We start from the raw sequence: 57671 nt of genomic DNA on the forward strand, positions 1-57671 counted from the left end.
CGCGAACCTGCTGTCGTCCAGCGCGTGGACGCCGAAGTCGCCGCGCAGTCCCGAGATGTCGCCGGTGCCGTCGTCGAGCGTGAACAGGGTGCGTCCGGGCAGTTCGGCCAGAGCCGGGTCGGCGCACAGGCCGCGGTCCAGGTCGGTGACGAGGCCGCGCACGTCGGCGAAACCGCCGATCCGTCCCGACAGCGGGGAGGCCAGGATGTTGCGCACCCGCTCGTGCGTCGTGGACGGCAGCAGGCCGACGTCGGCGATGCGGCGGGCGAACTCCTCGGGGTCGGACACCGCCCGCAACTGGACGTTGCCACGCGAGGTCAGCTCGATCTCGCCGTTACCGATCTCGTGCGCGGCCGTCGCCAAGGCCTGGAGCTGCGGCGATGTGATCACGCCGCCGGGCAGGCGAACCCGGGCGAGCGGGCCGTCGGCGGCCTGGTGGACCTGGAGGGCACCCGGGCACTTGTCCGGGCCGGAACGTGGAGATGGCACGTCTCCAGGCTAGAGAAGTGCAGGGGCGGGTGCGCGCACGCCTGACCGGTAGGATCACCGGCGACCGCGGCAGAAGAGGAAGCCGGTGAGATTCCGGGCGGTCGCGCCACTGTGAAAGTCAGACCCTCTTCCGCCGCCCGAACCCGTTCCCGAGACGTGTCTCGCCGGAACCCTGCCGTGGGGCGCGAAACCCCGGAAAGGCTGCAACAGTGATCCTGCTGCTGTCGACGTCCGACACCGACCTGCTCAGCGCCCGTGCCAGTGGCGCCGAGTACCGCTGGGCCAACCCGGCCCGTCTGCTGGTCGACGAGGATCTGCCCGGACTGTTCGATGGCGTCGACCTGGTCGTCGTCCGCATCCTGGGCGGCCGCCGGGCGTGGGAGGACGGCATCGACGCGGTGCTCGCGTCCGGGTTGCCGGCGGTGGTGCTGGGCGGTGAGCAGGCCCCCGATGCCGAACTGATGGAGTGCTCGACCGTTCCCGCCGGCATCGCCGCCGAGGCGCACACCTACCTGGCCGAGGGCGGCGCCGCCAACCTGCGTCAGCTGCACAACTTCCTGTCCGACACGGTGCTGCTCACCGGCCACGGCTTCGAACCCGCAGTGCACCTGCCGAACTGGGGGGTTCTCGAACGCGAGACCCGCGCGGTGGACGGCCCGACAGTCGCGGTGCTGTACTACCGCGCCCAGCACCTGGCCGGGAACACCGCGTACATCGACGCGCTGTGCCGGGCGATCGAGGATGCCGGGGCGAACCCGCTGCCGATCTTCTGCGCCTCGCTGCGCACCGCGCCCGGCGATCTGCTCGAGACGTTGGGCCGCGCCGACGCGATGGTCGTGACGGTCCTCGCGGCCGGCGGCACCAAACCCGCCAACGCGCAGGCCGGCGGCGACGACGAGGCGTGGGACGTCGCGGAACTCGCGGCGCTCGACGTGCCGATCCTGCAGGGTCTGTGCCTGACCAGCAGCCGCGAGGCGTGGGAGGCCAACGACGACGGCATGTCGCCCCTCGACGTCGCCACCCAGGTCGCGGTCCCGGAGTTCGACGGCCGCCTGATCACCGTGCCGTTCTCGTTCAAGGAGATCGACTCCGACGGCCTCACCGCCTACGTGCCCGACGCCGAGCGGGCCGCCCGGGTCGCGGGGATCGCCGTGAGGCACGCACGTCTGCGACGGATCCCGAACCCGGACAAGAAGATCGCGCTGATGCTGTCGGCCTACCCGACCAAGCATGCCCGCATCGGCAACGCCGTCGGCCTGGACACCCCGGCCAGCGCGATCGACCTGCTCACCGCGATGCGTGACCACGGCTACGACCTCGGCCCGGTCGACGGCGACGACGCGCTGCCCGGGCTCGCCGCCAAGGACGGCGATGCGCTGATTCACGCGCTCATCGCCGCGGGCGGGCAGGACCCGGACTGGCTCACCGCCGAGCAGCTCGAGGGCAACCCGATCCGCATCTCCGCCGCCCGCTACCGCGAGTGGTTCCAGGCGCTGCCGCAGGACTTCCGCGAGGGCGTCGAGGAACACTGGGGTGCCGCGCCCGGCGAGCTGTACGTGGACCGCTCGTCGGATCCCGAGGGCGAGATCGTCATCGCCGCGATCCGCGCCGGCAACGTCGTGCTGATGGTGCAGCCGCCCCGTGGGTTCGGTGAGAACCCGGTCGCGATCTATCACGATCCGGACCTGCCGCCGAGCCACCACTATCTGGCGGCGTACCGGTGGATTGCAGCGACCGCCGAGGAGGGTGGGTTTGCGGCGGACGCGATCGTGCACCTGGGCAAGCACGGCAACCTCGAGTGGCTGCCCGGCAAGACGCTCGGCATGTCGGCCTCGTGCGGCACCGACGCCGCGCTCGGCGACCTGCCGATGATCTACCCGTTCCTGGTCAACGACCCGGGCGAGGGCACGCAGGCCAAGCGCCGCGCGCACGCGACGCTGGTCGACCACCTGATCCCGCCGATGGCCCGCGCCGAGTCCTACGGCGACATCTCGCGGCTCGAGCAGCTGCTCGACGAGCACTCCAACATCTCGGCGCTGGACCCGGCGAAGCTGCCCGCGATCCGCCAGCAGATCTGGACGCTGATGCGGGCCGCGAAGATGGACCACGACCTGGGCCTGACCGAACGTCCCGAGGAGGACGTGTTCGACGACATGCTCATGCACGTCGACGGCTGGCTCTGCGAGATCAAGGACGTCCAGATTCGCGACGGCCTGCACGTTCTCGGCACGGCGCCGCAGGGCGACGCCGAGGTGGAGTTGGTGCTCGCGATGCTCCGGGCCCGGCAGATGTGGGGCGGCGAGCAGACCGTGCCGGGTCTGCGTGAGGCGTTGGGGCTCAGCGAAGCCGGCGACGAGGACCGTGGCCGCGTCGACCAGATCGAGGCGCAGGCGCACGCGCTGCTGTCCGCGCTGGCCGAGACGGACTGGGATCCGGAGGCCGCCGACCGACTGTCGGACGACGACACCGTCCGGCAGATCCTGCGCTTCGCCGCGACCGAGGTGGTGCCGCGGCTGCGGCAGACGTCCGGCGAGATCGACCAGGTGCTGCACGCGCTGAACGGTGGCTTCATCGCGGCCGGCCCGTCCGGGTCGCCGCTGCGCGGGCTGATCAACGTGCTGCCCACCGGCCGCAACTTCTACTCCGTGGACCCCAAGGCCGTGCCGTCGCGGCTCGCGTGGGAGACCGGTCAGGCGATGGCCGAGTCCCTCGCCGCGCGCTACCGCGCCGACCACGGCGAGTGGCCCAAGTCGGTAGGCCTGTCGGTGTGGGGCACGTCCGCGATGCGGACGTCGGGTGACGACATCGCCGAGGTGTTCGCGCTGCTCGGTGTCCGCCCGGTGTGGGACGAGGCGTCGCGCCGTGTCACGAGCCTCGCGGTGATCGACCTCGCCGAACTCGGCCGCCCGCGCATCGACGTCACCGTCCGGATCAGCGGCTTCTTCCGGGACGCGTTCCCGCACGTGCTGGCGCTGCTCGACGACGCCGTCCGCCTGGTCGCCGGCCTCGACGAGTCCCCGGAGGACAACTACGTCCGCGCCCACACACAGGCCGACGTGGCCGAACACGGCGACGACCGCCGTGCCACCACCCGCATCTTCGGCTCCAAGCCCGGCACGTACGGCGCCGGCCTGCTGCAATTGATCGACTCGAAGAACTGGCGCGACGACGCCGACCTCGCGCAGGTGTACACCACGTGGGGCGGCTACGCGTACGGCCGCGGCCTCGACGGCGTTCCCGCGTCGGACGACATGCGCAGCGCGTACAAGCGGATCACGGTGGCGGCCAAGAACACCGACACCCGCGAGCACGACATCGCCGACTCCGACGACTACTTCCAGTACCACGGCGGCATGGTCGCCACGGTCCGCGCGCTCACCGGCAAGGACCCGGAGGCGTACATCGGCGACAGCACCCGCCCCGACGCCGTCCGCACCCGGACGCTGTCGGAGGAGACCGCGCGCGTCTTCCGGGCCCGCGTCGTGAACCCGCGGTGGCTCGACGCGATGCGCCGGCACGGCTACAAGGGCGCCTTCGAGATGGCCGCGACCGTCGACTACCTGTTCGGCTACGACGCGACCACCAACGTCGTCGCGGACTGGATGTACGAGAAGCTCGCCGAGACGTACGTCCTGGACGAGCAGAACCGCAAGTTCATGTCCGAGTCGAACCCGTGGGCCCTGCACGGCATCTCCGAGCGACTGCTCGAGGCGGTCGAACGGAAGATGTGGGAGGAGCCGTCGCCCGAGGTGCTCGACGGCCTGCGCCAGGTGTACCTCGAGACCGAGGGCGAGCTCGAAGGCTGACGCCTGTGCGCCTTTTCGGTAGCGCCCGCTACCAGAAAGGCGCACAGGCGGCGGAGCCGCCTATCGCCAGAACAGGTGGTGGGTGACTCCACTCGGACTGGGCACTGTTTCCAGATGGAATCGGTCGCGCAGTTCGTCCGGGGTGTCCCACAGCCGCAGGCCCGTTCCGAAGGTGATCGGGGAGACGGCCACATGCATCGTGTCGATCAAATCGGCGTCGAGAAACTCTCGGATCGTGGTGACGCCGCCGCCGAGCCGGACGTCCTTGCCCTGTGCCGCCTCCTTGGCCTCCTCGAGGATCGTGGCCGGCTCGCCGTCGACGAAATGGAAGGTGGTCTCGCCGCGGGTGATCGACGGCCGGGCGTGGTGGGTGAGAACGAACACCGGCGTGTGGAACGGCGGCTCCTCGCCCCACCAGCCCTCCCAGTCGAGGTTCTCCCACGGGCCGCGCTGCGGGCCGAACTTGTTGCGGCCCATGATCTCGGCGCCGATGTTGTGGGAGAAGTCGCGGGTGAAGTAGTCGTCGAGGCCGCGGCTGCCGCCGCCGTCGGTGCGCATGGGCCAGCTCGCGGTGGCGCCCGCCCACGCGAGCATCTCGCCGGGGTCGAGGCCGAACGGGTTCTCGAGGGTCTGGTTCTCGCCGCACGCGACCCCGTCGCTCGAGACATTGAAGTTCTGGACCTTCAACAGTTGACTCACGTGATGCTCCGCTCTCCGGTGGGGGTTACGAGAAGACAGACTCGCCGTGGGGACGAAACTCATCATGCCGTCCCCGCCGCGCGGATACGAGACTGACCGTTCTGTCGTCGGTCCGTCGATGCGTGCGACCATGGAAAAGCCGACGCTCTACGCCTGATGCTGACCGGAGGCCGTGGCGATGGACGACTGGACGCGAAGCGCGCATCCGCGAGTCGTGGTCGAGACCGCGAACGGCCGCACCAGCCACGGCGCGGGCACAGCGGTACGCATCGGCCGGGATCCGCAGCTCGAGATCACGATCGTCGACCCGATGGTGTCCCGCGAGCATGCACAACTGCGGTGGGACGACGGATGGCGGCTCGTCGACTCCCACAGCAAGAACGGGATCTACGTCGACGGCACACGCTGCGACCAGGTACCCGTCACCGACACCGTCCTGGTCCGCCTGGGTGACGCGGTCGACGGACCCGCCGTGCGGATCTCGATCGAAGATCCCGACGCGACGCGGCGGGACCTGGGCGGCCGATGGGACGAGTCGACGATCGAGGTGGGGGCCCCGGCAAGCCCGCCCCTGACACCGCACGAGGCCGCCCCGGCGGGGGCTCTCACGATCGGACGGGCCCCCGACAACGACATCGTGGTCCGGGATGTGCTGGCCTCACGCCGGCACGCGATGGTCCACGACGGGCCGGGAGGCCTCGAACTCGACGATCTGGGGAGCGTCAACGGAACGTTCGTCGACGGCGCCCGGGTGTCCCGCGCACGGCTGACCGACGGCGACGTCGTCACCGTCGGCAACACCGACTTCGTCGTACAGGAAGGCCGTCTCGTTCCACGCCAGGTCGAGTCCTCGACCACGGGAGGTCTACGTGTGGACGGCGTCGGGCTCACCATCGAAGGTGGTCGGCGTCTGCTCGAGGACGTCACCTTCACCGCGGGACCCGGCAGTCTCACCGCGGTGATCGGGCCCTCCGGAGCGGGAAAGACCACCGTCGCCAAGATCATCTCCGGTGCGGAAAGCCCCACCGAGGGTGTCGTCGAATTCGACGGACGCAGCGTGCACACCGAGTACTCGGTACTGCGCTCGCGTATCGGCATGGTCCCGCAGGACGACGTCGTCCATCGGCAGCTGACCCTCCAGCGGGCCCTCGGTTATGCCGCAGAGCTCCGGCTGCCACCGGACACCACCCGCGCCGACCGTGAAGCGGTGATCGCCGGGGTTCTCGACGAGCTGCAACTGACCGAGCATGCCGACACCCGCGTCGATCGCCTCTCCGGCGGGCAACGCAAACGCGCATCGGTGGCGCTGGAGTTGCTCACAGGCCCTTCCCTGCTCATCCTCGACGAACCGACCTCGGGTCTCGACCCCGCGCTCGACCGACAGATCATGGCGACCTTGCGCGGCCTCGCCGACTCGGGCCGCGTCGTCGTCATCGTCACGCATTCGCTGTCGTACCTCGAGATGTGCGATCAGGTCCTGTTGCTCGCACCCGGTGGCAAGACCGCGTACGTGGGGCCGCCCGACCGGGTCGGCAGCGCGCTCGGCAGCTCGGACTGGGCCGACATCTTCGCGCGGGTCGCCTCCGATCCCGACGGCGTGTTCGCCGAGTACCGCGCCACCCGCACGGTCGCGGAGGTGCCGCCGGCCCTGCCCGGACCGCTCGGCTCTCCCGCGCACACCTCGCGGCGAAAGCAGTTGAGCACCGTCGCGCGCCGTCAGGTCCGGCTGATCCGCGCGGACCGGGGCTACCTGATCTTCCTGTCGCTCCTGCCGTTCGTGCTCGGCGGCCTGGCCCTGCTCGTGCCGGGCGACACCGGGTTCGGGCCGTCGGGCGCCGACGTGTCCGGCGAACTCACCCAGATCCTGGTGGTGCTGATACTCGGCGCAGCCTTCATGGGCTGTTCATTGACGATCCGCGATCTGGTCGGAGAGCGCATGGTCTATCAGCGTGAACGAGCCGCAGGCCTGTTGCCGTCCGCCTACCTGGCGGCGAAGATCGTCGTATTCTGCGCCGCCGGCATCGTGCAGTCGGTGATCATGGTGCTGATCGTGTACCTGGGCAAGGGTTTCCCGGGCCGCGGCAGCGTTCTCCCGTCGGGCTCCGTGGAACTGATCGTGGACATCGCCGCCACCACCTGCTGCTGCGTCGTGCTCGGATTGGCGTTGTCGTCGGTGGCGCGCTCGAGCGAGCAGGTACTGCCGATGCTGGTGGTGACGATCATGGCGCAGCTGGTGATGTGCGGAGGTCTGATCACGATCACCGGCCGCGCCGTGCTCGAACAGGTCGCGTGGCTGTTCCCGTCACGTTGGGGGTTCGCGGCCGCCGCCTCGACAGTGGACCTGGTCACCAATTCCACCGGCACCGAGCCGGACACGCTGTGGGAGCACACCGCATCGTGGTGGTGGCTCAGCATCGCCATGTTGGTGCTCATCAGTGTTGTGCTCACCGCGGTCACCTACAGCAGGCTTCGGCTGCGGCGTCGGTAGGGGCTTACAGCCGGCGGTCGAACGCGAGTGTCGGCTCGGCGGTGGGAAGGTCCACGGTGTAGACCCGCAGCCGCACCGACTCCGGGGAGAGATCCATCACCATGAATCCGACGTCGTCGAAGTTCTGGTAGAGATTCGCCCGATCCGGACGGGTCGACTTGCCGTGGTTGTTCTTCGCGGCAGCGCCCGAGACGATCTGCCGAGTGCCCTTGGACTCGACCGTCGGCTCGAGAACCTGCAGCGAATGATCGTGGCCGGAGAGAATGAACTGGCATCGCCCGACCACGTGGTCCTCGAAGAATCGCTTGGCGTGGACCCCGTTCATGGGTTCGATCGGGATGCCGTCGTACGCACCGGCATCGCCGTGCGATCCATTGTTCAGGTACGGGTGGTGGGTGCAGGCGATCTTCCACTTGGCCGGTGATGCCGCGATCGCGGCATCGAGCCAGGCCCGCTGCTCGTTCATGAACTGGCCGTCCACCGCCCAGTACTGCACGAACAGCGGAGGCAGATAGGCGGCGACGGGATTGAGATCGAGCACGAAGAACTCCACGACCGGGTTCTCCTCGGGCACTCGCACCGAGTAGTAGCGGTACGGCATCCACCATTTGCGCGACGTCGCGTGGTATTCGACCTCGTCGTTGCCGCGCAGCAGCCAGCCGCCGTCGCCGGGGAACACCGCGCTGTTGTCGTGGTTGCCCAGCGCCATCACCCAGGGGAAATTCAGCCCGTGATTGGGGTCTTCGAACTTGGTGGCGAACTGGACGTCCCGGTCGCCGTTCGGGCCGGCCTCGTAGATGTTGTCACCGAGCCCCAACGCCATGTCGAACGGCTCGGCCGCGTGCAGCGTGCGGGCGGCGTCGGCCACCGCCCACTGCGGCGGCGTGCCGGTACCGGCGTCGCCGGTCACGAGCACCCGCACGCTCGACCCGGTGGGAAAGGGCAGCTTGCCGGCGGCAGGTGCAGCGGCGGCGGAGGCGGTCGGGGCCAGCGCAGCCAGCGAGACGGCCGCACCGGTGACGCCGACTCCGGCGAGGAAGCGGCGGCGGTCGATCGGGTTGAACTCTGTCACGGGTGTTCCTCGTCGATGTCCAGGTTGTCGGGATGCCGGTCCCAGCAAACCCCACCGGCGACACCCGAACGCCCGAAACAGCGATATCCGAGCGGGTATTCACGAGACGTTCATCGGCGGGTCGCACGTACGCTGGCCGTCATGACTGCCACGCTGAGCGAGATCGGTGCCGCGAAATACGTTCTATTGACGACCTTCAAGAAGGACGGTTCCGGAGTGCCCACCCCACTGTGGGCGGCAATGGACGGCGATCGGATGCTGATGTGGACCGAGTCGAAGTCGTGGAAGGTCAAGCGGATCAAGAATCGTTCGCGCGTCACGGTGGGGGTGTGCGACGCGCGCGGAAATCCGAAGGGCCCGCAGATCGACGCCACCGCGGTGGTGCTCGACGACGCCGGCACCGAGGAGACGCGCGACGCGATCGCCCGCAAGTACGGCCTGATCGGGTGGATCGCCGTCAAGGGCAGCATTCTGCGGCGGGGCCGCAAGGGCACGGTGGGATTGGCGATCACCGCCCCCTCGTCCTGACGCGTCGGCGGCGAATCGGTCATTCGGGCGTTCGCCGCCGGCGCAGGGTCGCCCGGTGCTTCAATTCGCCCATGCGAAAGGCGCTGTCGGCGGTTGCATTGGTCGCTGTCTGGTCGGTTGCCGGGTCCCTGCCCGCGGGCGCCGGACAGCCGTCGTGGTCCGGCGACTACTCCGTCAAGCGCTTCGCCGCGACCAAGACCGGGACGAGTCTCGCTGCGAGCCAGTGGGAACCGGATTTCGCCGACGTCTACACGTTCGAGACGACGTGCACGGACGGTACGTGCGTGGCCACCGTCGTCGGCGGACCCGCGCCCGCCAATCCGACGCTGCCGCAACCGGCGCGGTACACGTGGGACGGCGCCAGTTGGGTGCACCCCTACGACTGGGAGTGGGACTGCTGGATGGGGGAGGGCAATCCGAAGGTGTGGGCGCCGGCCCACTCGGAGGCCTACTACACCCCACAACCGGACGGCACCCTGGTCGGCTCGTGGCGCACCGACATCGCGGGCGGCCCGTGCGCAGGCTCGGTCATCATGGACGTCGCTGCCTATCCGGTCGACCCGCCTCCGGCGTTCGGTAGCGGGAGCTGACCCCAGCAATTGTCCTAGGCTGCGGACGTGTCGCTACCGTGTTTGCAGCGCGGCCCGCGTCCCAAGGTGAGAGTGTCCGATGGACGGTCGATCAGATCTCGAAGCCGGCGACCGCGTTCCCCGTGAGCGGATTGTGTTCGCGGGCATAGATTTCCAGCGTGGCCGGGTTCTTGTGTCCGGTCTGCCGCATCACCTCGTGGGCCTGCGCGCCGTTGCGGAACGCCTGGGTGACGAACCCGGCACGCAGGGAGTGCCCGCCGAGTTTCGCGATCTTGGCGGGGGAGAGCCCGGCGTCGGCGGCCGCGCGGCGGATCACACCGTGGATGCCCTGCCCGGTGAGGGCGCTGTCACCGATGTTGCCGTTTACGCGCAGCGGCCGGAACACCGGCGCCGTCAGAGCTTCGGGGCGCAGGTCGGGGTAGGGGACGTGGCAGACGTGCGTGCGGAATGTGTCGGGGGCGCCGAGGAATTCGGCGACGGCGTCGCGGCCACCCCGGTGGTGGGCGAGTACGACGTCGAGCCACCGGCGGTACACGCACGGCGGGCAGGCGCGGTGCCCGATCGCGAACGGGGTGGCCTTGACCATGCCGTCGCCGACCTGGTCGGTCTTCGATCGCCGGACCAGGATGTGCAGCCCGTCCTGGGGGTGCAGGGTGATGTCGCGCAGTTGCAGGCCGGACAACTCCGCGCGTCGGAAGGCTCCCAGGAACCCGATCAGGATGATCGCCGAGTCGCGCCGTTCGCGCAGCCGGTCCTGCCATGTGTCCGCGTTCTGCCGCATCGTGGCGAGGATGTAGCCGATCTCGTCGCCCAGCAGCGGTGCGACGCGTTTGGTCGGACGTTCCCCGGCTGCGGCATAGGTGCGACGCAGGCCGGCCAAGGTGTCCTTGACGATCTGGGCCTGTCCGGGGGCGGGGCGGGCGCACGCCCGGTGCCAGTAGTTGATCGACGCCACCCATCGGGTGAGGGTGTTCGTCGCGTACCGCCGTTCGCCCGTGGCGGCGCGCAACTCGGCGTGTTCGGTGAGATAGTCGGCGACGGTGTGCGGGTGCGCCGGCATGGGTACGTGTCCTCGCTCGGCGCACCAGCTGCGAAACTTGTCCCAGTCCGTGCGATAGTTCCGCGCGGTGGACGGGGAGTGCCGCTGTTCGAGGGCGGCGACGATCCGGGCCTCGGCGGACGCGGACAGCACCGGGACGGCGGGTTCGAGTCCCGGCCCGGTCGATTCCGTCGGCCGTTCGGCAACCGCGGGCAGAGCGGGCACGACACGGACCGTGCCGACCTCTTCACTCACACCCGTGCTCCTCTCGCGTCATCGAGCGACCCTACCGAGTGCGACCGACAGTTCCGTATGTCCGCGCCAACGGCCGCCGAGTGTCACTGTGACGAAAAGTGGGCATGTAGGGAGTCCCCGCCGGACCGCGGTGGTGTGGCAACCGTGCCGCTCCGCCTTCCCGGTTCGGTCACGGCGCTAACTGTCATTAGCGTGAGTTGGGTGCGCGAGGCCGGGAACCCGTTCCTCACCGCGCATCACGCCGCGACACCGGCGGCATGAACTCGCCCTCGAGGGTCCGGTGCCACCACGCGCCGGTCTCCCGGCGTTCGGCGGGCGTTGTGAAGCGGTAGCGGTACATCCGCGCCCGGATCACCGCCGGGGGAGCGTCGGGAAACGGATTGTGGTGCAGGAGTTTCAGCACCGCGTCGTCGCCCGCGAGCAGGCGGGTGACGAATCCGCCGAACCACGAGGCCGCGTACCCGGAGGAGATCGCGGCGAACCACATCAGCCAGTCCAGCCGCAGGTGGTAGGGCGCGAACTGGCGGGGACGGCGACGCAATCCGCCGGGTTTGCCCTTGAACTCGTATTCACGCCACTCGGTGTCGGGGGTGATGTGTTCGTCGGTGGTGCCCTCGACCACGATTTCGCGTCGGGCACGGGTGATGTGGCCGAACGCTCCGTACGTGTTCACCAGATGCCACGGATCGAACGACGCGTTCATCATCTGATGGCTCGAGAACAGGTTGCGGGCGGGCCGATAGCTCAGCGCCGCGATCGCCAGCGTGAAGGCCACCACGACACTGACGAACCACGGCGGTGACGAGGTCATCTCCGACGGCGACGACACCGGGAGCACGAACTCCCAGAACCCGTCGGGCAGCACCGACATTCCGAGCACGATCGCGAGCCAGTTGAGCCACGCGAAGTTCCCGCTCGCCACCAACCACAATTGGGTGACCACCATGATCGCGGCCGCGCCGCCCGCGACGGGCTGCGGAGCGAAGAGGAAGAACGGCACGATCAGCTGCGTGAAGTGGTTGCCGGCCACCTCGATCTTGTGCAGCGGCCGCGGCAGGTGGTGGAAGTACCAGCTCAGCGGCCCAGGCATCGGCTGGGTCTCGTGGTGGTAGTTCAGGCACGTCAGATCCCGCCAGCACGGGTCGCCGCGGATCTTGATCAGACCGGCACCGAACTCGAGCCGGAACAGCAGCCACCGCAGCAGCAACAGCGTCAGCAACGGCGGGGCGGTGTCCCAGTTCCCGACGAACACCGCGAGCAATCCAACCTCGAGCAGCAGCGACTCCCACCCGAACCCGTACCAGAGTTGGCCGACGTTGACGATCGACAGGTACAGCCCCCACAGCAGCAGCCAGCCCAGCATCGACAGCGGAAGCGGCAACCGGTCCACCAGCCCGAGCAGCGCGAGCGAAGACAGCACCACCCCGGACCACGCCACGATCGCGTAGAACCGGTCGGAGTAGTGCAGGTGGAAGATGCTCGGCGAGCGCTGCCAACGGCTGCCGGCGAGGAACCGCCGGATCGGCAGCATCCCGTCGTCGCCGATGAGAGGTCTGAACTGATTGACCGCGACGAGGAAGGCAGCAAGATAGATGGCGGCGAGCCCCTCCTTGAAGAGCAGCCGCGACAGCCAGTAACCGTCCGCGTCGAACCACACCACAGCAGGCCCCTCTGCTGTGGACGCTACTCGCTCCCGTCAAGCGCTCACATCAGATGCGGCAGCACTTCCTTCTCGAGGAGTTCGAGACCGGACGGGTCGTACGCCGCCTCGGGGACGTAGAAGATCGCGTACTCGAGGCCCTGCTTCTTGAGCGCCGTCAGGTTCTCGACGATCTGCTCCGGCGTGCCGACGGCCGGTAGCCCGCGGAACGCGTTCAGCGACGCCTCGGCCTTCTCGGCTCCGACGACCGGTTCGAGCCGCGCCCGCAGCGCCTCGAGGCGGTCCTGTACCTCGGCCTCGGTGCGGCCGATCGCGACGTTGTAGTTCGCCGACCGGGTGATGGCGTCGAAGTCGGTGCCGACCTCCGCGCAGTGGCGCCGCAGGATCTCCGACTTGTGCGCGAACACCTCGGGGGTGCCGTCGAAGTTCGTGTACTGCGCGTACTTCGCCGCGATCTTCAACGTCACCTTCTCGCCACCACCGGCGATCCACAGCGGGATGCCGCCGTCCTGCAGTGGCAGGGGGCGGACGATCGCGCCGTCCACCTGGTAGTGCTTGCCGTCCAGAGTCGCGGCGCCGGTGGACCATGCCTGCCGCATGATCTGGACACCCTCGTCGAGCCGGCCGAGTCGCTCGCCCGCCGACGGGAAGCCGTAGCCGTAGGCGCGCCACTCGTGCTCGTACCAGCCGCCGCCGATGCCCATCTCGACCCGTCCGCCGGAGATCAGATCGGTCGTCGCCGCCACTTTCGCCAGGTAGGCGGGGTTGCGGTAGCTCATCGCGGTGCACATCTGTCCCAGCCGTACCCGCTCGGTGACCGCCGCGAACGCCGCCATCAGCGACCACGCCTCGTGCGTCGCCTCGTCGGTGGGCTCCGGGACGGTGTGGAAGTGGTCGTACACCCAGATCGACTCCCACGGACCGTTGTCGGCGCGCAGCGCGACATCGCGCATCACGCCCCACTGGTCGGCGGGATCGACGCCGACGAGGTCCAGTCGCCAACCCTGGGGCACGAAGAGTCCGAAACGCATGACAGGATCCTGTTCTCTAGAGGTTTACTGCACGGCGTCCACGTACAGCCATCGTCCGTCCTCGCGGACGAACGTGCTGTGTTCGCGCATCGATCCGCGTGTCCCGTGGTCCACATAGTGCGCGACGAACTCGACGGTGCCGGTGCTGTCGAGGAGACCGCCGCCCGACGTGGTCAGCACGTCCAGTCGGCGCCACACCTGCTCCGGGTCGAGGTCCAGCCGTTTCGGCCTGGTGTCCGGGTGCCACGTGCGCAGCAGATAGGCCTCGTCGCCGACGGCGAACGCGCTGTAACGCGACCGCATCAGCTGTTCGGCGGTGGGCGCCTCGGCCGTCCCGGAATGGAAGCGGCCACAACACCGGCCGTACTGCCCACCGGACAGGCAGGGACAGCGGTCGTCGTCGGAGATCGTCGGCATCGGGACCCTCACTGTGCCTGGCTGACGGAGGACATGTGGAAGTCGGGAATCCGCATCGGCGGCATCGCGGTTCGCGTGAACCAGTCCTTCCACTCCCGGGGCAGTGTCGGCTCGGTCGCGCCCACCTCGGTGACCCGTCGCAGCAGATCCAGTGGGCTCTCGTTGAACCGGAAGTTGTTGACCGCGGCGGTCACCGCGCCGTCCTCGATCAGGTACACACCGTCGCGGGTGAGACCGGTGAGCAGTGCGGTGGCGGGGTCGACCTCCCGGATGTACCACAGCGTCGTCAGCAGCAGGCCGCGTTCGGTCCGCGCCACCATGTCGTCGAGCGTGGCCGCCGATCCGCCGGTCAGCAGCAGGTTGTCACCCGGCACGGCGGCGGGCGCATCGAACTCGGCGGCCGCCGCACGCGGGTAGGCGAGCGCGTTGATCACGCCGTCCCGGATCCAGTCGACCCGTCCGGCGTCCATCCCGTTGTCGAACACCGACAGCGTGTCGGACGAGGAGGTGGTCGCGACGAACGGGGTGTAGCCCAACCGGTCGGCGTGTGGATCCGAATAGAGCGTCAGCGGAATGTCGGTGAGTCGCTCACCGACCCGGGTGCCACCCCGGCGGGAGAACGCGGTGTGCCCCTCCTGTGCGCCGCGGCCCTCCATCGCCCACATCAGCGGGATCATCAGGTCGGACACCGCCGACGGTGGCAGCACCGTCTCGTACCTGCCGGCCGGCAGCGCCACCGTTCGGTCCGACCAGCCCAGCCGGGTGTCGAGGTCGGCCAGCAGCTTCGGCACGGACACGTCGGTGAAGTCGAGGCTCGCCGAACCCACCCAGGCGCTGGCGTCGCCGCGCTTGCCGTTGATCTCGATCGACCCGGTGGGCTGGGTGTACCGGCGGCGCACCCCCGCCGATGTCCCGAGCCACGTGGAGTGGACCTGGTGGTGCGCGAAGCCGTAGAGCCGGTCGGCCCCCGCGAAACCGTCTGCGAGACCGGGCACCAGACCTTCGAACACCTCGACGCCCGTGCTCGCCGGACCGTCGGCCCAGTCCACGCCGCCGACGCCGTCCCCGGCCGGGAGGTCCATGGCGTCCTCGGCGGGCTGCGCCGAGCGGGCCGCGTCCTCGCTCGCGCGCACGACGTCGGCGATCGCACCGGCGTCGACCGTCGACGACGTCACCGCACCGACGCGTGCGGACCCGTCGGCGGAGCGGATCACGGACAGCACGGTCCACGACCTGGATGTCGAGACCCCGTTGGTGGTCATCGAATTGCCGGCCCAGCGCAGCGACGCCTCTGCGGCGTCGGTGACCAGCACCATCGCCTCGTCGACGGTCGAGAGCGCGAGGGCCCGCTCGACCAGTTCCTGCGCGGGGATCATCGGCCGCCCTCCGGCTGAGTCATGGTCACTGCCCGCCCTCCACCCGCGTGTTGAGTACGTTGACGCCGCGGAAGAGCGCCGACGGGCAGCCGTGGCTCACCGCCGCGACCTGCCCGGGTTGCGCCTTGCCGCAGTTGAACGCGCCGCCGAGCCGCCACGTCGACGGGCCGCCGACCGCCTCCATCGACCCCCAGAAGTCGGTGGTGGTGGCCTGATAGGCGACGTCGCGCAGTTGGCCGTCGAGTCGGCCGTTCCGGATCCGGAAGAACCGCTGGCCGGTGAACTGGAAATTGTAGCGCTGCATGTCGATCGACCAGCTCTTGTCGCCGACGACGTAGATCCCGTTCTCGACACGGGAGATCAGGTCGGCGGTGCTCGGGTCGGATCCCGGGTCCGGCTGCAGCGACACGTTCGCCATCCGCTGGATCGGCACGTGGTGCGCGGAGTCGGCGTACGAGCAACCGTTGGATCGGTCCAGCCCCAACCGCGGCGCGAATACCCGGTCGAGCTGGTAGCCGACGAGCACGCCGTCGCGCACCAGGTCCCAGCGCTGCGCGGCGACCGCGTCGTCGTCGTATCCGACGCTCGCGAGCCCGTGCCGTTCGGTCCGGTCGGCGGTCACGTGCATCAGCGGGGTGCCGTACTGCAGGGTGCCCAACAGGTCCGGCGTCGCGAAGGAGGTTCCCGCGTACGCCGCCTCGTACCCGATGGCGCGGTCGTACTCGGTTGCGTGCCCGACGGATTCGTGGATGGTCAGCCACAGATTGGTGGGGTCGATGACGAGGTCGGTCGGGCCGGCCTCGACGCTCGGGGCCGCGACCTTCTCCACCAGCAGGCCGGGGATCTCGGCCAGTTCGGCGTCCCACTCCCACCCCGCACCGGCGAGGTACTCCCAGCCCCGGCCGACCGGTGGGGCGAGTGTGCGCATCGTCTCGAAGGTTCCGGCATCGGAGTCGACGGATGTGGCCTCGAGTTCCGGATGCAACCGCACGCGTTGCTGGGTGATCGTCGACCCGGCGAGGTCGGCGTAGAACGTCTGCTCCTTGACCTGCAGGCAACTCGCGGTGACGTGGTCGACGCCGTCCGCACCCAGCAGGCGGCGCGACCAGTCACCGAGTAGCGCCACCTTGTCGGCCGTCGCCACGGTGAACGGGTCCGTCACGTAGTCCGAGACCCACACCGCGCCCGGGTAGACCGGTTCCGGCGCGAGCTCCACCCGTTCGCGGTTGAGAGCGCGGAGCGCACGAGCGACCCGGACCGCTTCCGCCGCCACGGCGGCCGCAGTGTCCGACGTCAACTGCGCGTGGGAAGCGAATCCCCACGTGCCGTCCACGATCACGCGGACCGCGAAGCCGGTCTCGGTGCCGTCCTCGACCGCCTGTACCCGCCCGTCCCGCAGGCGCAGCGACTGCGTGACGGTGCGGTGCACCCGAAGATCCGCGTGCTCCGCTCCGGCTGCTCGAGCCACTGCGAGCGCTGCGTCGGCGAGGGCGCGCAGGGGGAGCGCGGTGAATTCGTCGTCGACCGCGTGCGGGGCGCGGTCCGAGTGGCGGGCACCGCCATGCGTCACGATCACCGGGTCAGTCTAGAGCGCGGCAGCGCGACGAAGGTCCGCCCCGGCACCCTCGCCGCGCCTGGGCCGACTAGCCCCCGGACCGGACGATGCGCGGCATCGCATACCCGCCGTCGATCAGCCCCGCGGTGGGCCCGTAGAACCGGGCCGCCAACTGGAATCCGTCCGACGGTGCGGTCGGCAGCCAGTTGCGGGCCTGCTCGGGATCGGTGGGCCTCTCCGGCTGCAGATAGAACGTGAGCTTGCCGTCGACCACGGCGTAGTCGCCGGCCTTCAGCAGTTCACTCGTCGCGCTGTACCGGTTCACCGGGTTGTCGATGAAGTAGCCGGCCGAGTCGTACACCGGCAACTCCCAGAACTCGGTGGTCGGCGGCAGTTCGTTCACGTCGAAGGTGAGCGTGTAGTCGTACTTGCCCTCGAGCGGACGGCCCTCGCTGTCGTCGAAGACGTAGGCGATCGTGTGCGACTCGTACGGGACGGGGGTGCCCCAGGCGACGTCGTCGGCGCCGGCCTTGGCGACGTAGTCGAGGTCGTCGAAGAACAGGCTCGACTGCAGGCGCCAACCGTTCATGTCGACCTGCGAGGACTCGAAGGCGTCCTTGGCCTCGCGGCGGGCACGGGTGAAACCATCCTCGATGGCGGCCTTCTGCTCGGCCGAAACCTCCTCGGGCTCGAAGATGGTGCCTTCGCGCAGCCCCAACTTCGCGAGCCGGTCGAGCGTGTCGGTCTCCTTGACCGAGTCGGTGCGCCTGGTCAGCGACGGATCGTTGATCGACAGGCTCAGCAGTTGCAGGTAGTCGATGGGAGTCATCGACTTGCCGATGTCGGAGATCTGATCCATCCGCGGGAAGGTTCGGTAGGCGCCCTTGACGACCGGCTGCTGGTCGAGCGGGGGAACCTTGCCGCCGTTCGCCTCCCACTGCGCGAGCGGCGCGGCGAGCACCCCGGTCACCGTCTGCCGGGCCGCGGCCATGTCCTGTTCGTCGCGGGTCGTCACCGCCACCCGGACCGCCAGCGTGAACGAGTTCGACGATGCGCGGATGATCTCGGTGCCGCGGAAACCGCTGGGCAGCTTCCCTTTCCAGTCGGGCCCGACGATCAGGTACCGCTGCGGCGCATTTCCGGTGAACTGTGAGCCGGCCTTGAAGAAACATTCGACGTTCTGGTCGGTGGCCTGCACGCTCCAGTACCGGCCGTCCGTGACCGCCGGGGTCTCGACCACGATCGGGTCGTCGGAGATGTCGAAGGCGCCGCCGGAGTACAGCGTCGATGCGTTCACCGTGGTGGCGTAGCGGGTCTTCGCGTCGAACAGGTTCAACTGTGGCTGGACCCGGTTGATACCGCGGTATGCCGGTTGCCCCTCGAGTTCGGTGAAGACGTGCCGCAGTTCGTAGTAGCCGGCGATGTTGAGGCCCCAGTAGAAGGCTTCCTCGGACAGGTCGGCGATCTGCTCGGTGGACAGCGCCGGGTCGATCAGGGCGTGCTCGGTCGACTGCGCGGCGGACGGTCCACCGCACGCAGTGATCAGCAGCAGTGCCGAGGCGCCGGCAGCGGCGAGAGCCGTCGAACGGGAGTGGGGGCGAAGCTTCATCGAAAATCCTCTCACGGTGTAAGACAGAGTGACTTAACTTGCGGGCAGCGGGAGACCGCACGCGGGGGCGCGGTCGGAAGACGGGGGGGAGAAGGGGAGAAAGGGTAGGCCGACCGGGTCAGGGCGCCCGCAGGTAGGCGGCGGCTCCCGCGACGAGGGTGTCCACCGCGACCGTGGCCTGGGCGCCGGTGATCTGACGATGTTCGAGACGTCGTTCCACGTCGGCGAGAACAGCGGTCACCAACCGCTTGAACTGCTGGATTCGTTCCATCCGGTACGACTCGTCGAGGTCGCCGAGTCGCACGAGCAGCTCGGTGGTGATGGCCTTGACGCCACTGTTGTGCCGGTCGTCGAACGGTTCGAAGTCGCCGGCGCCCTCGCCGAGGTAGCGGTGCACGAAGCGGGCGTACGAGCTGCCTCCGCTGGTCTCGACGACCGCGTCACCCAGCGGCCGGATGTACGCCTCGACCAGTTCTTCGAAGGTGTGCTCGTCGCGGGCGGCGAGCATCTCGAGGCGGCGTCGGTTCAGCGGGACGAGACGGAAGTCGTACAGCGCCTGGATGAGTGCCGCCTTCGTCGTGAAGTGGTACTGGACCGCCGAATGGTTGCGCTGCTGCGCGCCCGCGCCGATCTCGCGCAGCGACACGTTCGCGACACCTCGCTCCGCGAAGAGGCGTTCGGCCGCGACGAGCAGCCTGCGCTGGACGTCGGACAGGACCGACTCGACGTCCGTGCCGGATGCCGTCGACGTCATGCCCACTCCTCTCGGGTCCGACGCCCCTGCGGCGCGGTTAAGTCACCTTGTCTCACCGATGCGGCGCTTCCCAGGGAGGCTCCCACTGAGAGGGATGCCGGGCATGCCCGAATCGTTCGGTTACGTTGGGATACATGGTGGGGAGGCGGAAACACGCTCGACGGATGCTCGCCGCGACCGTGGCGGTCCTGGTGCCGGCGGCCCTGGTTTCCACGGGGTGCTCGAGCAGCGACGACGGCGAACGCACTTCGTCCGAGGCGGGATTCACTCGGCAGGAGGGCGGTAGGGCGCTCGACCTGCCGGATCCGGACACGGCCACGGCCAGTCGGCTGGAACTCGGGATCTCGTGGACGGGCGGCGCGGTTCTGCCCGCCGAGGGTGCCGCGACGTGCCGTCACGTCACGTACTCGCGGGGCAGCGAAGAGTACTGGGAGTACGAGGTGGAGTCGAGCGACTTCGCCGACTACGACGGCGGGGGAGAGTTACCGGGACGGGACTTCGCGGTGCGCGCGGCCCTGGGGATCCGATCCGCGGAGGCCGATCGAACGGACGCGGTCGACATCGTGTTCTCGGGTCCCGGTGGCAGTCACCACCGCCTCGGCGGTACCCGGGAGGACGGACTCTCGCTTGCGGTGACCGCCGACCACATGACGCTCACCTTCATGATCAACAGCCTGGCGACGAGCATCGACCGCGAGCCGCGGTGGACGGCGGCCGCGGGAACGATCCGCTGCGACGAGGTGGAGGAAGTGACGTCGGGCACCTGAGTCGGTGCGGCCGAAACGAGAAGTCCCCCGCCGAATCACCGATTCGACGGGGGACTTCGACTCCGAGACGCTACGCGGTGAACTGCCCCACCGTGCCGAGCGCGGTGCAGGTGACGCCGGACTCGTACCCCACCTGCCCGAACATCGCGGCCAGCACGTTGCCCTCACCGGTCTCGACGGTCTTCGACAACGTCGGCACGTTCACGATCGAGTCGTCGAGCGGTACCACGCCGCCCTTGAGGGTCGTCGTGTTGAACCACGCGACCTGCAGATCCGACTTCTTCGGGATCCCGAGATGCGCCGGCAGTGCCTGGAAACGCAGCTGGCCGCGTTCGACCCACGGGGGCAGGGGGAAGTTCGGCCCGGACTGCGCGCTCGCGACCGTCACCGTCATCGGATTGTCGGCGACACCGCAACCGAACGTCGGGGCGGGGAACAGGAAGTCCTTCGCGGTGGTGGTGCCCACCTCCTGGCCCGTCACTCCCTCGATGACCTCGGTGACGCCGGGCGTGGCGAGCAGCCCTCCCAACAGATCCTGGGGTAGCGGGACGTTCTTGGTCAGGTCGCCGAGGAGCGTCTGCAGCGACGGCGGCGCGGCCGGTGCAGGCGCGGCATTCGCCACGCCCGAGAACACGACGGCTCCCGCGGCGGCGGCCGCAACGGTGGCGGTGACACGGACGACCAGACGGCGTGCGGCGGTGCGCCCGAAGCGTCGTGACATGTGAACTCCTCCCTGAGTGACCAGCCCTCCCAGCCGATCTGTCCTGGTACTGCACCACGCCGGAAGTCTCTACGTCAACTTTAGGGTTAGACCGTTACCGCATCGACTCCGATGCCGGCGAGCGGACGTGGGAGCATTTTCGGGTCGCCGATCGTTGAGCAGACAGAGCATTCCGCCGCCCCCGGCGGTCCGCGCCACCGAAAGGATCAACCGATGATCGCCGCACTGTTCGTTCTCTACGTCGTCGTGGAGGTCGGTGTGCTGATCTGGGTGGGCAGCACGATCGGCGTCCTGTGGACCGTGCTGCTGCTCATCGCCGGATCCGCTGTCGGCATGGTGCTGGTGAAGTCGCAGTGGCGCGCCGTCATGGCCGGCTTCCGCCGAGCCACCCGAGGGGAGACGTCGCCGACCGGAGCGGTCGCCGACGGCGCGATGGTTGCGGCCGGCTCCGTGTTGATGTTCGTGCCGGGGCTGGTGACCTCAGTCTTGGGGCTGCTCATGCTGCTGCCGCCCACCCGATGGGCGCTGCGCCCGGTCGCGGTCCTGCTCGCCGGCAAGCGCGCCAACGTGACCTTGGCAGGCGTCGAGTTCGCATCCCGCACGGCAGGTGCACGGCGTGGAACCGTCATCGACGGCGAAGTCGTGGACGTGGACCCGGACTTCGGCTCCGACACCCCGACCCAGGGACCCCGCGCCCTGCCGTAGCAGGCAGACTGGATGCTCGTGAGTACCCAACTGTTGGTCGGCGGCCGCATCTACAGTCCCAGTGCCCCCGACGCCACCGCGATGGCCGTCACCGACGGCACGGTCGTCTGGACCGGCGAGGACCGTCCGGGCCGTGCCCTGCACCCGGACGCCGAGGTGATCGACCTCGACGGCGCGTTCGTCACTCCCGGCTTCGTCGACACCCATGTCCACGTCACCGCGCTCGGCCTGCAGTTGACGGGCCTCGACCTCGGGGGAGCCCGCAACCGGTCCGAATGCCTGGAGCTGCTGCGGCGCTTCGCGAGCGAGCACGACGACGCGGTCGTCTGGGGCCAGGGCTGGGACGACAGCACGTGGCCCGACACCGCCCCGACCACTGCAGATCTGGACGCCGCCGCACCCGGCCGGGCGGTGTACCTCAGCCGCGTCGACGCGCATTCCGCGCTGTGCTCGACGCCTTTGCGTGCCGCGACGCCGGACCTGACCGCGGCCACCGGGTTCACGCCGGACGGTGCGCTCTCCGCCGACGCCCACCACCTGGTCCGCGACCGGGCCCGGGCACTGTTGACCGAGACGCAGCGCGCGAGCGCCCGCCGTGCGGCCCTCGACCACTGTGCGGCCCGGGGCGTCGTCGCCGTCCACGAGTGCGGCGGTCCCGCGATCGGCGGCCTCACCGACTTCCGCGAACTGCTCGCGCTCACGCACGGGGTCGAGGTCCGCGGCTACTGGGGTGAGGCGGTCACCACTGCGGAGGAGGCCACCGAGCTACTGGCCCACACCGGCGCGCACGCCCTCGGCGGCGACCTGTTCGTCGACGGCGCGCTCGGGTCCCACACGGCCGCACTGGTCGAGCCGTACCACGATTGCGCCGGCCGTCACGGGAACCGCTACCTCGACGTCGACGCGGTGGCGGCGCACGTGCGCGCCTGCACCCTTGCCGGGATCCAGGCGGGCTTCCACGTGATCGGCGACGCCGCGATCCGCACCGCCGTCGCGGCGTTCGAGACCGTCGCGAACGAACTGGGCGGACCTGCCGTCGCCGCGCGCGGCCACCGGCTCGAGCATCTCGAGATGGTGACCCCCGAGCAGGCCGCCCTGCTCGGCAGCTGGGGCGTGATCGCCAGCATGCAACCCGTGTTCGACGCCCTGTGGGGCGGCACCGAGGGCATGTACGCGCAGCGCCTCGGCGCCGAGCGGGCCGCGCGCATGAACGCGTTCGCCCCCATCGCGTCGACGGGCATGTCGCTGGCCTTCGGCTCCGACGCGCCGGTGACTCCCATCGAACCGTGGGCGATGCTCCGGGCCGCCGTCAACCACCGCACTCCGGGCAGCGGGGTGTCGCCGCGCGCGGCGTTTTCCGCGGCGACGCGCGGCGCGTGGCGGGCGGGCGGTGTCCGCGACGGTATGGCGGGCACCCTGAACCCGGGGGCTCCCGCGTCCTACGTGGTGTGGGACGCCGACGAACTGGTCGTGTCCGCTCCCCAGGACTCCGTCCAGCGCTGGTCGACGGATCCCCGCTCCCGGGTGCCGGCGCTGCCTCGCCTCGAGGACGACGCCCCGGTGCCGGTGTGCCTGCGTTCGGTGCATCGCGGAGTCACCGTCCATGAAGCGTGACCGGTCTGCCCTGACGGCGACCGCACGCGACGCCGCACTCGCCGTCGCTTCGGGCCTGCTGCTGTTCGCGAGCTTCCCGCCGCGACCACTGTGGTTCCTCGCCCCGGTCGGCATCGCCCTGCTCACCGCTGTCCTCACCGGTTACGGCTGCGGCGGGCGCACGCTGCGTGCCGGGTTCGGCTACGGCTATCTAGCCGGTCTCGGTTTCCTCGTCCCGCTGTTGCCGTGGATCGGCGTCTACGTCGGCCCGCTGCCGTGGCTCGCGCTCGCGGCGGCCGAGTCGGTCTTCATCGGTTTGTTCGGCCTCGCCGCGGTCCTCGTCACGCGCCTACGGGCACCGATCTGGGTCCTGGCCGTCGCGGTCGCGGCGGTGTGGAGCCTCACCGAATGGCTCCGATCGTCGCTGCCGTTCGGTGGATTCCCTTGGGGCCGGCTGGCATTCGGCCAGCCGGAGGGCTGGTTGCTTCCCTTGGCCGCGCTCGGCGGTGCGCCGCTGCTCAGCTTCGGGGTGGCCGTCACGGGGACGGGCCTGGCGGCCGTCGCCTTCACGGCGTGGCGCCGCCGGCCGTTGCGGGCCCTCGCAGGTCCGGTCCTCGTCGCGTGCGGCGCCTCGATCGTGGCCGTGGCCACCGTGCCCTACGTGCACGCCGATGCGGACGGCGACCGAACCGTCACCGTCGCCGCGATCCAGGGCAGCGTGCCCCGGCTCGGCCTCGACTTCAACGCGCAGCGTCGCGCGGTGCTCGACAACCACGTGCGGCGCACCTTCGAGTTGGCCGACGACGTCGCCGCCGGCCGGCAGCCGCAGCCGGACCTGGTGGTGTGGCCCGAGAACGCGTCGGACATCGACCCGTTCCGGAACGCCGACGCGGCCGAGGAGATCACTGCTGCGTCCGAGGCGGTGGGAGCGCCGATCCTGGTCGGCGCCGTGCTCGTCAACTCCGACCGCACCACCACCAACTCCGTCATCGTGTGGGACGGGTCCGCCGGTGCGGGCGAGCGGCACGACAAGCGGATCATCCAGCCCTTCGGCGAGTACCTGCCGTACCGCGACTTCTTCCGGTTCTTCTCGGAGTATGCCGACAAGGCCGGCAACTTCGTGCCCGGCGACGGCAACGGTGTCGTCCACGCCGACGGCATTCCGGTGGGTGTCGCCACGTGCTACGAGGTCGCGTTCGACCGCGCCCTCACCGAATCGGTGCGGGACGGCGCGGAACTGATCGCCGTGCCCACCAACAACGCCACCTTCGGTGACACCGAGATGACCTATCAGCAGTTGGCGATGTCGCAGGTACGGGCCGTCGAACACCGGCGCGACGTTGTCGTGGCGGCCACCAGCGGAGTCAGCGCGATCATCGGTTCCGACGGTTCGGTGCTGCAGCAGTCGGAGCTCTTCGTGCCGGCGGCCCTGGTGTCGGAGGTGTCGCTGCGCACCGAGACCACGCTCGCCACCCGACTCGGACCGATCCCCGAGTACCTCCTGAGCCTGGGTGCGCTCGTCGCGCTCGCCCTGGCGGTCGTCGGCGGTCGTCGCTCGAGGAGCACGTCGGGCGGCCACGCGGATCCAGAGACCGACCGGACGGTGACGGAAACCGCCCGGCGGGGTCCGGGCGAAGCCTGATCCACCCGGCGGATTCACCGAAAACGCCCCTGCACCGTCTCGATGTCGGTGCAGGGGCGTTTTCGTGCGCCTAACATGGTGTAACAGCCAGCGTCCGGCGGTCGAACTAAAGAATGGTGTGCATCACATTTCGTCGACAACGATCGAGAGGTGAGACGGTGACCAATCCGTTCGACGACGCCGATGCCGAATACCTGGTGCTGGTCAATGAGGAGAACCAGCATTCACTCTGGCCCGCCTTCGCGGACGTTCCGTCCGGCTGGGCGGTAGTGCACGGCCGGGACACGCGCCGCGCCTGCGTCGCCTACATCGATGCGCACTGGACCGATCTGCGGCCGCCGGCAACGGTCGTCGCATCGGAGCATGATTCGTCGCTCGGCTAGGCGCGGGACGAGCGCCGCGACCCCCTTCGGACCGACCCCGGACCACCGCCCGGGACCAACCGGACCGAAGGGTCAAATACCACTATCTACCAGGCCATATGAGCAACCTTCACGGGTCCGGAAACCGTCCGTGCGTGTTGTGGATCTTGATATGGTGTGGTCCCGATGCAACCAGGGCATTCTGCTCGCAGGGGGCGTGTAAATGACGATGTCAGGATCTCGGGAACCGGTCGGTCACGGTTCCGGCACACCAGCTCTTCCCGCGGAAGCGTTTCCGCTCTCCGCGGTGCAGCGAAGTATGTGGTTCGCCCAGCAACTCACGCCGGCGGTCCCCATCTTCATCGCGCAGTACGTCACGCTCCAGGGCGACCTGGACGTCGACCTGCTGAGCCACTGCGCGGTCACCGCTGCGGAGGAGTTCCAGTCGCCGTTCCTGCACCTGATCGACGTCGACGGTGAGCCCTACCAGTTCATCGACCCCGACACCGACACATCCATCGAACAGGTCGATCTACGCGATCACCCGGATCCGACGGCCGCCGCGCACGCCTGGATGGAACACGACTACTCGGTCCCGATCGATCTCACCCGCGATCGCCTCATCGACATGACCATCCTGCAGGTCGGTGATCGAGAGTATCTGTGGTACACGAGGATTCATCACGTCGCTCTCGACGGGTACAGCGGCATGACGGTAGCGAACCGGATCGCCGCGCTCTACACCGCCGCGCTCGAGCACCGGGATCCGGAACCGAACCGGGCGCTCGATCTGCGCGAGCTCCTCGCGATCGACCAGAAGTATCGCGCGTCCGGTCGCTTCCAGGCCGATCGTGAGTACTGGGCCGACCACATCGCCGGAATCGAGGCCGGGTCCACGCTGGCCGAGACGGACGCACCGGTCTCCGCGGTGAGCCGGCTCGAGAGCGCACCGCTGCCCGAGGCCGTCATCACCGCACTCGACTCCACCGATCGGACACTCGAGGCCACGCCGGCCGCCGTGCTGATCGCGGCCTTCGCGTGCTACCTCGCCCGCATGACCGGACGCACCGACGTGCTGGTCAACATGCCCGTCTCGGCCCGCACCACGGCGCCGCTGCAGCGGTCCGGCGGCATGCTCGTCAACGTGGCACCGCTGCGTGCGACGGTCTTGCCCAACGACACCGTCGCCGACCTCGTGGGCCGGATCCAGCTGGAACTGATGGGCGCCCTGCGGCATCAGCGGTGCAGCATCGAGGACATCCGCCGGGATGCCGGTCTCACCGGGACCGCCCGCGGGTTGGCCGGACCGATGGTCAACGTCATGCTCTTCCACCAGAAGATGACCCTCGGCGACATCGAGGGCGAGTATCACATCGTCACCTCCGGCCCGGTCGAGGACCTGCTCGTCAACTTCTTCCAGAGCGGCAGTCCGACAAGAACATTCGTGGAGTTCCGGGCGAATCCCGGACGCTACTCGCAGGAAGCGTTGCACACCCACCACCGCCGGTTCCTCGAACTGGTGGAGGAGTTCGTGCAGGCCTCCGCCGACACGCGGGTCGCCGACATCCACGCCGAGAGTTCGGTGGTGGGTGCCCAATTGTTGCGCACCGCGGCGCAACTCGAGTTCTGGTCGCGGGAGCTGGCCGGCCTGCCCGACATCCTGTCGCTGCCGTCGGACCGGCCCCGCCCGGCACGGCGCGCCCTCGCCAGCGACCGGGTGGACTTCGAGATCCCCGCGGCGGTGCACCGGGCCGTCGTCGCGCAGTCCGAGGCCCGGGGCTGCACGGTGTTCGCCGCCGTCCATGCGGCGCTGGTGGTGCTGCTGGCACGCCTGGCCGACGTCGACGACGTCGCGATCGGCACGCCGGTGACGGGCCGCAGCCCGGCAGGAGAGTTCGTCAACACCCTCACGTTGCGGACCCGGTTGTCGCCGGGCCTGACGTTCGACGACCTGCTCACCGACGTGTGCCGCGCCGACACCGCTGCATTCCGGCACGCCGAGACACCGTTCGCGCAGCTGGTCGAGTCGCTGGACCGGACGCGGGAGAACGCGCACTCGCCGCTGTTCCAGGTGATGCTCGAGTTCCTCGACGGCCGCACCCCGCATCTCGACGAGGACGGCCTGGTGGTGCGCGGCGTCGACACCGGACCGGACATCTCCGCCCTCGATCTGCGGCTGACGGTGGAGGAACGCTTCGCCGGCAACGCTGCCGGGGACGCGGTCCCGGACGGTGTGCACGCGTCGTTCGCGTTCGCGACCGACATGTTCGATCCGGAGACCATCGAGACGTTGTCGGCGCGGTTCCTGCGCGTGCTCGACGCGGTGCTCGAGGATCCGTCGACGGTCGTCGCCGACATCGATCTGCTCTCCGAGGAGGAGCGCCGACAGCTGTCCGGGGTGTGGGGCGGCGACGGCGTGGAGCCGCGCACGCTCGCCGAGATCCTCGCCGCGGCCGCGCACACCGACCCCACGCGGACGGCGCTGACGTACGAGGGCCGACAGCTGAGTTACCGCGCCCTCGACGAGGACTCGAATCGGCTGGCTCGGCTGCTCGTCTCCCGGGGTGTCGGCCCGGAATCGGTGGTGGCGCTGTCGATGCCCCGCTCCATCGAGTCGGTGGCGTCGGTGTGGGCGGTCGCCAAGACCGGTGCCGCGTTCGTACCGGTGGATCCGAACTATCCGGCCGATCGCATCGAGCACATGCTCACCGATTCCGGTGCGACGCTGGCACTGACCGTCGCCGCGCATGCGGCCGCGGTCGCGGACATCGTGCCGGCCCTGGTCGTCGACGATCCGGGATTCGGCGCACAGGTGCACCAGTGGTCGCCCGACACGATCACCGACGCCGACCGTTCGGCCCCGGTTCGCATCGACAACCCGGCCTACCTGATCTACACCTCAGGGTCGACCGGAACCCCCAAGGGCGTCACCGTCACTCATCGCGGGTTGGCGAACTTCGCCGAGGACGAACGTCGGCGCTACGGGGTGCGGCCCGATTCGCGCACGCTGCACTTCTCGTCGCCGAGCTTCGACGCATCGGTGCTCGAACTGATGCTCGCGTTCGGCGCGGGCGCGACCATGGTGATCGCACCACCGACCGTCTACGGCGGCGCCGAGTTGACCGCGCTGCTGCGCGACGAACGGGTCACCCATGCGTTCGTCACCCCGGCCGCGCTGGGATCGGTCGACGCGGACGCGTTGCCCGAGCTCGAGTGCGTGGTGACCGGCGGCGAGGCCTGCCCTCCCTATCTCGTGGAACAGTGGGCGCCGCGGCACCGGATGTTCAACGCGTACGGCCCCACGGAGGCGACCGTCGTGTCGAGTGTGTCCGACCCGTTGGTGGTGGGGCGGGACGTCACGATCGGCTGCCCGCCCATCGGCACCGGGGTACTGGTGCTCGACGCTCGGCTGCGGCCGGTGCCGCCGGGTGTCGCCGGCGAGTTGTACGTGTACGGGGAGGGGCTGGCCCGCGGTTACCACGCGCGGGCGGGGACCACTGCCGAACGCTTCGTGGCGAACCCGTTCGACGGCACCCGGATGTACCGCACCGGTGACCTGGTGCGCTGGCGCCGGTTCGGTCGGCGGCACTCGCTCGAGTACGTGGGTCGCACCGACTTCCAGATCAAGATCCGCGGCTACCGGATCGAACTCGGTGAGGTCGAGGCCGCCCTCCGGTCGCACCCCGACGTCGGGTTCGCGCTCGCCACCGGGTTCGTCGGACCGTCGGGGGACACACTGCTGGTGGCGTACGTGCAGGCGGAGAGCAACCGGGAGACCGGCGTCGGGGAGCATCTGGCGTCCGAGGTCACCGCGCACGCCGCGGACGTGCTGCCGCCGCACATGGTGCCCGCGAGCGTCGTCGTGCTCGATTCGCTCCCGCTGACCCCGGCCGGGAAACTCGATCGCCGGGCCCTGCCCGAGCCCCGGTTCGACGTGGGCACCGGCGAGTTCCACGCGCCGGCCACCCTGGACGAGAAGAAGATCGCCGGGGTGTTCTCCGAACTGCTCGGCGTGGAGCGGATCGGCACCACCGACAGCTTCTTCGATCTCGGCGGCAACTCGCTGACCGCGACCCGGATCGTGGCCCGCATCAATGCGACCCTCGGGACCGAACTCTCGGTCCTCGACCTGTTCGAGGCACCGACCGTGGGGGTGCTCGCCGCACGCGTCGAGGCCGCCGGACCGGGCCACGGCGCACGCCCGCCACTGGTGCCGCGCGACCACACCGGACCGGTGCCGGTCTCTCTCGCGCAGCAGCGGATGTGGTTCGTCAATCAGCTCGCCCCGGGATCGGCCGCGTACAACATCCCGATCGCGGTCCGGCTGAGCGGCCCGTTGGACGTTGCCGCACTCCGCGGCGCGCTCGCCGACGTAGTCGAACGCCACCAGACGCTGCGCACGGTGTTTCCGAACACCTCCGACGGCCCGGTGCAACAGGTGCGTTCGGTCGCCGACGCGGCGCTCGACCTCGAGCCCGAGGACGTCACCGAGACGCAGCTGCCACAGCGCCTCCAGGGCGTCGCGACCGCACCCTTCGACGTCTCCGTGCAGCTGCCCGTACGGGCACATCTGTGGCGGCTCGGCCCCACCGAGCACGTGCTCGCCCTGGTTGCGCATCACGTGGCGGCGGACGGACTGTCGATGGCGCCGCTCGCGCGCGACGTCATGGTCGCCTACGGGGCCCGCGCGGCCGGCACCGAACCGGCGTGGCCGCCGCTCGCGGTGCAGTACGCCGACTACGCGGTGTGGCAGCGGGAACTGCTCGGTGCGGAGGACGACCCGCGCAGCCTCGCTGCCCGTCAGATCGCCTTCTGGCGCGACGAATTGACCGGGGCACCCGATCTGCTGGAACTGCCCACCGACCGCCCCCGGCCGCCGCAGCAGTCGATGCGCGGCGGCACGGTGAGCTGCACCATCGCCCCGCACCTGCACCGCCGTCTCCTGGAGGTGGCCGGCGAGTACGAGGCGAGCCTGTTCATGGTCCTGCACGCGGCCCTGGCCGTGCTGCTGGCCCGCGCCAGCGGCGCGACCGACGTCACGATCGGCTCACCGGTGTCCGGTCGCGGGGAGGCCGAACTCGACGACCTGGTCGGCATGTTCGTCAACACCCTCGTGCTGCGCAGCCGGGTGGACCACGGCGGGACGTTCAGCGATCTGCTGGCGCACACCCGAACCACCGACCTGGCGGCCCTCGGCAACACCGACGTGCCGTTCGAGCGTCTGGTCGAGGTGCTCGACCCGCCCCGCTCGGAGGCGTACTCGCCGCTGTTCCAGGTGATGCTGGTGTTGCAGGGATCCGAGCGTAATCGGCTCGAACTGCCCGGGCTCGCCGTCGAGGTGGACGAGATCGACACCGGCACAGCTAAATTCGATCTCCAGGTGATCCTGACCGAACAATCGGACGAGGAGGGCCGCCCGGGCCCGATCGAGGCCACGCTGTCCTACGCGACAGACCTGTTCGATCCCGACACGGTCGCCGCCCTCGCGGAACGCTACCTGCGGATCCTCGAGGCGGTCAGCGTCGATCCGGCGGTCCGGGTCGGCGACATCGACGTCCTCGTCGACGGCGAGCGCGAACTCGTCCTCGACGAGTGGAACGCCACCGCGCACTCGGTGCCGGACGCGACGCTGACCGATCTGTTCGACGCCCAGGCCCGACGCACCCCGCACGCGGTCGCCCTCACGTTCGGCGACGAACAGCTCACCTACGCGGAGTTCGCCTCCCGCGCCCGACGCCTCGCGCGTGAGCTGATCGCCCGCGGCGTGGGTCCGGAGAGCCGGGTGGCACTGTCGATGCGGCGGTCGTTCGACCTGCTGATCGGGATGTACGCGGTGACCGAAGCGGGCGGCGCGTACGTCCCCCTCGACCCGGACCACCCCGCCGCCCGTACCGAGTACGTCCTCGCGAGCGCCGCCCCGGCGTGCGTGTTGACCACCCGCCGCGACCGTGCCGGTCTGCAGACCGACATCGACGTGCTCGAGATCGACAGTCTCGACCTCGCCGGCCGCGGCGACGGCCCGATCCGTCCCGAGGAGCGGGTAGGCGCCCTCCGCCCGGACCACGTCGCGTACGTGATCTACACGTCGGGCTCGACGGGCCGGCCCAAAGGCGTCGCCGTCAGCCACCGCGCGATCGTGAACCGGCTGGCCTGGATGCAGGACCGGTACCACCTCACCGGCACCGATGTCGTCGTGCAGAAGACCCCCGCCACCTTCGACGTCTCGGTGTGGGAGTTCTTCTGGCCGCTGCAGAACGGCGCGAGCCTGGCCATCGCGCTGCCCGAGGGGCACCGCGACCCGGCTTATCTGTCGCAGCTGATCCACGACCGGGGTGTCACCGTCGCCCACTTCGTGCCGTCGATGCTCGCCGCGTTCGTCGTCGGCGCCGACCCGGTGCAGTGCCGGTCACTTCGCACCGTGTTCTGCAGTGGTGAAGCGCTCCCACCCAGCACCGCGGAGGCGTTCGCCGAGTTCGTCGGTCCGGCGGGCGCCGAACTCCACAACCTGTACGGCCCCACCGAGGCCGCCGTCGACGTCACCTACCGGCAGTACACCGCCGCCGACACCGTTTCCGTCCCGATCGGCACGCCCGTCTGGAACACCCAGGTGTACGTGCTCGACGCCCGCCTGCATCCGGCGCCGGTCGGGGTGCCGGGCGAGCTGTACCTGGCCGGTGTCCAGCTGGCCCGCGGCTACGTGGGACGTCCGGACCTGACCGCGGAACGCTTCGTCGCGAACCCGTTCGGCGCTCCGGGCACCCGGTTGTACCGCACCGGCGACCTGGTCCGCTGGCGCAAGACCGGACACCTCGACTACTCCCTCGACTACCTGGGGCGCACCGACTTCCAGGTGAAGCTGCGCGGGCTGCGGATCGAACTCGGCGAAGTGGAGGCCACACTGCTCTCCCGACCGGGTGTGGCACAGGCGGTCGTCGTGGTGCGCCGCGACGAGCTCGTGGGGGAGGCGCTCGTCGGGTACGTCATCGCCGATCCGGGCGTCGAACTCGAGCCGGCGGCACTGCGGGAGTCCCTCGCCGAGTCGCTGCCCGCGTACATGGTGCCGTCGCAGATCCTGGTGCTCGACGAGTTCCCGCTCGGCTCGACCGGCAAGCTGGATCGCCGGGCGTTGCCGGCTCCCGAATTCGGTTCCGTCGAGGCCGAGTTCGTGGCACCTCGTGGCCCGGTCGAGGAAATCCTCGCACTGATCTTCGGCGAACTCGTCGGCACGACGCGGATCGGTGTGTACGACAGCTTCTTCGACCTCGGCGGCAACTCGCTGACCGCGACGCGGCTGGTGGCGCGCGTCAACGACGCGCTCGACGCGCACATCGGGGTGCGGGACGTGTTCGACGCCCCCACCGTGGCCGCTCTCGCGCTGCGCATCGAGTCCGGTGGGATGCGCGGGCCCGAGCGGGCACCGCTCGAACCCGCCGAACGGCCCGCGGCCGTCCCGGTGTCGCTGGCGCAGAAGCGGATGTGGTTCATCAACCAGTTCGACACCAGCTCCGCCGCGTACAACGTGGTGCTGCCCGTCCGCCTCGACGGCGACCTCGATCGCGGAGCGCTCCGCGCAGCCGTCGCCGACGTCCTCGACCGGCACGAATCGCTGCGCACCCGGTTCCCCATGATCGACGGCGAACCGGTCCAGGTGATCGTTCCGACCGCGGCCGTCGCACCAGACCTGGAGCCGGAGTCGGTGGCCGAACAGGACGTCGCGGAACGGGTCGCCGAGTTCGCCGGACGCGGGTTCGACGTCACGGTCGCCCCGCCGGTGCGGTCGCTGCTGCTGCGCGTGGGCCCGCAGACCCACGTACTGGTGATCGTCGTGCACCACATCTGCGCCGACGGGTTCTCGCTGGCACCGCTCGCGCGGGACGTGATGAGCGCCTACATCGCCCGCACCGAGGACCGGGCCCCGCACTGGACACCGCTCGCGGTGCAGTACGCGGACTACGCACTGTGGCAGCAGAAGGTGCTGGGCGGCACCGACGATCCGGACAGCGTGCTGTCCAGGCAACTCGAATACTGGGCGCGCACCCTCGACGGACTGCCGGAGGTCCTCGATCTGCCCACCGACCGGCCGCGGCCGTCGGAACGTACGCTCCGCGGCGCGGTCCAGGAGTTCCGGCTCGGACCCGACGTGCACCGTCGGCTCACCGCCGTCGCCCGTACCCACAACGCGACCGTGTTCATGGCGGTACACGCGGCGCTGGCAGCCCTACTGGCCCGACTGGGCGACACCGACGACGTCGCGATCGGCACACCGATCGCGGGCCGCGGTGCGGCCGCCCTCGACGACATGGTCGGCATGTTCGTCAACACACTGGTGCTGCGGAGCCACTTCGATCCCGCCGCCACCTACTCGGAGTTGCTCGCCGCGGTCCGCGACGGCGACCTCGATGCGTTCCACAACGCCGACCTGCCGTTCGAGCGCCTCGTGGATGCGCTGGCACCGGAGCGTTCCACCGCGCACTCGCCGTTGTTCCAGGTGATGCTCGAGTTCCGCAACAACGAGCAGCCACGACTGGAGCTGCCGGGCCTGACGGTCACCGTCGTCGACACCGGCACCGATTCCACCAACTTCGATCTGCAACTCACTCTCACCGAGGAGTTCACCGAGTCCGGTGAACCGGCCGGGGTGGCAGCCGGATTCACCTACGCGACCGACCTCTTCGATCCGGCGACCGTGACCCGCCTCGCCGAACGGTTCGGTGCCGTCCTGCGCGCCGTCACCGCCGATCCCGCCGTCCGGGTGGGTGACGTCGACCTGCTGACGGCGGACGAGCGGGCCGCGATCGCCCCGGTGAGCGGCGGCGCGGGGGTGCCCGCACGGACCCTGCCCGAGCTGTTGGCGACGGCCGGGGTCGTCGATCCCGACGCCACCGCGGTGGTGTTCGAGGGACGCGAACTCAGCTACCGGCAGCTCGACGCGGACTCGGACCGGCTGGCGCGGTTGCTGATCGCCCGCGGCCTCGGGCCCGAGTCGGTGGTCGCACTGGCACTGGCCAGGTCCCTCGAGTCGGTGACCGCGACGTGGGCGGTCGCCAAGACCGGTGCGGCGTTCGTCCCGGTGGACCCCAACTATCCGGCGGACCGCATCGAACACATGCTCACCGACTCCGGGGCCGTCGTCGGGCTCACCGTGCACGGGCACCGCGACGCGTTGCCTCCCGTCACGGAGTGGCTCGTGCTCGACGACAGTGCCGTCCGGGATCGGATGCAGCGCCAGCCCGGTGGGCCGGTCACCGACGCCGACCGGGTGCGGCCGGTCCGGCTCGACGACCCCGCATACCTGATCTACACGTCCGGTTCCACCGGCATTCCCAAGGGTGTCGTGGTCTCGCACCGCGGCCTCGCGAACTTCGCGGCCGAGGAGCGGACCCGGTTCGGCATCACACCGCGCTCGCGGACCCTGCACTTCTCGTCGCCCAGCTTCGACGCCTCGATCCTCGAGTTGCTACTCGCGGTGGGCTCGGGCGCCACGATGGTCGTCGCGCCGCCCACGGTCCTCGGCGGCGACGAGCTGCGGGACCTGTTGCGCGAAAACCGCGTCACGCACGCGTTCGTCACGCCGGCCGCGCTCGCCTCGGTGGACCCCGCCGGTCTGACGGCGCTCGAGTGCGTCGCCACCGGAGGCGAGGCGTGCCCGCCCGAACTGGTGGCGCAGTGGGCGCCGGGCCGTCGGATGTTCAACGCGTACGGGCCGACCGAGGCCACCGTCGTCGCGAGCATCAGCGAACCGCTCGCGGTGGGAGTCCCGGTCACGATCGGACGTCCCCCGCTGGGCACGTCGCTCGTGGTGCTCGATGCGCGGCTGCATCCGGTGCCTGCCGGGGTGCCGGGGGAGCTGTACGTTCTCGGCAGCGGCCTGGCGCGTGGCTATCACGCCCGTCCCGGTACCACCGGGGAACGCTTCGTCGCGAACCCGTTCGGGGACCCGGGCAGCCGCATGTACCGCACCGGCGACCTGGTCCGATGGAACGGCTCCGGACAGCTGGAGTACCTGGGCCGCACCGACTTCCAGGTCAAGGTCCGCGGCTTCCGCATCGAGCTCGGCGAGATCGAGTCCGCCCTGCGCCGGTTCCCGGGGGTGGCGCGTGCCGTCGTCACGGTCGACGGATCCGGGCCGGCGAGCCGACTCGTCGGGTACGTGGTGCCCGAAGCCGGCGCCGCGGTCGACCCCGCCGACGTCACCGAGTTCGTCGGCACGTTCCTCGCGTCGTACATGGTTCCGTCCGCGGTGATGGTGCTCGACGCGCTCCCGCTCGGTCCGGCGGGCAAGCTGGACCGGCGGGCACTGCCCGCGCCCGACTTCGGCGCCCGCACGGCGGGACGCGCTCCGCGGTCCGAACGCGAACGACAGCTGGCCGACCTCTTCGCCGAGGTCCTGGGGCTGGGCTCGGTGGGCGTCGACGACTCGTTCTTCGGGCTGGGCGGCGATTCGATCATGTCGATCCAACTGGTGTCGCGGGCGAAGGCTGTGGGACTGCACTTCACACCCCGGGACGTGTTCGAGCACAAGACGGTCGAGGCGCTCGCCCGGGTGGCGCAGAGCGGGGCGGACACCGCCACCCTGGCCGAACTCGACGGCGGCGGCGTCGGGGACGTGCCACTGCTGCCCGTCGCCCATTGGCTGCTCGACCGCGGCGGACACCACGACCGGTTCTCGCAGGCGGCGCTGCTGACCGCGCCGGAGGGGCTCGACGACGCCTCGCTCACCGGTGCAGTGCAGGCGGTCCTGGATCGGCACGACATGCTCCGGGCCCGGATCCGTCCCGGCGAGCACCGCATGATCGTGCCGCCGGCAGGTTCGGTGTACGCCGAGTGGCTGATCCGGCGCATCCGGGTCGACGCGGCGCCCGGCACAGACGCCTTCGCCGACACCGTCCGCGCCGAGCTCGACGCGGCCGAGGATCGTCTCGACCCGTCCGCGGGCGAGATGATGCAGGTGGTGTGGCTCGAATCCGCGTCGGGCGGTGGGCGGCTGCTGATCGTCGTGCACCACCTCGTGGTCGACGGTGTCTCGTGGCGCATCCTGGTGCCGGATCTGGCGACCGCGTGGGCGCAGATCGTTGCCGGTGAACGGCCCGACCCGGCACCGGTCGGCACGTCGATGCGGCGGTGGGCGCACGGTCTCGTCGACGCCGCCGCGGACCGCCGCGACGAGCTCGAGCTGTGGCGCGCGATGCTGTCCGGGGACGACCCGCTGCTGGGAGCGCGCCCGCTCGATCCGGCGGTGGACGTGGCCTCCACCGCCCGGACCGTCACCGTCGAGGTCTCACCCGACGTGACCGACGCGTTGCTGACGACGGTGCCGGACGCGTTCCGCGGCAGCGTCAACGACGGCCTGCTCACCGCGCTGGCGATGGCCCTGGTCCGCTGGCGCCGGGACCACGGCGTCGACGCCGACACCGCGCTGGTGACGCTCGAGGGTCACGGGCGCGAGGACCACGTGCTGCCCGGCGCGGACCTCGCGCGGACCGTCGGGTGGTTCACCACCCTGTTTCCGATCCGGTTGGACCTGACCGGAATCGACATCGACGACGCCTTCACGGGCGGGCGCGGCGCCGGCGCGGCGGTCAAGGCCGTCAAGGAACAGTTGCTGGCGGTGCCCGACCACGGCATCGGATACGGGATGTTGCGGTACCTCGACGACGAGGGCGGACGCGCGCTGCGCGGCCTGGCGTCGGCGCAGGTGAGCTTCAACTACCTGGGCCGGCTCACTGCGGCGGTCCCGGAGGACCAGCGGGCCGCCGGCTGGGTACCGACCGACGATGCCGACCTGAGCGTCCTGCAGGACGCCGACCTGCCGGTCGCGTCGGTCCTCGACATCAACGCGGTCACCACCGACGGGGCCGACGGGTCCCGGCTCCGCGCCACGTGGGGCTTCCCGGCCGGCGTCCTGACCGCCGCGGACGTCACCGAGCTGGCCGGGCTGTGGACCGAGGCCCTGATCGCGCTGGCCCGGCACGTGTCCCGGCCGGGGGCGGGCGGACTGAGCCCGTCGGATCTGGATCTGGTCGACCTCGGGCAGCCGGAGATCGAGACGCTCGAGCAGCGCTTCCCGAACCTCGCCGACGTGTGGTCGCTCTCGCCCCTGCAGTCGGGTCTGCTGTTCCACGCCCAACTGGCCGACCGCTCGGTCGACGCATACCTGGTGCAGATGATGCTCGACGTGCGCGGCGCCGACCCCGGCCGGCTGCGGCGGGCCGGGCAGGCGATGCTCGACCGCCATCCCAACCTGCGGTCCGCGTTCGTGCACGGGCCCGACGGCACCCCCGTCCAGGTGGTGCAGGAGCGGGTGCCGTTGCCGTGGAACGAGATCGACCTGTCCGAGCACGACGAGCCGGTGCGGGAGGCCGAACTGGCGCGGCTGATCGCCGACGACCGGACCCGACGCTTCGACATGGCGGAGGCCCCGCTGATCCGGTTCCTGCTGGTGCGGACCGGCCCGGACGAGCACCGGCTGATCCTGACCAACCACCACATCCTGCTCGACGGCTGGTCGACACCGCTGATGATGCAGGAGCTGCTCACCCTGTACGCCACGGACGGCGACACCACCGTGCTGCCGCGGGTGCACGCCTACCGGGACTACCTGGCATGGATCGCCGCACAGGATCCGGAGGCCGGGGTGCGAGCGTGGACCCGATCGCTCGCCGGTCTCGACGAACCGACACTGCTGGCGCCGCTCGACCGCGGCCGCGAACAGGCCACCGTGCCCGCCGAGATCGACATCTCGCTCGACGTCACCCGCACCGCCCGGCTGCAGTCGATCGGCCGGCAGTGGGGCGTCACGTTGAACACGATGGTGCAGGCCGCGTGGGCGATCGTGCTGGGCGCCTCCACCGGCCGCGGCGACGTCGTGTTCGGCGGCACCGTGTCGGGTCGCCCACCGCACATCCCCGGCATCGAATCCATGATCGGGCTGTTCATCAACACGCTGCCCGTCCGGGTGCGGCTCGACGCGCGGGAATCGGTGGGGGAGTTGCTGCGCCGGATCCAGTCCGAACAGGCCGGACTCCTCGACCATCACCACGTGAGCCTCACCGACATCCAGGACGCCGTCGGACCGGCGCTGGCGTTCGACACCCTCACGGTGTTCGAGTCCTATCCGGTGGACCGGTCGGCGATCACCGACGCGGACATCTCCGGGCTGCGCCTGGTGCGCGTGCACGAAGGCTCCGACGCCGCACACTATCCGCTCACCCTCGTCGCCAACGCCGACGACCGGCTCCGGATGAAGCTCAAGTTCCTGCCCGACCTGTTCGACCGCGGGCAGGCCCGGTCGCTGGCGGAGCGGGTTCAGCGCGTCCTCGTCGAGATGTCGGAGGATCCGCAGTGCCCGCTGGCGCGCCTGCGGCTGCTGTCCGACGCGGAATGGGCCGAATTGGTGCCGCTGCGTGGCCGTCCCGGCCGGTCCGTGCGCACCCTGCCGCAGTTGTTCACCGATGCGGCCGCGGCCGATCCGGACGCGATCGCACTGGTGTCGGGCACCACCGAGGTCACCTACCGTGAACTCGACGAACGATCCAACCGATTGGCCCGCGTCCTCCTCGACGACGGGGTGGGTCCGGAGTCGTTCGTGGCGTTGGGGATTCCCCGGTCGATCGATTCGGTCGTCGCGGTGTGGGCGGTCGCCAAGACGGGTGCCGCGTTCCTGCCCGTCGACCCGAACTATCCGGCGGAGCGGATCGCGTTCATGCTCGAGGACTCCGGCGCGACGGCGGGCCTGACGGTGACCGGGGCGCGCGACCGGCTGCCCGCTACCGTGCCGTGGACCGTCCTGGACGATCCCGCGTTCGAAAGCCGCCGCGCCGCGCAGTCCGCCGCGCCCGTCGGCGACGACGCGCGGCCGGTGCCGCTGCGGCTGACGCACCCGGCGTACGTGATCTACACCTCCGGCACCACCGGGACCCCGAAGGGTGTGGTCGTCACGCACGAGGGCCTCGACAACCTCTCCGAGGAGTACCTCACGCACTTCGCGACCCGGCCCTCGTCGCGGACCCTGCACTTCTCGACTCCGAGCTTCGATGCCGCGGTGCTGGACTACCTGCTGGCGTTCGGTCCGGCCGCGACCATGGTCATCGCTCCCACCAGCGTGTACGGCGGCAGCGAACTCGCGGACCTGATCCGCGACCAGCACGTCACGCACGCTTTCATCACCACCGCGGCGGCGGCGACCGTCGACCCCGCCGGTCTCGACGAGTTCACCGAGGTGATGGTGGGCGGCGAGGCCGTCCCACCGGAACTGGTGGCGCGGTGGGCGCACGGGAGGCGCTTCTACAACGGTTACGGGCCCACCGAGGCCACCGTCATGGCGAATGTCAGCGCGCCGTTGGTCACCGGCGAAACCGTCACGATCGGCGCGCCGCTGCGCGGGGTGTCCGAGCTGGTGCTCGACACCAACCTGCGGCCGGTGCCGGCGGGGGTTCCCGGCGAGCTGTACATCGCCGGACCGAACCTGGCGCGCGGCTACCATCGGCGTCCGGGCCTCACGGCGGAACGGTTCGTGGCGAACCCGCACGGGGTCCCCGGCGAACGCATGTACCGCACCGGCGACGTGGTGCGTGTGCTCGCGGACCGCACGATCGAGTACGTCGGACGATCCGATTTCCAGGTGAAGATCCGCGGCTTCCGGATCGAACTCGGCGACATCGACAACGCGTTCGGCGACCACCCCGACATCCGGTTCGCGGTCACGCTGGGACGGCCCGGACCGACCGGGGAGACGGCGCTGGTCACGTACGTGCTGCCGGTCGCCGGCGCGCAGCCCGAGCCGGGTGCGCTGCGGGAGTACGTCGCCGAGCACCTGCCCGCGCAGATGGTGCCCGCGAGCATCATGATCCTCGACGAGATCCCCCTGACGCCGATCGGCAAACTGGATCGCGCCGCACTCCCGGCACCGGAGTTCCTGCCCGCCGCCACCACGTTCCGGGCCCCGACCGATCCCACCGAGCAGACCATCGTCGACACGTTCACCGCGGTCCTCGGGCTCGAGCGCATCGGCGTCGACGACAGCTTCTTCGACCTCGGCGGCAACTCGCTCATCGCCACCCGGGTGATCGCCCGACTCGGCGCGGCTCTCGGCGTCGACCTCGGGGTGCGGGCGCTGTTCGAGGCGCCGACCGCGCACGAACTCGCGCGCTGGGTCTCGCGGGCGCACCTCGACGCGGCGGCCCGGCCACCGTTGCGGCCCCAGGACCGGCCCGACCCGCTTCCGTTGTCGCTGGCCCAGAAGCGGATGTGGTTCATCAACCAGTTCGACACCGAATCCGCCGCCTACAACATCCCGCTCGCGGTCCGCCTCACCGGCGACCTCGACGTCGCCGCTCTCACCGCGGCGGTCGCGGACGTGCAGGAGCGCCACGAGACGCTGCGCACCCTGTTCCCGTCGCGGGACGGCGAGCCGGTCCAGCTGGTGGTGCCGGCCGCCGAGGCCGCGCCGAGCCTCGACGCCGTCGACGTACCACCGGACCGCGTTCCGGAGCGGATCGCGGCGCTGATCTCCCGTGGGTTCGACGTCACCACCGCCGTGCCGGTGCGCGCCGAACTGCTGCGGCTCGGCCCGCGGGAGCACGTCCTGACGATCGTGGTCCACCACATCTGCGCCGACGGCTTCTCGATGGCACCCCTCGCGCGGGACGTCATGGCGGCCTACGTCGCCCGCACGGGCGGCCACGTCCCACAGTGGGCGCCGCTGCCGGTGCAGTACGCGGACTTCGCGCTGTGGCAGCACCAGGTGCTCGGCTCCGAGGACGACCCGGATTCGCCGGGGCGTCGACAGCTGGCGTTCTGGACGGAGGCGCTGGCCGGGCTCCCCGAGGCGATCCTGCTGCCCACCGACCGACCCCGCCCCACCCGGCAGAGCTTCGACGGCGCCCGCGTCGAGTTCGAGATCCCCGCGGAGGTGCACCGGGCGCTGGCCGAGTCGGCACGGCGGCACGGCGCGACGATGTTCATGGCCACGCACGCCGCCCTGGCGGTGTTGCTGGCCAAGCTCAGCGGCACCGACGACATCGCGATCGGCACCCCGATCGCCGGCCGCGGCGAGGCCGAACTCGACGACCTGGTCGGCATGTTCGTCAACACCCTGGTGCTGCGGTCCGACGTCGACCCGGCGGGCGGTTTCGCGGACCTGCTCGCCCGCACCCGCGAATTCGACCTCGCGGCGTTCGGGCACGCGGATCTGCCGTTCGAGCGCCTCGTCGACGTGCTGGCCCCGGAACGCTCCACCGCGCACTCGCCGCTGTTCCAGGTGATGCTCGAGTTCCAGAACAACGAGCTGCCCCGGCTCGAGCTGCCCGGCCTCGTCGCGGACCCGGTCGCCGCCGATCTGGCGGTGGCGAAGTTCGACCTGCAACTGACCCTCGCCGAGCGTCACGACGACGCCGGCGTCCCGGACGGTATCGCCGCGGTCTTCACCTACGCGACGGATCTGTTCGACCCGGGCACGGTGCGCGAGCTGGGGGAGCGGTTCACCCGACTGCTCGACGCTCTCGTGGCGGAGCCCGAACGGGCGATCGGCGACATCACGATCACCACCGCGACCGAACTCGACACGATGCTGCACCGGTGGAACGCGGAGGGGGTCCGCGCGGCAGACGAGACGCTGGCCGACCGGTTCGCGCTCGCCGCGGCCCGCTTCCCGGACCGTCCGGCGCTCACCTACGAGGCGTCGACGCTCGGGTACGCCGAACTCGACGCCCGCGCCAACCGCCTCGCGCGGCATCTCGTCTCGCTCGGGGTGGGCCCGGAGACGCTGGTAGCGGTGGCGCTGCCGCGGTCGGCGGACCTCGTCGTCGCGCTGCTCGCCGTCATCAAGTCCGGTGCCGGCTACCTGCCGCTGGACGTCACCTATCCGGCCGAACGGCTCTCCTACATGCTCACCGACGCCGCGCCGGTGTGTGTGCTGACCACCGGCGCCGACGCCGACGCCATCCCGTCGACCGACGTTCCCCTGATCCGTCTCGACACCGACGAGACCGCCGCGGCGCTCGCGGCGGCGCCGGACCGGGCGGTCACCGACGCCGACCGGCTCACGCCCCTGCGCCCCGACGACGTGGCGTACGTCATCTACACCTCCGGTTCCACCGGCCGCCCCAAGGGCGTGCAGGTCACCCACCGCAACGTGCTGACCCTGTTCGCGAACACCACCGGCGCCTTCGGGTTCGACGAACACGACGTGTGGACGATGTTCCATTCCTACGCCTTCGACTTCTCGGTCTGGGAGCTGTGGGGCCCGCTGCTGCACGGCGGGCGGCTGGTCGTGGTCGACTTCTACACTGCGCGCTCGCCGGAGATGTTCCTCGACCTGTTGCGCACCGAGCAGGTCACGGTGCTCAACCAGACGCCGACCGCGTTCTACCAACTCGCGGAGGCCGACCGCCTCGCGAGCGAACAGGGCACGACGGCAACCGATCTGGCGTTGCGGTATGTCGTGTTCGGTGGCGAGGCCCTCGACCTCGGCCAGCTCGGCCGCTGGTACACGCGGCATCCGGACAGCGCGCCGCGGCTGGTGAATATGTACGGCATCACCGAGACCACCGTGCACGTCACCCATCTCGAACTCGACCGCGCGTTCGCCGAGGCCGCCGACGCCAGCGTCATCGGCCGCGCGATCCCCGGCCTGCGGGTGGTCGTCCTCGACGAACGCCTGCACCCGGTCCCGCCGGGCGTCGTCGGCGAGATGTACGTCGCGGGAGAGCAGTTGACCCGCGGCTACCTGGGTCGGAGCGCCCTGACGTCGAGCCGGTTCGTCGCCGACCCGTTCGGTGCGCCGGGATCCCGGATGTACCGCACCGGCGACCTCGCCCGCTGGAACCGCGACGGGCGGCTCGAATACCTGGGCCGCAGCGACTTCCAGGTGAAGATCCGCGGCTTCCGGATCGAGCTCGGCGAGATCGAGGCCGCGCTGTTGCGGTACCCCGGCGTCGCACAGGCCGTGGTGGCCGTGCACCGGGACGGCACCGGACCAGCGCGGCTGGTCGGCTACGCGGTGCCCGAACAGGGACTCGACGTCGACCCGCAGGACGTGCTCGGTCACGTGGGCCGGGAACTGACGTCGTACATGGTTCCCGCGACCCTGATGCTGCTCGACGAGCTTCCGCTCACCGCGAACGGCAAGCTGGACCGCAAGGCGCTGCCGCAACCGGAGTTCGGCACCGGGGCCGCCCGCGGCCGCGCTCCCGAGACCGACGTCGAACGCACCCTCGCCGGCCTGTTCGCGGAGGTGCTCGGTCTGGATTCGGTCGGTGTGGACGATTCGTTCTTCGGGCTGGGTGGCGATTCGATCATGTCGATCCAGCTGGTGTCGCGAGCGAAGGACGCGGGGTTGCGTTTCACGCCGCGTGACGTGTTCGAACACCGCAGTGTCGCGGGCCTCGCGGCCGTCGCCGCGGCCGATTCCGGGGAAACCCCGGTGCACCTCGACGAACTCCCCGGCGGCGGGGTCGGTGAGTTCCCGCTCACCCCGATCATGCACTGGCTCCTCGAGCGCAGCGACGACGTGCGTCGGTACACGCAGACCGCCCTCCTGGCGCTGCCGAGCCGCACCGACCGGGAACGTCTCGCGCGCACGTTGCAGGCCGTCGTCGACCGGCACGACATGCTGCGCGCGCAACTACACACCGGCCCGGACCCGCACATGCTGGTCCGGCCAGTCGGGGCGGTCGACGCCGACGACCTGATCACCCGGATCCCCGTCGACGCACTGTCCGGACCCGACTTCACCGCCGTGGCGGGTGCGGCGCTCGACGACGCCGCCGGCCGCTTGGATCCCGCTGCCGGAGCCGTGCTGCAGGCGGTGTGGTTCGACGCCGGCGAGACCGGGGGTCGGCTGCTCCTGGTGATCCACCACCTCGCCGTGGACGGCGTCTCCTGGCGCATCCTGGTTCCGGACCTGGCCGCCGCGTGGACGCGGATCGCCGCGGGGGAGCTGCCCGACCTGGCACCGACCGGCACCTCCATGCGGCGCTGGGCGCACGGTCTGGCCGATGCGACCGCAGGCCGGGACCGCGAGCTCGAGCTGTGGCAGGGCACCCTCGACACCCCGGACCCGGTGATCGGGTCGCGTCCGCTCGACCCGGCGGTCGACGTGTACGGGACGGTCGACAAGGTGTCCGTGGAACTGCCGTCCGCGGTCACCGAGGCACTGCTCACGACGGTGCCGGAGGTGTTCCGCGGCAACGTCAACGACGCCCTGCTCACCGCGCTGGCGATGGCACTGACCCGGTGGCGGCGCACCCGCGGGGCCGACACCGACGCCGCACTGGTCAACCTCGAGGGCCACGGCCGCGAGGATCAGGTGGTGCCCGGGGCCGACCTGGGACGAACCGTCGGATGGTTCACGACGATCTTCCCGGTCCGCCTGGATCTGACCGGAATCGACGTCGACGACGCGTTCGCCGCGGGGCCGGCCGCCGGGGCAGCCCTCAAGGCCGTCAAGGAACAGTTGCTGGCGATCCCCGATCACGGCATCGGGTTCGGGATGCTCCGGTACCTCGATCCGCGCACGGGGCCGGTGCTGGCGGAACTGCCGGTGCCGCAGGTCGGGTTCAACTACCTCGGCCGGCTCGGGGGAACCTCGACCGGCACCGACGTGCCGTGGGTTCCGGTGTCCGACACCGAACTCGACGACGCCCCGAGCGCCACGATGCCGGTCGCGTCCGCCCTCGACGTCAATGCCGTCGTCGGCGACACCCCCGACGGGCCGCGGCTGCGCGCCACGTGGGCGTTCCCCAGCGGGGTCCTCGCGACCGTCGACGTCGGGGAACTCGCCGACCTGTGGGTGCGGGCGCTGTCCGCGCTCGCACGGCACGCCGCGCATCCCGGAGCGGGCGGGCTCACCCCGTCCGATCTGGACCTGGTCCGGCTCGACCAGGACGCGATCGAGGCACTCGAGCACCGGTACCCGGGCCTGGACGACGTGTGGTCGCTGTCGCCGCTGCAGGCGGGCCTGCACTTCCACGCGATGCTCGCCGACGACTCCGTGGACGCGTATCTGGTGCAGCTGACGCTGTCGCTGGGCGGCACGGTCGACACCGACCGGCTGTGGCGGGCGGGGCAGGCGCTGCTCGACCGGCACCCGAATCTGCGGGCGGCGTTCGTCCGGGTCGAGGGTGCCGCGTCGGACAGCGGCGCGGTGCAGGTGATCCCCGACCGCGTGGAACTGCCGTGGACCGAGGTGGACCTCTCGCGCCTCGATCCGGGCACCCGCGCCCGCCGCTTCGACGAACTGACCGCCGCCGATCGCGGGACCCGATTCGATCTGACGGCGGCGCCCGCGATCCGGATGACGCTGGTGAAGTTCGGTGCCGGCGACTACCGCCTGGTCGTCACCAACCACCACATCCTGCTCGACGGCTGGTCCACACCCCTGGTGATCCGCGATCTGCTGACTTTGTACGCGACCGACGCCGATGCGTCCGTGCTGCCGCGAGTGCACCCGTACCGCGACTACCTGGCGTGGATGGCGACGCAGGACCCGGCCGAGTCCACCGACGCGTGGCGCAAGGCGCTCGCCGGGCTCGAGGAGCCGACCCTGCTGGCCCCCGCCGTCCCCAGTGCCGGCGGCGGGACCGCCGAACTGGAGGTGGCCCTGACCGCGGAGCACACCGACACACTGCGGTCCCTCGTCCGGGAGCGCGGGCTGACCCTCAACACCGTCGTGCAGGCCGCGTGGGGCATCGTGCTCGGCGCGCTGACGGCGCGCACGGACGTCCTGTTCGGCGGCACCGTGTCCGGTCGGCCCCCGCAGATTCCCGGCATCGAGTCGATGGTCGGTCTGTTCATCAACACACTGCCGGTGCGGGTCACCCTCGACGCCGGCGAAACCCTCGGTGAACTGCTCGATCGCGTCCAACGCGAGCAGGCCGCGCTCCTCGACCACCACTACCTCGGGCTCGCCGACATCCAGCGCGCCACCGGCCCCGCCGCCACCTTCGACACTCTCACGGTGTTCGAGTCGTACCCGGTGGACCGCAACGCTCTGACCGCGGACACCGACATCGCCGGCCTCAAGGTCACCGGTATCGACGGCCGCGACGCCGCGCACTACCCGCTGTCGCTGGTGGCGTCGGTGAACGGCAGCCTGAACCTCAAGTTCGAGTACTTCCCCGAGGTCTTCGACCCCGCCGTGGTCGAGTCGATCGCGACACGCGTCACCGTCGTCCTCGAACACATCGCGACCGACCCGGACCGTCCGCTCGCCCGCCTGGACCTGCTCACCGACACCGAGCGCCACGATCTGGCGCCGGTCGAGGGCCCGGTCGGCGGATCGATCCGCACCCTGCCCGACATCTTCACCGACGCCGCGGCCCTGGACCCCGAAGCGATCGCGTTGTCGTTCTCCGGTCGCGAGGTCACCTACCGCGAACTCGACACCCGGTCGTCGCGGATCGCCCGCGTCCTCATCGACCAGGGTGTGGGACCGGAGTCGTACGTCGCGCTGGGGATACCCCGGTCCGTGGAGTCGGTGCTCGCGGTGTGGGCGGTCACCAAGACCGGTGCCGCCTTCGTCCCGATCGACCCCAACTATCCGCCCGAACGGATCGAACACATGCTCGCCGATTCCGGTGCAGGCCTCGGTCTGACCGTCGCGGCGCATCGACACCGGCTGCCCGACACCGTCACCTGGCTCACCCTCGAGGACCCGGACGTCGCGGCGGCCTGCGCGGCCCACTCCGACGCCCCGGTCACCGACGCGGACCGCACCGCGCCGCTCGGGCTCGAACACGCCGCGTACGTCGTCTACACCTCCGGGTCGACGGGCCGGCCCAAGGGCGTCGTCGTCGCGCACCGCGGCCTCGACAACTTCGCCCTCGACCAGCAGGCCCGCTTCGGGGCCACCGCCACATCCCGGACCCTGCACTTCGCCACCCCCAGCTTCGACGGCGCGGTCTTCGAGTACCTGCAGGCGTTCGGTGTGGGCGCGACGATGGTGATCGCCGAACCCACGGTGTTCGGCGGAGCCGACCTGGCCCGCGTCCTCGCCGACGGTCACGTCACCCACGCGTTCGTGACCACCGCCGCCCTCGCGACCGTCGATCCGACCGGGCTCGACGAGTTCACCCACGTCGCGGTCGGCGGCGAGGCCTGCCCGCCGGAACTGGTCGCGCGCTGGGCCCCGGGCCGGGACCTGCACAACGCGTACGGGCCGACCGAGACGACGATCATGTCGAACATCAGCGCGCCCATGACCGTCGGCGAACAGATCACCATCGGTGGCCCCATCCGCGGTGTCCACGAGGTGGTTCTCGACGGGCGCCTGCAACCGGTGCCGGTCGGGGTGCCCGGCGAGCTGTACATCGCCGGCCTCGGACTGGCCCGCGGCTACCACCGGCGTCCGGGACTGTCCGCGGAACGCTTCGTGGCGAACCCGTTCGGTAAGCCGGGCGAACGGATGTACCGCACCGGCGACATCGTGCGCTGGCGCCCCGACCTGACGATCGAATACGTCGGCCGCTCGGACTTCCAGGTGAAGGTCCGCGGGTTCCGCATCGAACTCGGCGAGATCGACGCCGCGTTGGCCGCCGATCCCACGGTCGGGTTCGCGGTCACCCTCGGCGTGCCCGGACCGGCCGGCGACACCGTGCTCGCGTCGTACGTGGTCCCCACGACCGGGGCCACCGTCGAGACGGGCGCCCTGCTCGACCGGCTGTCGGAACAGTTGCCGTCCCACATGGTGCCCGCCGCGGTGACCGTGCTCGACGAGATCCCGCTGACCCCGGTCGGCAAGCTCGATCGCGCCGCGTTGCCCGAACCCGAGTTCGCGTTCACCAGCGGCGAGTTCCGCGCCCCGACCAACCCCCTCGAATACACGCTGTCCGACGTGTTCACCGAGGTGCTCGGCATCGACCGGATCGGCATCGACGACAGCTTCTTCGATCTCGGCGGTAACTCGCTCATCGCCACCCGCGTCACCGCCCGGCTCAGCGGCCTGCTCGACGCCGACATCCCGGTGCGGGCACTGTTCGAGGCGCCGACGATCCACGCGCTCGCACAGTGGGTCGCGCGCGAACGCGGCGCCGGCACCGGGCACACCCGGCCGGAGCTCGGCCGTCGCGAACGGCCGGACCGTATCCCGCTGTCGCTCGCGCAGCAGCGCATGTGGTTCATCAACCAGTTCGACACCGGGTCCGCCGCCTACAACATCCCGATGGCGGTGAACCTCACCGGGGCACTCGACACCGGCGCGCTGCGCGACGCGGTCGGCGACGTCCTCGAACGGCACGAGTCGCTGCGCACCGCCTACCCGATCGTCGACCAGGAGCCGACGCAGGAGGTCTGGCCGGTCGGCGACGTGCTCACCGACCTGACGCCCGTCCCGGTCGACGACGACACCGAGCTGCGCCGGCAGATCACCGCCTTCGCCTCGCACGGGTTCGACGTCACCGCCGCACCGCCGGTGCGCGCCGAACTCCTCGAGATCGACGACGAGCACCACGTCCTGGTCATCGTCGTGCACCACATCTGCGCCGACGGCTACTCGATGGCGCCGCTCGGCCGGGACCTGATGGCCGCGTACACCGCTCGGGCCGCGGGGACGAGTCCCCAGTGGGCGCCGCTGCCGGTGCAGTACGCCGACTACACCCTCTGGCAGCACGAGATGCTGGGGACCGACACCGATCCCGACTCGCTGATCTCGCGGCAGCTGCGGTTCTGGACCGAGGAGCTCGCGGGCCTGCCCGACGTCATCCAGTTGCCCACCGACCGCCCCCGTCCCGTGCAGCAGACGTTCCGCGGTGGCCGGGTCGAGTTCCGGGTACCTGCCGAACTGCACACCCGCATCACCGAACTCGCGCACCGGCACGGCGCGAGCATGTTCATGGCGATGCATGCCGCACTCGCCACCGTGTTGGCGCGGCTGGCCGACACGGACGACATCGCGATCGGCACCCCGATCGCCGGCCGCGGCGAGATGGCCCTCGACGAGCTCGTCGGCATGTTCGTCAACACGCTGGTGCTGCGGACCCGGATCGACCACGACACCTCCTTCGACGCGCTGCTGCAACAGGTCCGCGAGTCGGATCTGGCCGCGTTCGGGCACGCCGAGGTGCCGTTCGAGCGCCTGGTGGAGGAGATCAATCCGCCCCGGTCCACGTCCTACTCGCCGCTGTTCCAGGTGTCGATCGAGTTCCAGAACAACGAGCGACCGCGACTCGAGCTGCCCGGCCTGACCGTCGAGGGAGTCGGGATCGACGCCCAGGTCGCCAAGGAAGACCTCGAGTTGGTGCTCGCCGAGGAGTTCACCGACACCGGCGATCCGGCCGGGGTCCTGGCGTCGCTGGACTTCGCCACCGACCTGTTCGACGAATCCACCGTGCGCGGCATCGCCCACCGGTTCATCCGCGTCCTCGAGGCGGTCGTCGCCGACCCGGCACGCGCCGTGGGCGACATCGAGATCCTCGACTCCGGCGAACTCGCGGCCCTGGCACCCGCGCACGGTGGCAACGACGTCTCACCCCACGTGTGGCCGGAACTGCTCGAGTCGGCGGCGGCCGTGAACCCGGACGCGGTGGCCCTGTCCTACCTCGGCCGCACCCTCACCTACCGGCAGCTCGACGAACGGTCCAACCGGCTCGCCCGTGTCCTCGCCGGACGCGGCGTCGGCCCGGAGACGTTCGTCGCCCTCGGGATGCCCCGCTCGATCGACGAGATCGTGTCCATCTGGGCGGTCGCGAAATCGGGTGCGGCATTCGTTCCGGTCGATCCGAACTACCCGGCCGAACGCATCGCGCACATGCTCACCGATTCGGGTGCGCGCCTCGGGCTCACGACGTCGGCACTGCGCGAACGACTTCCGGACACGGTGCCGTGGCTGGTCCTCGACGACGATGCGATCGCGGCTCGGCTCGCGGACGCCTCACCCGCGCCGGTGACCGACGCCGACCGGACGGCGCCGCTGCACCTCACACATCCGGCGTACCTCATCTACACGTCGGGATCGACGGGCCGACCCAAGGGCGTCATCGTCACGCACCTGGGCATCGCGAACCTCACCGAGGAGGAACGCCAGAGGTTCTCGGTCACCCCCGACGCCCGGGTATCGCACCTGGCCTCGCCGAGCTTCGACGCCTCCGTGTTCGAGATGATGATGGCGTTCAGCGCCGGCGCACGCCTGGTGATCGTGCCGCCCACCGTCTACGGCGGCGCCGAACTGACCGACCTGCTCTCACGGGAAGGTGTGACGCACGGCTTCATCACCCCCACCGCCCTGGCCTCGATCGAGGACGAGGGACTCGAGTCGCTGCGGATCCTCGCGGTGGCGGGGGAGGCGTGCCCACCCGAACTCGTCGCCAAGTGGGCGCCCGGCCGCCGAATGTTCAACGGGTACGGTCCCACCGAGACCACCATCCAGGCCAGTGTCAGCGCCCCGATGCAGCCCGGCGAGACCGTCAACATCGGTGGACCGGCGATCGGATTCGAGGAGGCCGTCCTCGACGGCCGCCTGCGCCCGGTCCCCGTCGGAGTGCCCGGCGAGCTGTACATCTCCGGCCCCGGCCTGGCCCGCGGCTACCACAACCGGCCCGGACTGACCGCCGAACGGTTCGTCGCGAACCCCTTCGGCCCGCCCGGATCCCGGATGTACCGCACGGGCGACGTGGTCCGGTGGCGCCACGACGACACGATCGAGTACATCGGCCGGTCGGACTTCCAGGTGAAGGTCCGCGGCTTCCGCATCGAGCTCGGCGAGATCGACGCCGTCCTCACCCGGCATCCCGCGATCACGTTCGCGGCGACGCTGGGCCACACGGGGCCGTCCGGGGACACCCTGCTCGCGTCGTACGTCCGGCCGGTGGAGGGGCACTCCGTCGAAGCCCGTGAGCTGCGAGCGCACGTCGCGGCGCAACTGCCCGCGCACATGGTGCCGTCCGCGGTGGTGGTACTCGACGAGATCCCGCTGACGCCGGTCGGCAAGCTCGACCGCCGGGCCCTGCCGACACCGGAATTCACGTCGCTGACCACCGAGTTCCGGCCACCGTCGACCGCCACCGAGCGTGCGGTGACGGAGGTGTTCGCCGACGTCCTCGGAGTCGACCACGTCGGCATCGACGACAGCTTCTTCGATCTCGGCGGCAACTCGATCATCGCCACGCGCATCATGTCGGAGCTGCAGGCCCGCCTCGGCCGGCAGCTGCCGCTGCAGACGATGTTCCTGGATCCGACCCCGTCGGGCCTGGCCAAGCGGATCGACCTGCCGGTGGGATACCTGGGACGCAGCGATTCCCCGGTCGACGACGCCCTGGGTGTGGTGATCCCGCTGCGCCCCAACGGCGAACGACCACCGCTGTTCTGCATCCATCCCGGCATCGGCCTGTCCTGGGGCTACGCCGGCCTCGTGCAGTACCTCGCGAAGGACCGTCCGGCGTTCGGTCTGCAATTGCCGTTGCTGAGCGGCGGTCCGGACTTCGGGTCGGTGCAGCAGCTCGCGCACCGGTACGTCGAGGAGATCCGGACGGTGCAGCCGCACGGGCCGTACCACCTGCTCGGCTGGTCGCTCGGCGGTGTGATCGCCCACGCGATGGCCGTCGAACTGCGGGGCGCCGGTGAGGAGGTCGCCACCCTGGCGATCATGGACAGCTACCTCACCGAGGGGGAGGAGGAACCAGGGCATCTGACCGTGGTCGAACTGCTCGAGGGATTGGGCCTCGATCTCGCCCCGTACGGCGACGTCCGGGACCTGACGTACGCGCAGGCGGTCGATCTGCTCAACGAATCCCTCGGTCAGGACACGGGTCTCACCCCTGCGCACCTCGAACGCATCAACGAGGGGTTCACCACCTCGGCCCGGATCATGAACCGCTACGCACCCGATGTGTTCGACGGCGACCTGCTGTTCTTCACCGCCGGACGCGGTGACGGCAGTGCGCAGTCCACCCCCCGGCATTCGCCGCAGGTGTGGCAGCCCGCGATCACCGGACGCATCCGTGAGTTCACGATCGACTGCGAGCACAACCAGATGATCGAGCCCGAGGCACTGTCCGCGATCGGACCGCTCCTCGAAGAGTATCTGGCTTCGCACTGAAATCGGTCCTGCCGCAACAAACTTCGCATAGATGACCGTCCACCCGGATCCACTGCGAAGGCGGGGTGCAAGGACTAGCGTCGGAACGACTGGACTGCGATCTTCCACACCGTTTGGAGAGCGTCATGAACCTTTCGAAGGCATCGAAGGCCGCTGCTGCATCCGTTCTCGCCGTTGCGGCGCTCGGAACGGGAGCCGGCACCGCGTACGCGGGAACCGCCCCCGGCGACGTCTCCGCGCCCCTCGTCCAACCCGTCGTCGACAAGCAGACGGCACAGGACAATCTGATACGCGAGATCGGAATCGGGTGGGAACGCGGGGGTCCCGCCGCGATGGCGACCGGCGCGGGCGTCGGGCTCGCGATCGGCTGTGTGTCGATCTTCCCGAACTTCATCGCCGGCTGCATCCTCGGCACCGGCATCGGTGCCGGTATCGGCGCCTACAACGGCATCACCGGGGCCAACCCGAACGTCCAGCCGGCGTTCTACGAATGGCTCAACGCCACACCGTGACATCGGGCCGGGTCCCAGGCGAGCGGTTTCACGACCACTCGTAGGGGACCTCCTCGGTGACCCCGAGGTCGTCGCACAGCCGCCGGATCGCGGTGCAGTCCTGCACCAGGTTCCGTCGACCGGAGTCGTGGGCGGCGTCGGCCACGATCCGGTGCGCGCCGCGCACCTGTTCGTGGTCCAGCACCGCCGACCAGGTGGAGAAGTCGTTGGACCGGAACGCCTCGAGCCCGTCCGCGAGGCCGGCGAGCAGGAGTCGCCGGTCGTCTCCGTCCAGACGCTCGAACACGATCTTCAGGAGTTCGCCGGCGATCGACGAGTGGCAGTACTCGTCCCGACGGTGCAGCACCACCGTGGCCCGGTTCACCGGCTGCAGATCCTCGTCGTCGGTCATCAGTCCCAGGTACGAACTGATCGAGGTCTCGGCCACGGTCGTGAACGCGAGCGACACCAGTGCCGACTCGCGCGGCGTCTCGGCCGCGTCCACGGCCTGCTGATGGCGGCGGACCGTGGGCCCGTAGGGGAGCCGGCGCTCGGGCAGGTCCCACCCCCGTCGACGCCGGGTCAGCGCGCTCGCGTTCAGGTGCATGAGCGTGTGGTACTGCTCGTCGACCATGGCCTGCATCGTCGCGACGGTGAGCGTGTCGCCCAGGCCGGTACCGAACGCGTCCTGTGACAACAGTCGGAAGCCCGGGTTGACCACGTACTGTTCGACGTCCATCACGTTCTTGTTGTAGGCGATCCACGCCCACGCCAGGATCCGACGCCGTACCGGTTCGTCGAGCCGGGTGAAGACGTCGTGGTCGCGGAACGGAATCAGCGACTCGGGATAGTCCGCCTTCTCCGCGTCGAACAGGTCGTCGAGGTCGGGCTCGGGACGCTTGACCACGGCGCGGCGCGGCCAACTGCCGGCGAGGCTGCTGATGATCGCGCTCTCCACGGGATCGGCCGGATCGAACGGCGGTAGCGACGGCAACCGCAGCAACTCCTCGTGCACCGCGGCCTCGTCTCCGAATGCGTTGTCGGTCAAGGCGTTCCTCCTCCCGATCGTCGTTCCGGTGCGAGGGGCCCCGTGAACAGGTCCGCACACAGGGCCCGGTACCGGTCGAGGTGGTCACCGAGCGGTGCGCGCGCCGCCGCCATCACGTCCCCGAATTCGCGTGGACCGCCGTGTTCGACGGCCTCGGACAGCCGCCGCAGCGCGGCGGCGAGGGCAGCGCGGGCCGCCGCGGCCTGCGGGTTGCCGGCCTGGATGTCGTGATAGACCTCGGCCTGCCCCGCGGCGACCCGCCCGAGCAGCGCCAGCAGCGTCGTGTGCGGCGGGGTCGCGGCATCGACGAGGGTGTCCGCGTCGATGCCGAGATCACCGAGCGCCAGCCCGAACGCGAGGATCGCGGCGTGGGTGAGCGCCTGCGTCGCCGCGGCGGTCCGATCGTGCTCGTCCGCGCTCATCGCGACCACCCGTGCGCCCCAACCGGTCACGGCACCGAGGAATCGTCCGACGGCGGGGGAGTCGTGGTGGATCACCGCCGCGACGGGGCGCCCGGCCATCCCGAGGCCCGGCGCGAACAGCGGGTTGATCCCCACGGCGGGCCGGGTCGACGCGCGGTCCCGCAGCACGCGATGGATCTCGGACTTCACCGACAGCGTCTCCACCAGTACCGCGCCGGGTTTCATCGCTCCGTCGACGACGGGGACCGCCGCCACCGCGACCGCCTCCGGGACCGCGAGGATCACCACATCCGCCTCGGCGAGCAGCGCCCGCACCTGCGGGTCGGGGTCGGTGACGTCACCGCACACACCGTCGACGCCCGGGATGGGCGCTGCCGCCGGGTCCACCACGGTCACCGAGTCGCCCTCGGCGCGAGCAGATTCCGCGAGCATGGCGCCCACCGCACCGGCCCCGCCGACGATCACCAGCGCGCACGTCGTCGTGTCGGGGGGCGTGGTCATCGATCACCCGCCCCGTCCCCGGTCGGGTCGTCCGGCTCGCCTTCGGCGTCGTCCGCGGAGGTCACCGACAGGCAACGCCGCATCGTGACCGCCTTGACCATCGTCTCCTCGAGTTCCTCTTCGGGGTCCGACAGCGCGACGATCGCCCCGCCCACACCGAAAGTCACCCGATCGGCGGTCGCCACCATCGTGCGGATCACGATGGAGAAGTCGGCAGTCCCGTTGATCGAGAAGTAACCGATCGCCCCCGAGTACACGCCGCGAGGCCCCTCCTCGAGCTTGTCGATGATCTCCATCGTCCTCAGCTTCGGCGCACCCGTCATCGACCCGCCCGGGAACGCCGCCCGCACGCATTCGACGGACGACACGTCGTCCCGGAGCGTGCCACGCACCGTCGACACCAGTTGATGGACGGGAGCGTACGTCTCGACGTCGAACAGCTTGGGGACGTGTACCGAACCGGGGACGCACACCCGCGACAGGTCGTTGCGCACCAGATCGACGATCATCAGGTTCTCGGCCCGGTCCTTCTCGCTGTCGAGCAGGTCCCGGCGGAGCGCGGCGTCCTGCTCCGGCGACGCGTGCCGGGGGCGGGTGCCCTTGATCGGTTTCGAGTCGACCACCCGGTCCGCGCCGATCCGCAGGAATCGCTCCGGTGAGGCACTCAGCACCGATACTCCCGAGAACTGCAGCAGCGCACTGTACGGGGTGGGACTGATCTCCCGGAGCGTCTCGTAGCTCTGCAGTGGATCGATCACCCGGTCGACGGTCGCGGCATTGGTCAGGCACACCTCGTACGACTCGCCGGAACGGATCTCGTCGAGGCACTGGCCGACCAGTGCCAGGTACTCGGCGCGGCCATGTCGCAGATGGGGTTTGGTGTCGTCCTCGAGCTTCACCAGTGGGTGCGGCGGCGGCGGCTCAACGGCCTCGTCCAACTGCCGGATGCGGGTCTCGGTGTCCGCGAACCATTTCGCGACTCCGGGATCGTCCGGCTCCTCACTCAACGCGAGCAGGTGGCAGGCGCCACCGACGTGGTCGATCACCACCGCGCGGTCCGCGAACACGAACGCAGCGTCCGCAGTCGGGGAGGTGTGGACCAGCTGGCTGCCGGCGTCGGCCTTGAGTTCGTACCCGAGGTAGCCGACGTAGCCGAGCCCGAAGGCGAACGGCAACTCCGGGTTCGGCGGCACCGCGCGGATGCGGAGCTGCTCGTCGATGTAGTCGAAGAACCGCCGATGCAACAGCTCGTCCGGCCGGCCCTGCCGCTGCACACGCACCGTGGTCTCGGCGACCCGGTAGGTGATGTACTCGGCGAGCGGTCCCGAACAGTCGCCCATCACCGAGAACTGCGACTCGGGCTCCAGCGCGGCGCTGCCGTCGAGCCAGAAGCTGTTCGGTCCGTCCGCGAACAGGCTCCCGTACACCGCGTGCGGATCGACCGCCCGGTCGATCCGGGTGCTCGACACGTGATAGCGCGGCTGCGGCCCGGCGGCCTCCGACGGCGTGGCCGCCGCGGCAGGTGTCGCCGGTCGGGTCGGCCGACGCCCGGATCGCGACGGGGTCAGATCCCGGAAGTTGCCGAGCAGTTCCCGTCCGTACCGGGTGCAGATCGACTCGGGGTGGAACTGCACCCCCCACAACGGGTGCGTCCGGTGCGCGGCGGCCATGACCAGCCCGTCCTCTGTCCACGCCTGCTCCTCCAACTCCGGAGGCATGGAATCGACGATGAGCGAGTGGTAGCGCACCGCCGGGAAGGGCGACGGAATACCTTGGAAGATGCCGGTCCCGGTATGCCGGATCGACGAGATCCTGCCGTGCATCGGTACCGGCGCCAGACCGACGCTGCCACCGAACAGGTGACACAAGCCCTGGTGCCCCAGGCACACCCCGAGCACCGGGATCTCGCGGTTCGCGATCGCCCGCGCGCTGATCCCGAAGTCCCGTTTGCGGTCCGGCCGGCCCGGGCCGGGCGAGATGACGATGTTGTCGAAGTCGACGAGCGGCACCGACGCCCAGTCGGCGTCGTTGTGCACCACGACCGGCGGTTCCCCGTTGACCTCGGACAGCAGGCTGTAGAGGTTGTAGGTGAACGAGTCGTAGTTGTCGATCAGGAGCGTGCGGGTGCCCATGACGCCATCAGCCCGTCGCGCGATTCGTGTCGTCGGCCGTCCCGATGACCAGGTCCTCGACCCGGCAGGTCTCGCCGATCATCACCTCGTACAGCCTGCGCAGAAAGTCCGGTGACAGTCCGTGGGAGCGAGCGAACTCCTCCGCCCGGTCCTGCACCAGATTCACCCGCTGGGGCTGCATCATCGGGATGCTCCGATGGCGCTTGACCTCCGCGATCCGGACACACACGTCGATCCGTGCACGGATGTCCTCGAGGAACCGACGGTCGATCTCGTCGAGTTCGGCGCGAAGCCGAACGAGCTCCGGCTCGTCGACCGGAAAGGTTCCCGTGGATTCTTCTGAGGTGTCGGCCGTGATCGGGCCGCTGGTGTCGTCCATACGCCACCTCGCCTTACGTCTACTGGACCTTCGCGGTAGTTCTGCGAGCCATCGCGTCAGCCGGATCCGCTAGCTGCGTGCGTTCCCTTCATGATTGCACGGGGGCTGGGGCGTGGCGAATCTTCGCCGATATTCCGAGGGCCCCGAACCGGGCCCGCGAACGGTTCGGTTTCGATGCGGTCACGAACCTCGTGATGTGTCCGGATTCGATTGCAGCGCACGCGATCGCAAGGTATCCGCCAACGAATCAGTGGGCGCCTCAGCGTGGTTCACCCGAACCCCCGCGACCGCACACCGACGTCGCATATGCTGGGTCGCCGTTCGGCCGAATCGCACCCGTCATCGGATTCTCGGGGCGATCTGAAAAGCGTGGTTTCGGCGGACATGAACCATTTGTGGTGCCGTGCTTTTCGAGGGGGATCTTCGATGTCGTCAACTCCACTCCTGCCGCCGCGACGCGTCGGGCCCGCCGGTCGCGTGGCGGCGGCAGCCGCAATCGCGATCGGTGTGCT

General features: G+C 70.2%; 28 protein-coding genes (2 of these 28 cut by a window edge). 12 read left to right on the forward strand and 16 right to left on the reverse strand.

The features are described 5' to 3' along the window. Positions 1-489, reverse strand: partial view of a precorrin-3B synthase gene (cobG, locus tag C7H75_RS12710; RefSeq protein WP_081121679.1) — the 5' end (the start) only. It extends 651 nt beyond the left edge of the window; 489 of the gene's 1140 nt are visible here — the first part of the coding sequence; its start codon is at positions 487-489; its stop codon lies beyond the left edge, outside the window. Between the two features lie 209 nt (positions 490-698). Between cobG and cobN the strand changes: the two genes are divergently transcribed. Then, the gene (gene cobN / locus C7H75_RS12715) at positions 699-4295 is read left to right on the forward strand and encodes a cobaltochelatase subunit CobN (protein ID WP_106851411.1); all 3597 of its coding nucleotides are present in this window, start codon (positions 699-701) and stop codon (positions 4293-4295) included. 60 nt (positions 4296-4355) lie between these two features. Here cobN and C7H75_RS12720 read toward each other — a convergent pair whose 3' ends face one another. Beyond that, positions 4356-4994 (reverse strand): dihydrofolate reductase family protein, encoded by a 639-nt coding sequence (locus C7H75_RS12720; RefSeq protein ID WP_084955602.1) that lies wholly within the window; start codon positions 4992-4994, stop codon positions 4356-4358. Positions 4995-5172: 178 nt separating this feature from the next. Between C7H75_RS12720 and C7H75_RS12725 the strand changes: the two genes are divergently transcribed. Further along, a complete protein-coding gene (locus C7H75_RS12725) occupies positions 5173-7482 on the forward strand; it encodes an FHA domain-containing protein (RefSeq protein ID WP_106851412.1) in 2310 nt (769 codons plus the stop codon). Between the two features lie 4 nt (positions 7483-7486). On the opposite strand, the gene C7H75_RS12730 is transcribed toward C7H75_RS12725, so the two are convergent. Continuing rightward, on the reverse strand, positions 7487-8554 hold the full coding sequence (locus C7H75_RS12730; RefSeq protein WP_013416049.1) for a metallophosphoesterase: 1068 nt from the start codon (positions 8552-8554) through the stop codon (positions 7487-7489). 141 nt (positions 8555-8695) lie between these two features. Between C7H75_RS12730 and C7H75_RS12735 the strand changes: the two genes are divergently transcribed. Continuing rightward, on the forward strand, positions 8696-9082 hold the full coding sequence (locus C7H75_RS12735; RefSeq protein ID WP_064058831.1) for a PPOX class F420-dependent oxidoreductase: 387 nt from the start codon (positions 8696-8698) through the stop codon (positions 9080-9082). 71 nt (positions 9083-9153) lie between these two features. Further along, entirely contained in the window at positions 9154-9672 is a 519-nt protein-coding gene (locus C7H75_RS12740; protein ID WP_013416051.1) for an Rv2253 family sensor-like surface protein, read from the forward strand. 91 nt (positions 9673-9763) lie between these two features. Here the strand turns inward: C7H75_RS12740 and C7H75_RS12750 are convergent, their stop codons facing one another. The 8 genes from C7H75_RS12750 to C7H75_RS12785 form a co-directional block, all read right to left on the reverse strand. Next, complete coding sequence (locus tag C7H75_RS12750) at positions 9764-10966, reverse strand: site-specific integrase (protein ID WP_084866782.1); 1203 nt, start codon at positions 10964-10966, stop codon at positions 9764-9766. Positions 10967-11192: 226 nt separating this feature from the next. Further along, on the reverse strand, positions 11193-12626 hold the full coding sequence (locus C7H75_RS12755; RefSeq protein ID WP_106851413.1) for a lipase maturation factor family protein: 1434 nt from the start codon (positions 12624-12626) through the stop codon (positions 11193-11195). Positions 12627-12670: 44 nt separating this feature from the next. Beyond that, a complete protein-coding gene (locus C7H75_RS12760) occupies positions 12671-13657 on the reverse strand; it encodes an LLM class F420-dependent oxidoreductase (RefSeq protein WP_106851414.1) in 987 nt (328 codons plus the stop codon). Positions 13658-13681: 24 nt separating this feature from the next. Then, entirely contained in the window at positions 13682-14074 is a 393-nt protein-coding gene (locus C7H75_RS12765; RefSeq protein ID WP_106851415.1) for a YchJ family protein, read from the reverse strand. A gap of 8 nt (positions 14075-14082) precedes the next feature. Then, positions 14083-15450 carry a metallopeptidase TldD-related protein gene (locus C7H75_RS12770; RefSeq protein WP_081187607.1) on the reverse strand — a complete coding sequence of 456 codons (1368 nt, stop codon included), beginning with the start codon at positions 15448-15450 and terminating at the stop codon, positions 14083-14085. A 25-nt stretch (positions 15451-15475) separates the two neighbouring features. Then, the gene (locus C7H75_RS12775; protein ID WP_106851416.1) at positions 15476-17026 is read right to left on the reverse strand and encodes a TldD/PmbA family protein; all 1551 of its coding nucleotides are present in this window, start codon (positions 17024-17026) and stop codon (positions 15476-15478) included. A 67-nt stretch (positions 17027-17093) separates the two neighbouring features. Then, positions 17094-18614: a DUF1254 domain-containing protein gene (locus C7H75_RS12780; protein WP_084987354.1), complete on the reverse strand. Its 1521-nt coding sequence runs from the start codon at positions 18612-18614 to the stop codon at positions 17094-17096. A 118-nt stretch (positions 18615-18732) separates the two neighbouring features. Beyond that, complete coding sequence (locus C7H75_RS12785; RefSeq protein WP_106851417.1) at positions 18733-19368, reverse strand: TetR/AcrR family transcriptional regulator; 636 nt, start codon at positions 19366-19368, stop codon at positions 18733-18735. A 164-nt stretch (positions 19369-19532) separates the two neighbouring features. On the opposite strand from C7H75_RS12785, the gene C7H75_RS12790 reads away from it, so the two are divergent. Continuing rightward, a complete protein-coding gene (locus C7H75_RS12790) occupies positions 19533-20135 on the forward strand; it encodes a hypothetical protein (RefSeq protein ID WP_106851418.1) in 603 nt (200 codons plus the stop codon). Between the two features lie 70 nt (positions 20136-20205). Here the strand turns inward: C7H75_RS12790 and C7H75_RS12795 are convergent, their stop codons facing one another. Then, complete coding sequence (locus C7H75_RS12795; RefSeq protein ID WP_106851419.1) at positions 20206-20856, reverse strand: hypothetical protein; 651 nt, start codon at positions 20854-20856, stop codon at positions 20206-20208. 213 nt (positions 20857-21069) lie between these two features. Here C7H75_RS12795 and C7H75_RS12800 point away from each other — a divergent pair, with 213 nt between their 5' ends. From C7H75_RS12800 to C7H75_RS12825, 6 genes are all read left to right on the forward strand, one after another. Next, on the forward strand, positions 21070-21561 hold the full coding sequence (locus C7H75_RS12800; RefSeq protein ID WP_013416060.1) for an FxsA family protein: 492 nt from the start codon (positions 21070-21072) through the stop codon (positions 21559-21561). A gap of 12 nt (positions 21562-21573) precedes the next feature. Then, on the forward strand, positions 21574-23175 hold the full coding sequence (locus C7H75_RS12805) for an amidohydrolase (protein ID WP_106851420.1): 1602 nt from the start codon (positions 21574-21576) through the stop codon (positions 23173-23175). Continuing rightward, positions 23165-24796: an apolipoprotein N-acyltransferase gene (gene lnt, locus C7H75_RS12810; protein WP_064079175.1), complete on the forward strand. Its 1632-nt coding sequence runs from the start codon at positions 23165-23167 to the stop codon at positions 24794-24796. The genes C7H75_RS12805 and lnt overlap by 11 nt, the downstream gene beginning before the upstream one ends. A 158-nt stretch (positions 24797-24954) precedes the next feature. Continuing rightward, complete coding sequence (locus C7H75_RS12815; protein ID WP_022595992.1) at positions 24955-25179, forward strand: MbtH family protein; 225 nt, start codon at positions 24955-24957, stop codon at positions 25177-25179. A 202-nt stretch (positions 25180-25381) separates the two neighbouring features. Further along, on the forward strand, positions 25382-52186 hold the full coding sequence (locus C7H75_RS12820) for a non-ribosomal peptide synthase/polyketide synthase (protein ID WP_106851421.1): 26805 nt from the start codon (positions 25382-25384) through the stop codon (positions 52184-52186). Between the two features lie 125 nt (positions 52187-52311). Further along, positions 52312-52698, forward strand: coding sequence for a hypothetical protein (locus C7H75_RS12825; protein ID WP_013416065.1), 387 nt, complete (start codon positions 52312-52314; stop codon positions 52696-52698). A gap of 28 nt (positions 52699-52726) precedes the next feature. On the opposite strand, the gene C7H75_RS12830 is transcribed toward C7H75_RS12825, so the two are convergent. The 4 genes from C7H75_RS12830 to C7H75_RS12845 are packed head-to-tail and all read right to left on the reverse strand — an operon-like array spanning position 52727 to position 57159. Continuing rightward, entirely contained in the window at positions 52727-53725 is a 999-nt protein-coding gene (locus C7H75_RS12830; protein ID WP_022595997.1) for an AurF N-oxygenase family protein, read from the reverse strand. Then, entirely contained in the window at positions 53722-54648 is a 927-nt protein-coding gene (locus tag C7H75_RS12835) for an NAD-binding protein (RefSeq protein WP_064077393.1), read from the reverse strand. The genes C7H75_RS12830 and C7H75_RS12835 overlap by 4 nt, the downstream gene beginning before the upstream one ends. Further along, positions 54645-56780: an aminodeoxychorismate synthase component I gene (gene pabB / locus C7H75_RS12840; protein WP_106851422.1), complete on the reverse strand. Its 2136-nt coding sequence runs from the start codon at positions 56778-56780 to the stop codon at positions 54645-54647. Before pabB ends, C7H75_RS12835 begins: the two co-directional genes overlap by 4 nt. Before the next feature lie 7 nt (positions 56781-56787). Beyond that, entirely contained in the window at positions 56788-57159 is a 372-nt protein-coding gene (locus tag C7H75_RS12845; RefSeq protein ID WP_013416069.1) for a chorismate mutase family protein, read from the reverse strand. Positions 57160-57585: 426 nt separating this feature from the next. Between C7H75_RS12845 and C7H75_RS12850 the strand changes: the two genes are divergently transcribed. Beyond that, on the forward strand, positions 57586-57671 hold the start of the coding sequence (locus C7H75_RS12850; protein ID WP_081206092.1) for a lipase family protein. Its footprint extends 1162 nt past the window's final position; the window shows 86 of its 1248 coding nt (coding positions 1-86); it begins with the start codon at positions 57586-57588; its stop codon lies beyond the right edge, outside the window.

It is taken from the genome of Rhodococcus (subgen. Prescottella) equi (assembly GCF_003013675.1).
Lineage (GTDB): Bacteria > Actinomycetota > Actinomycetes > Mycobacteriales > Mycobacteriaceae > Prescottella > Prescottella equi.

Coding starts and splice junctions, on each gene's coding strand:
- C7H75_RS12735 (WP_064058831.1), top strand. CDS start 8,696: ATGACTGCCACGCTGAGCGAGATCGGTGCCGCGAAATACGTTCTATTG.
- C7H75_RS12805 (WP_106851420.1), top strand. CDS start 21,574: ATGCTCGTGAGTACCCAACTGTTGGTCGGCGGCCGCATCTACAGTCCC.
- C7H75_RS12825 (WP_013416065.1), top strand. CDS start 52,312: ATGAACCTTTCGAAGGCATCGAAGGCCGCTGCTGCATCCGTTCTCGCC.
- C7H75_RS12800 (WP_013416060.1), top strand. CDS start 21,070: ATGATCGCCGCACTGTTCGTTCTCTACGTCGTCGTGGAGGTCGGTGTG.
- C7H75_RS12770 (WP_081187607.1), bottom strand. CDS start 15,450: ATGATCCCCGCGCAGGAACTGGTCGAGCGGGCCCTCGCGCTCTCGACC.
- C7H75_RS12760 (WP_106851414.1), bottom strand. CDS start 13,657: ATGCGTTTCGGACTCTTCGTGCCCCAGGGTTGGCGACTGGACCTCGTC.
- C7H75_RS12780 (WP_084987354.1), bottom strand. CDS start 18,614: ATGAAGCTTCGCCCCCACTCCCGTTCGACGGCTCTCGCCGCTGCCGGC.
- C7H75_RS12785 (WP_106851417.1), bottom strand. CDS start 19,368: ATGACGTCGACGGCATCCGGCACGGACGTCGAGTCGGTCCTGTCCGAC.
- C7H75_RS12835 (WP_064077393.1), bottom strand. CDS start 54,648: ATGACCACGCCCCCCGACACGACGACGTGCGCGCTGGTGATCGTCGGC.
- C7H75_RS12740 (WP_013416051.1), top strand. CDS start 9,154: ATGCGAAAGGCGCTGTCGGCGGTTGCATTGGTCGCTGTCTGGTCGGTT.
- C7H75_RS12790 (WP_106851418.1), top strand. CDS start 19,533: ATGCTCGCCGCGACCGTGGCGGTCCTGGTGCCGGCGGCCCTGGTTTCC.
- C7H75_RS12765 (WP_106851415.1), bottom strand. CDS start 14,074: ATGCCGACGATCTCCGACGACGACCGCTGTCCCTGCCTGTCCGGTGGG.
- C7H75_RS12820 (WP_106851421.1), top strand. CDS start 25,382: ATGACGATGTCAGGATCTCGGGAACCGGTCGGTCACGGTTCCGGCACA.
- C7H75_RS12795 (WP_106851419.1), bottom strand. CDS start 20,856: ATGTCACGACGCTTCGGGCGCACCGCCGCACGCCGTCTGGTCGTCCGT.
- C7H75_RS12725 (WP_106851412.1), top strand. CDS start 5,173: ATGGACGACTGGACGCGAAGCGCGCATCCGCGAGTCGTGGTCGAGACC.
- C7H75_RS12845 (WP_013416069.1), bottom strand. CDS start 57,159: ATGGACGACACCAGCGGCCCGATCACGGCCGACACCTCAGAAGAATCC.
- lnt (WP_064079175.1), top strand. CDS start 23,165: ATGAAGCGTGACCGGTCTGCCCTGACGGCGACCGCACGCGACGCCGCA.
- pabB (WP_106851422.1), bottom strand. CDS start 56,780: ATGGGCACCCGCACGCTCCTGATCGACAACTACGACTCGTTCACCTAC.